This window comes from Nocardia sp. CWNU-33 (assembly GCF_046764895.1).
In the GTDB taxonomy this organism is placed as follows: Bacteria; Actinomycetota; Actinomycetes; order Mycobacteriales; family Mycobacteriaceae; genus Nocardia.
This window is the reverse complement of sequence record NZ_JBKOQN010000011.1, coordinates 56,777-114,040: the sequence shown is the minus strand read 5'-3', so window position 1 is coordinate 114,040 and position 57,264 is coordinate 56,777. Positions and strand designations below refer to the sequence as shown.

50 protein-coding genes and 1 pseudogene (2 of these 51 only partly in view) are annotated in these 57,264 nt (G+C 66.0%); 31 read left to right on the top strand and 20 right to left on the bottom strand.

All coding sequences use genetic code 11. The annotated features are described in order from the left end of the window. Window positions 1-328, top strand: the 3' portion of a protein-coding gene (locus ACLMAL_RS17405) for a hypothetical protein (protein ID WP_412000011.1). Its footprint begins 26 nt before the window's first position; only the last 328 of its 354 coding nucleotides appear in the window; its start codon lies beyond the left edge, outside the window; the stop codon is at window positions 326-328. A gap of 145 nt (window positions 329-473) precedes the next feature. Here the strand turns inward: ACLMAL_RS17405 and ACLMAL_RS17400 are convergent, their stop codons facing one another. Then, the gene (locus ACLMAL_RS17400; RefSeq protein ID WP_412000010.1) at window positions 474-1,319 is read right to left on the bottom strand and encodes an SDR family NAD(P)-dependent oxidoreductase; all 846 of its coding nucleotides are present in this window, start codon (window positions 1,317-1,319) and stop codon (window positions 474-476) included. A 109-nt stretch (window positions 1,320-1,428) separates the two neighbouring features. Between ACLMAL_RS17400 and ACLMAL_RS17395 the strand changes: the two genes are divergently transcribed. Continuing rightward, complete coding sequence (locus ACLMAL_RS17395) at window positions 1,429-2,016, top strand: TetR/AcrR family transcriptional regulator (RefSeq protein WP_412000009.1); 588 nt, start codon at window positions 1,429-1,431, stop codon at window positions 2,014-2,016. A gap of 74 nt (window positions 2,017-2,090) precedes the next feature. Here ACLMAL_RS17395 and ACLMAL_RS17390 read toward each other — a convergent pair whose 3' ends face one another. The 3 genes from ACLMAL_RS17390 to ACLMAL_RS17380 form a co-directional block, all read right to left on the bottom strand. Next, the gene (locus tag ACLMAL_RS17390; protein ID WP_412000008.1) at window positions 2,091-2,537 is read right to left on the bottom strand and encodes an SRPBCC family protein; all 447 of its coding nucleotides are present in this window, start codon (window positions 2,535-2,537) and stop codon (window positions 2,091-2,093) included. A 47-nt stretch (window positions 2,538-2,584) separates the two neighbouring features. Continuing rightward, complete coding sequence (locus tag ACLMAL_RS17385; RefSeq protein WP_412000007.1) at window positions 2,585-3,937, bottom strand: alpha/beta-hydrolase family protein; 1,353 nt, start codon at window positions 3,935-3,937, stop codon at window positions 2,585-2,587. Between the two features lie 170 nt (window positions 3,938-4,107). Then, a complete protein-coding gene (locus tag ACLMAL_RS17380; protein ID WP_412000006.1) occupies window positions 4,108-4,935 on the bottom strand; it encodes a hypothetical protein in 828 nt (275 codons plus the stop codon). Between the two features lie 169 nt (window positions 4,936-5,104). On the opposite strand from ACLMAL_RS17380, the gene ACLMAL_RS17375 reads away from it, so the two are divergent. After that, window positions 5,105-6,334: a sensor histidine kinase gene (locus ACLMAL_RS17375; protein ID WP_412000005.1), complete on the top strand. Its 1,230-nt coding sequence runs from the start codon at window positions 5,105-5,107 to the stop codon at window positions 6,332-6,334. A 47-nt stretch (window positions 6,335-6,381) separates the two neighbouring features. Beyond that, entirely contained in the window at window positions 6,382-7,047 is a 666-nt protein-coding gene (locus ACLMAL_RS17370; RefSeq protein ID WP_328404360.1) for a response regulator transcription factor, read from the top strand. A gap of 22 nt (window positions 7,048-7,069) precedes the next feature. On the opposite strand, the gene ACLMAL_RS17365 is transcribed toward ACLMAL_RS17370, so the two are convergent. After that, window positions 7,070-7,957 carry a hypothetical protein gene (locus ACLMAL_RS17365; RefSeq protein WP_412000004.1) on the bottom strand — a complete coding sequence of 296 codons (888 nt, stop codon included), beginning with the start codon at window positions 7,955-7,957 and terminating at the stop codon, window positions 7,070-7,072. Between the two features lie 326 nt (window positions 7,958-8,283). Between ACLMAL_RS17365 and ACLMAL_RS17360 the strand changes: the two genes are divergently transcribed. Next, a complete protein-coding gene (locus tag ACLMAL_RS17360) occupies window positions 8,284-10,200 on the top strand; it encodes a protein kinase domain-containing protein (protein WP_412000003.1) in 1,917 nt (638 codons plus the stop codon). A gap of 62 nt (window positions 10,201-10,262) precedes the next feature. Here the strand turns inward: ACLMAL_RS17360 and ACLMAL_RS17355 are convergent, their stop codons facing one another. The 3 genes from ACLMAL_RS17355 to ACLMAL_RS17345 are packed head-to-tail and all read right to left on the bottom strand — an operon-like array spanning window position 10,263 to window position 13,814. Further along, window positions 10,263-12,755: an FtsX-like permease family protein gene (locus ACLMAL_RS17355; protein ID WP_412000002.1), complete on the bottom strand. Its 2,493-nt coding sequence runs from the start codon at window positions 12,753-12,755 to the stop codon at window positions 10,263-10,265. Then, window positions 12,752-13,453: an ABC transporter ATP-binding protein gene (locus ACLMAL_RS17350; protein WP_412000001.1), complete on the bottom strand. Its 702-nt coding sequence runs from the start codon at window positions 13,451-13,453 to the stop codon at window positions 12,752-12,754. Before ACLMAL_RS17350 ends, ACLMAL_RS17355 begins: the two co-directional genes overlap by 4 nt. A 40-nt stretch (window positions 13,454-13,493) precedes the next feature. Next, window positions 13,494-13,814, bottom strand: a complete 321-nt coding sequence (locus ACLMAL_RS17345; protein WP_412000000.1) for a hypothetical protein — start codon at window positions 13,812-13,814, stop codon at window positions 13,494-13,496. A 193-nt stretch (window positions 13,815-14,007) separates the two neighbouring features. Here ACLMAL_RS17345 and ACLMAL_RS17340 point away from each other — a divergent pair, with 193 nt between their 5' ends. From ACLMAL_RS17340 to gatB, 8 genes are all read left to right on the top strand, one after another. Next, window positions 14,008-15,330, top strand: coding sequence for a sensor histidine kinase (locus ACLMAL_RS17340; RefSeq protein WP_411999999.1), 1,323 nt, complete (start codon window positions 14,008-14,010; stop codon window positions 15,328-15,330). Further along, on the top strand, window positions 15,327-16,043 hold the full coding sequence (locus tag ACLMAL_RS17335) for a response regulator (RefSeq protein ID WP_411999998.1): 717 nt from the start codon (window positions 15,327-15,329) through the stop codon (window positions 16,041-16,043). Before ACLMAL_RS17340 ends, ACLMAL_RS17335 begins: the two co-directional genes overlap by 4 nt. 44 nt (window positions 16,044-16,087) lie before the next feature. After that, a complete protein-coding gene (locus ACLMAL_RS17330) occupies window positions 16,088-18,163 on the top strand; it encodes a protein kinase domain-containing protein (RefSeq protein ID WP_411999997.1) in 2,076 nt (691 codons plus the stop codon). Then, entirely contained in the window at window positions 18,153-19,040 is an 888-nt protein-coding gene (locus ACLMAL_RS17325; RefSeq protein ID WP_411999996.1) for a hypothetical protein, read from the top strand. Before ACLMAL_RS17330 ends, ACLMAL_RS17325 begins: the two co-directional genes overlap by 11 nt. A gap of 262 nt (window positions 19,041-19,302) precedes the next feature. Further along, window positions 19,303-19,464: a hypothetical protein gene (locus ACLMAL_RS17320; protein WP_411999995.1), complete on the top strand. Its 162-nt coding sequence runs from the start codon at window positions 19,303-19,305 to the stop codon at window positions 19,462-19,464. A 70-nt stretch (window positions 19,465-19,534) separates the two neighbouring features. Further along, a complete protein-coding gene (locus ACLMAL_RS17315; RefSeq protein ID WP_328413287.1) occupies window positions 19,535-20,569 on the top strand; it encodes an ATP-dependent 6-phosphofructokinase in 1,035 nt (344 codons plus the stop codon). 140 nt (window positions 20,570-20,709) lie between these two features. Further along, complete coding sequence (locus ACLMAL_RS17310) at window positions 20,710-22,092, top strand: alpha/beta hydrolase family protein (RefSeq protein WP_411999994.1); 1,383 nt, start codon at window positions 20,710-20,712, stop codon at window positions 22,090-22,092. A gap of 123 nt (window positions 22,093-22,215) precedes the next feature. After that, complete coding sequence (gatB, locus tag ACLMAL_RS17305) at window positions 22,216-23,721, top strand: Asp-tRNA(Asn)/Glu-tRNA(Gln) amidotransferase subunit GatB (protein WP_411999993.1); 1,506 nt, start codon at window positions 22,216-22,218, stop codon at window positions 23,719-23,721. Window positions 23,722-23,799: 78 nt separating this feature from the next. Here the strand turns inward: gatB and ACLMAL_RS17300 are convergent, their stop codons facing one another. After that, on the bottom strand, window positions 23,800-24,909 hold the full coding sequence (locus ACLMAL_RS17300; RefSeq protein WP_411999992.1) for a PQQ-dependent sugar dehydrogenase: 1,110 nt from the start codon (window positions 24,907-24,909) through the stop codon (window positions 23,800-23,802). A gap of 280 nt (window positions 24,910-25,189) precedes the next feature. Here ACLMAL_RS17300 and ACLMAL_RS17295 point away from each other — a divergent pair, with 280 nt between their 5' ends. Then, complete coding sequence (locus ACLMAL_RS17295; RefSeq protein ID WP_411999991.1) at window positions 25,190-26,062, top strand: DoxX family protein; 873 nt, start codon at window positions 25,190-25,192, stop codon at window positions 26,060-26,062. A 473-nt stretch (window positions 26,063-26,535) separates the two neighbouring features. On the opposite strand, the gene ilvD is transcribed toward ACLMAL_RS17295, so the two are convergent. Next, on the bottom strand, window positions 26,536-28,377 hold the full coding sequence (gene ilvD, locus ACLMAL_RS17290) for a dihydroxy-acid dehydratase (protein WP_411999990.1): 1,842 nt from the start codon (window positions 28,375-28,377) through the stop codon (window positions 26,536-26,538). A gap of 402 nt (window positions 28,378-28,779) precedes the next feature. Beyond that, window positions 28,780-29,409 (bottom strand): PH domain-containing protein, encoded by a 630-nt coding sequence (locus ACLMAL_RS17285; RefSeq protein ID WP_411999989.1) that lies wholly within the window; start codon window positions 29,407-29,409, stop codon window positions 28,780-28,782. Between the two features lie 340 nt (window positions 29,410-29,749). Here ACLMAL_RS17285 and ACLMAL_RS17280 point away from each other — a divergent pair, with 340 nt between their 5' ends. The 3 genes from ACLMAL_RS17280 (at window position 29,750) to ilvC (ending at window position 33,372) form a co-directional block, all read left to right on the top strand. Continuing rightward, window positions 29,750-31,690, top strand: coding sequence for an acetolactate synthase large subunit (locus ACLMAL_RS17280; RefSeq protein ID WP_411999988.1), 1,941 nt, complete (start codon window positions 29,750-29,752; stop codon window positions 31,688-31,690). Then, window positions 31,687-32,190, top strand: coding sequence for an acetolactate synthase small subunit (gene ilvN / locus ACLMAL_RS17275; RefSeq protein ID WP_328404326.1), 504 nt, complete (start codon window positions 31,687-31,689; stop codon window positions 32,188-32,190). The genes ACLMAL_RS17280 and ilvN overlap by 4 nt, the downstream gene beginning before the upstream one ends. A gap of 180 nt (window positions 32,191-32,370) precedes the next feature. After that, on the top strand, window positions 32,371-33,372 hold the full coding sequence (gene ilvC / locus ACLMAL_RS17270; protein ID WP_328413285.1) for a ketol-acid reductoisomerase: 1,002 nt from the start codon (window positions 32,371-32,373) through the stop codon (window positions 33,370-33,372). Between the two features lie 98 nt (window positions 33,373-33,470). On the opposite strand, the pseudogene ACLMAL_RS17265 reads toward ilvC, so the two are convergent. After that, window positions 33,471-33,677: pseudogene (locus ACLMAL_RS17265) on the bottom strand (hypothetical protein); the annotation flags it as partial. Window positions 33,678-34,788: 1,111 nt separating this feature from the next. Here ACLMAL_RS17265 and ACLMAL_RS17260 point away from each other — a divergent pair. The 4 genes from ACLMAL_RS17260 (at window position 34,789) to ACLMAL_RS17245 (ending at window position 39,776) form a co-directional block, all read left to right on the top strand. After that, window positions 34,789-35,685: an AAA family ATPase gene (locus ACLMAL_RS17260; protein WP_411999987.1), complete on the top strand. Its 897-nt coding sequence runs from the start codon at window positions 34,789-34,791 to the stop codon at window positions 35,683-35,685. A gap of 103 nt (window positions 35,686-35,788) precedes the next feature. Continuing rightward, window positions 35,789-37,210 carry a vWA domain-containing protein gene (locus ACLMAL_RS17255; protein WP_411999986.1) on the top strand — a complete coding sequence of 474 codons (1,422 nt, stop codon included), beginning with the start codon at window positions 35,789-35,791 and terminating at the stop codon, window positions 37,208-37,210. Window positions 37,211-37,407: 197 nt separating this feature from the next. Then, window positions 37,408-38,595, top strand: coding sequence for an McrB family protein (locus tag ACLMAL_RS17250; protein ID WP_411999985.1), 1,188 nt, complete (start codon window positions 37,408-37,410; stop codon window positions 38,593-38,595). Window positions 38,596-38,597: 2 nt separating this feature from the next. Further along, window positions 38,598-39,776: an McrC family protein gene (locus ACLMAL_RS17245; RefSeq protein ID WP_411999984.1), complete on the top strand. Its 1,179-nt coding sequence runs from the start codon at window positions 38,598-38,600 to the stop codon at window positions 39,774-39,776. 324 nt (window positions 39,777-40,100) lie between these two features. Here ACLMAL_RS17245 and ACLMAL_RS17240 read toward each other — a convergent pair whose 3' ends face one another. The 4 genes from ACLMAL_RS17240 to ACLMAL_RS17225 form a co-directional block, all read right to left on the bottom strand. Further along, window positions 40,101-40,541 carry an NUDIX hydrolase gene (locus ACLMAL_RS17240; RefSeq protein WP_411999983.1) on the bottom strand — a complete coding sequence of 147 codons (441 nt, stop codon included), beginning with the start codon at window positions 40,539-40,541 and terminating at the stop codon, window positions 40,101-40,103. Between the two features lie 5 nt (window positions 40,542-40,546). Further along, complete coding sequence (locus ACLMAL_RS17235; protein ID WP_411999982.1) at window positions 40,547-41,698, bottom strand: DegT/DnrJ/EryC1/StrS family aminotransferase; 1,152 nt, start codon at window positions 41,696-41,698, stop codon at window positions 40,547-40,549. Window positions 41,699-41,793: 95 nt separating this feature from the next. Next, a complete protein-coding gene (locus ACLMAL_RS17230) occupies window positions 41,794-42,810 on the bottom strand; it encodes a Gfo/Idh/MocA family protein (protein ID WP_411999981.1) in 1,017 nt (338 codons plus the stop codon). Window positions 42,811-42,886: 76 nt separating this feature from the next. After that, window positions 42,887-43,618 carry a hypothetical protein gene (locus ACLMAL_RS17225; RefSeq protein ID WP_411999980.1) on the bottom strand — a complete coding sequence of 244 codons (732 nt, stop codon included), beginning with the start codon at window positions 43,616-43,618 and terminating at the stop codon, window positions 42,887-42,889. A 280-nt stretch (window positions 43,619-43,898) separates the two neighbouring features. Between ACLMAL_RS17225 and ACLMAL_RS17220 the strand changes: the two genes are divergently transcribed. Both ACLMAL_RS17220 and ACLMAL_RS17215 read left to right on the top strand, forming a co-directional pair. Then, window positions 43,899-45,143 (top strand): XRE family transcriptional regulator, encoded by a 1,245-nt coding sequence (locus tag ACLMAL_RS17220; RefSeq protein WP_411999979.1) that lies wholly within the window; start codon window positions 43,899-43,901, stop codon window positions 45,141-45,143. A 32-nt stretch (window positions 45,144-45,175) separates the two neighbouring features. Then, window positions 45,176-46,033, top strand: coding sequence for a phosphotransferase enzyme family protein (locus tag ACLMAL_RS17215; protein WP_411999978.1), 858 nt, complete (start codon window positions 45,176-45,178; stop codon window positions 46,031-46,033). A 100-nt stretch (window positions 46,034-46,133) separates the two neighbouring features. Here ACLMAL_RS17215 and ACLMAL_RS17210 read toward each other — a convergent pair whose 3' ends face one another. The 4 genes from ACLMAL_RS17210 to ACLMAL_RS17195 all read right to left on the bottom strand — a co-directional run bounded on the left by ACLMAL_RS17210 (window position 46,134) and on the right by ACLMAL_RS17195 (window position 49,507). Further along, window positions 46,134-46,718, bottom strand: coding sequence for a short chain dehydrogenase (locus tag ACLMAL_RS17210; protein WP_411999977.1), 585 nt, complete (start codon window positions 46,716-46,718; stop codon window positions 46,134-46,136). Between the two features lie 72 nt (window positions 46,719-46,790). Further along, on the bottom strand, window positions 46,791-47,297 hold the full coding sequence (locus ACLMAL_RS17205) for a hypothetical protein (RefSeq protein ID WP_411999976.1): 507 nt from the start codon (window positions 47,295-47,297) through the stop codon (window positions 46,791-46,793). A 104-nt stretch (window positions 47,298-47,401) separates the two neighbouring features. After that, entirely contained in the window at window positions 47,402-48,421 is a 1,020-nt protein-coding gene (locus ACLMAL_RS17200; protein WP_411999975.1) for a Gfo/Idh/MocA family oxidoreductase, read from the bottom strand. An 81-nt stretch (window positions 48,422-48,502) separates the two neighbouring features. Continuing rightward, on the bottom strand, window positions 48,503-49,507 hold the full coding sequence (locus ACLMAL_RS17195) for a LacI family DNA-binding transcriptional regulator (protein ID WP_411999974.1): 1,005 nt from the start codon (window positions 49,505-49,507) through the stop codon (window positions 48,503-48,505). A gap of 267 nt (window positions 49,508-49,774) precedes the next feature. Here ACLMAL_RS17195 and ACLMAL_RS17190 point away from each other — a divergent pair, with 267 nt between their 5' ends. The 8 genes from ACLMAL_RS17190 to iolD form a co-directional block, all read left to right on the top strand. Further along, window positions 49,775-50,677: a TIM barrel protein gene (locus tag ACLMAL_RS17190; RefSeq protein ID WP_411999973.1), complete on the top strand. Its 903-nt coding sequence runs from the start codon at window positions 49,775-49,777 to the stop codon at window positions 50,675-50,677. 20 nt (window positions 50,678-50,697) lie between these two features. After that, window positions 50,698-51,714 (top strand): sugar ABC transporter substrate-binding protein, encoded by a 1,017-nt coding sequence (locus ACLMAL_RS17185; RefSeq protein WP_411999972.1) that lies wholly within the window; start codon window positions 50,698-50,700, stop codon window positions 51,712-51,714. 16 nt (window positions 51,715-51,730) lie between these two features. Next, window positions 51,731-52,783, top strand: coding sequence for an ABC transporter permease (locus tag ACLMAL_RS17180; protein ID WP_411999971.1), 1,053 nt, complete (start codon window positions 51,731-51,733; stop codon window positions 52,781-52,783). Next, window positions 52,780-53,565 carry an ATP-binding cassette domain-containing protein gene (locus ACLMAL_RS17175; RefSeq protein WP_411999970.1) on the top strand — a complete coding sequence of 262 codons (786 nt, stop codon included), beginning with the start codon at window positions 52,780-52,782 and terminating at the stop codon, window positions 53,563-53,565. Before ACLMAL_RS17180 ends, ACLMAL_RS17175 begins: the two co-directional genes overlap by 4 nt. A 121-nt stretch (window positions 53,566-53,686) precedes the next feature. Next, window positions 53,687-54,625, top strand: a complete 939-nt coding sequence (gene iolC, locus ACLMAL_RS17170; RefSeq protein ID WP_411999969.1) for a 5-dehydro-2-deoxygluconokinase — start codon at window positions 53,687-53,689, stop codon at window positions 54,623-54,625. Beyond that, the gene (locus ACLMAL_RS17165; RefSeq protein ID WP_328404290.1) at window positions 54,616-55,509 is read left to right on the top strand and encodes an aldolase; all 894 of its coding nucleotides are present in this window, start codon (window positions 54,616-54,618) and stop codon (window positions 55,507-55,509) included. The genes iolC and ACLMAL_RS17165 overlap by 10 nt, the downstream gene beginning before the upstream one ends. Window positions 55,510-55,879: 370 nt before the next feature. Next, the gene (iolB, locus tag ACLMAL_RS17160) at window positions 55,880-56,767 is read left to right on the top strand and encodes a 5-deoxy-glucuronate isomerase (RefSeq protein WP_411999968.1); all 888 of its coding nucleotides are present in this window, start codon (window positions 55,880-55,882) and stop codon (window positions 56,765-56,767) included. A gap of 249 nt (window positions 56,768-57,016) precedes the next feature. Then, on the top strand, window positions 57,017-57,264 hold the 5' portion of the coding sequence (iolD, locus tag ACLMAL_RS17155; protein ID WP_411999967.1) for a 3D-(3,5/4)-trihydroxycyclohexane-1,2-dione acylhydrolase (decyclizing). The gene runs 1,636 nt beyond the window's last position; only the first 248 of its 1,884 coding nucleotides appear in the window; its start codon is at window positions 57,017-57,019; the stop codon falls past the right edge of the window.

Genomic DNA, 57,264 nt, shown 5'->3' with positions numbered 1-57,264 from the left:
CACAGTCACGGTCACCGGCGCGGCACCGGGAGTAATCGTCGCCCTACGCCGTGCAGCAGCGATTGCCTCCGAGCACGGACACAATTATGTCGGCTTCGAAGATCTCCTCGTCGCACTGCTCGATGCCCCGATGTCCCCGTTGCAGGTTCATTGGGAGCAACGTGAACTCGGTGCACTGACTCTCGGGGAGCTTCGGGAACTGGCGGTGTCCATCATCCCCGGACCTGTGCGCGGCACGCACGGTCCTGCCGAACCTGCCACAGTCACGTTCGAACTGTCCGGACCACACTCGGACGAGTTCCGACAGTTGATCGGCGAGCATTCGTGACCGACGTCCGAGAACAGACGCAGCCCTGGTTGCCCGGGATTAACAAGCAGCCTGGGTCGCGTCCCGCTCGCGGACCGATCAGCTAGTGCGAACGAAATCGGGGCGGTCGCCCGAGCCCTCGAAGGGTCGGGCGACCGCCCCATTTTCATGCGGGCCAGGTGAATTCGGGGTCGATGAGATAGTCCTGGCGGCGCTGGTCCAGTGCCATGGCCACCATCTGGTGGGCGCCCGGTCCGATTACCTTGCGCACCGGCGGGTTCGGCAGGTCCACGAGCTCGAGCAGTCCTGCTGCGGCCACTTCGGGCGCCGCCTCGACCCACTCCGATTCGACGTCGGCCGGCGGCGGCGGTGCGCTCGGGTCCGGGTAGTCCGGCATGCCGAGGATGGCCGTGCGGAGCCCTTCGTAGGCGGGCAGTCCGGAGCCGAACTTCATGCTCGACTTCGCCCAGTCGGTATCGAAGCCGCCCAGCTGCGCGAGGGTGACGGAAATCCCCAGTGGCCGCAGCTCGTCCGCGAGCGAGGCGCTGAATCCTTCCAGCGCCCATTTGCTCGCGTTGTACATCCCGAACAGCGGCAGACTGCCGACTGCGCCGACCGTCGAGATCTGCACGATGTGCCCCGACTTCTGCTCGCGCAGGTGTGGTACGGCGGCCTGTGAAACCCAGAGGGCGCCGTAGAAGTTGGTGTCCATTTGGTCGCGGATCTCGGCCTCTGTCAGTTCTTCGATGGCGCCGACGAGGCCGTAGCCCGCGTTGTTCACGATCACGTCGATGGTGCCGCTCACCTCGAATGCCCGGTTCACGGTGGCGATTACCCGATCGCGGTCGCGAACATCCAGGGGCAGCACGGTCAATCGGTCGTCGGCGAGGTCGGCCATGGACTTCGGATCGCGAGCGGTCGCGACAACGTGGTCACCGCGGCCGAGGGCGGCGACGGTGAAGGCCCGGCCGAGTCCGCGGTTGGCGCCGGTCATGAACCAGGTTCTGGTCACTGTGTCGATCCTTTCGTCGCGAGACGCTCCGTCTCGTTGAAGACAATGCCAAGCGATTCCGACCTTGTCAATACGAGACGGCTCGTCTCGTTTCTGTTACAGTTCGGGCATGGTCGACACCCCCAGCGCCGCCCGGCGCAGCGAACGCGCCCGCGCCGCGATCCTCGCCGCTGCCACCGAACTCATTCGCGAGCTGCCCTACGGGAAGCTGACGGTCGAGGCGATCGCGGCCCGCGCAGGGGTTGGCAAGCAGACCATCTACCGCTGGTGGCCCTCGAAGGGTGCTGTCGTTTTCGATGCCATGCTCGAGCTCTATACCGGCCCGGACGGTCTCGTGCTTCCCGACACCGGTGACATTCGCGCCGATCTGCGCGAGCTGGTGCGTGGCGCGATCGTCGAGCTCACCGATCCTGGGTTCGAGGCGTTCCTGCGCGCGATGTACATCGAGATCCAGCAGGACCCGGAGCTCGGCGCGGCCTATCGGGAGCGGCTGCTGCTTCCCCAGCGTGCCGCCATCGCGCAGCGGCTTGCCTCGGGTGTGCGGGCCGGTCAGCTACGTGCCGACGTCGACCTCGACTTCGCCGTCGACCTCTTGCTCGGTCCGATCCAAAGTCGTTGGTCGGTCGGTCTTCCCGGACTGACCGAGGCGTACGCCGACGCGACGCTGGAGGCCGCACTAGGGCACCTCAGCGCCTGAATTCCGGGTCGGCAGCGGGAAACTCGGGGCGGACCGGGCGAGCAACGAGGCGAAATGCGCCCGACCGCCGCCTGTCAGGGGGTGCGCAGCGATTCGGCCTGCTTGCGAATGCCCTCGGTCATGCCGGTGAAGCCACGCTCGAGGTTTTTGCCGAGGACGGCGCTCACCACGGGCTGGAGCCAGCCCGCGAGTTCGAAGTGGGATTCGTACCGGGTGCGATCGCCGTCCAACGCGGTGACGGTGTGGGACCGCAGGCTGTGCAGGGTGCCCAGCGGCACCGGCTTCATCGAGTAGCTGAGTTCGCGGCCGGGGGTGTGTGAGCGGATCCATTCGCGCTGGCGCCTCGGCTTCGCGCCGGACACCTGCACGAGCATGTCGATCGGTTCGCCGGGAACGAGGGTGCTGCGGCATTCGGGGACGAAGGGATTCCACGCGCCATAGCGGGCGAGATCGGTAATCACCTCCCACACCAGGTCGACGGGTGCGTCGATGTCGACGGAGGCGTCGATGACAAAGGCCATGAGGGAAAACTAGAACATGTTTCAGCTGTGGGCAAGCATCGGTGTGGTCAGCAGCTGCCGAGGGCGGTGCCCTGGTCGGTGCCGTAGCGGTGGCCGTGGCCGGGCGGGGCATCCAGTGCGGCGAGCAAATCGGCGCTGGTCTGCAGGAAGCTGACCACCGGGAGCCATTGCGGGACCGGGGCATCCACCCGGACCCCGGTGAGGTCGGGGGCGCGCCACAGCAGCGACGGTGACCAATGGACCACCGGGTCGGAGCTGTTGGCCAGCACCGTCGCGCCGGCGCGGTGCACCTGACCCGCGGGCGGGCCCGCCCAAAGTGCCGCGCAGGTCCGGCGGTCCTGATCGGCGTCGTCGGTGAAGACCGAACTGCCACCGAGGGCGCCGAGGCTTTGACCGTAGACATAGAGCCCGGGCTTGCGGTCCATCGTGCGAATACGGTTCTCGACAGCAGTGAACAGCGCACGCGCGTAGGCCACCGCTTCGTCGCGACCGAACAGGAAGGTCGCCCAGCTCGGCGCGTAGGAATACTGCATGCCGACCAGCGCGACATCGCCACCGAAGCGTTGATAGAAACCGGACACTGCGTTCGAGTCGATCCAGCCCGACCCGGTCGGTACCGCGACGACGATATTCGACCGTTCGAAGCCGCCCGAGCGCTCCAGCTCCCGAATCGCAAGGGCCACCCGGGAATCGCGGTCCGGCGCGGAATCCAGGCCGACATAGACGCGGACCGGACCGGCGGGCGACCCGCTGACGAACTTGCGCCCCTCGGCCCCGAGCGACGGCCAGCTGACCGCCGACTCGGCGCTGCCGGACCGTAGAAACGAAACCGGCTGCACCAGAGTGGGATCGATCGTCGCATTGGCGGTGGCATAGGCATCGCGGCGCCAATCCACCACGGCGGGAACACCGAACAGGTACAGCGCGGACGCGGCGACTGCGGTCACCGCAACACTGCGCGACCACCCCAGCTTGTGCACGACCCACCCCGCGGTCCGGGCGGTTGCGGCGCACCCTCCGACGATCAGTGCGGCCCCGACCGCACAGTGCAACCAATAGTCCGACCCGATCGGCACTGTTCCCATCGCCGCGCGCAGCCGGTTCTGCCAGTGGCCCGCCTGCACGGCGGCAGCGACGATCGAGACCAGCGTCAGTCCGAGCAGTGGCAGACGAAACCGTGCGAGTGGTCGATTGATATCGAAGTTCCAGCGGGCCGACAGGAATCGGACCGAACCCGCGACGCCGAGGGTAAGGGCGACGAAAAGTCCGGTCAGCGCGGCCTGCGCTCCCGGCGTGCGCGGCAGCAGTCCCGGAGCCAGCGACATGAGCACCCCGGCCCCGACGGCGAGTGTTGTGCCGATCCGCGGCCGGAGCGTGCGCGGCACCCTGCCGTTTGCCATCCGGCGACCGATCCGCGTGGGCGGCATCGGTGTACCGGACGGGTTGCTGTCCAACGGCTTTCGGGTTGGTGCGCCCAACAGTGTTGCGGTGTGGTGTATGTCCGGTGTCACGGTGCCGTGCGCAGTTTCGACCGCTGTAGCGGTTGGCGGCGGGGTCACAGTCGAGTTCGTCATCGCGGAACGCCCAGTGCAGCGGTCTGATTCACCGACGCGGTGCAAATCGGCCGGACGGGCTTGTGGCCGCCGCCGGTGGCCCTGGTCGGTCGCCGCAGGGACGGAGTGCCGCCGGCGAGAGCGGCTACCGCGGCGGCGAGACTGAGCACACCACCGCCGATGAGCACGGCAAGCCACCCGCTGAAACTGCGGTTGGTCTGGGAATCCGCTGTGCTCCACAGTGATTCGGCGACCGGCGCGGCGTAGCCCTGTCGGCGGGAGTTGATGTCAACGAACGTCGACGCGATCGTGGCCATGGCATTGCAGCGGGCACGGGAGAAGGGGTCGCTGCGGGTATCGCAGGCCTCGTGCATGTGCAGGCCGAGAGTGCTGTCGAGAGCCTGCCTGGCCCACGGGCCGAGCGGTTCACCGCGCTGATCGGCGTAGCGCAGCAGGTCGTAGCCGAGATCATGAGCTTTGCATGCGGTGTCGAACTCGACGGGCAGGGTGACCGGCGATGAGCATTCGCCACCCGGGTTCGCGAGCAGACCGTCGACGAGGCTGGGTCGGTAACCGAAGCGTGCGGCGAAATCGTCGGGGATGGTGGTGACGGCGTCGGGGCCGCCCGCGGTCAGGATGGACACCGCCGCACCTACCGCGACGTTCTCCACCGGAGGCCGAGTCACCGCGGCGTGGGTTGCGGGTGCAAGTACAACGGTGGCCGCCATGGTGGTCAGCGCCGCGGCCGTCAGCGCCGCGCCCCTTCGGTAACGAGCGGAACGGGGGCGTGCGTCGGTGGCCGCTGACTCGGTGCCGGCCTGCCGTGCGGTGGTCGGTGTGCTCATGATCCAAGACGCTATGAATCGGACGCGCCTGCGTACCTCACGCCGAGGTGCGGTTTCTCGGCCCGTGCCGTCGGGGGAGCGGGACTTGCGCCTCCCTCTCGGGTACCGGTGGCGAATTCACCCGTGGGTATGAGGACCGCAATGCTGTCGGGTTTCTACTGTCGTAGTCATGAAGCAGAAACGCGGTGCCTGGACCAGGTCGATGAACGCTCGGATGTGGTTCGACGCGTTCACCGTGCTGGTCGCGATCGTCTTTTACTCGGTGGCGTGGCCGACTCTGCATCTCACACACGCGGTGCCGGTGCCGGTGCAGCCGTTCATCGCCGCACTCGCTGCGTTCCCGATCCTGCTCATCCGCATCAATCCCGCGCTGGGCTGGGCGATCTCGGCGGGGTCCGCGCTGGTCATCGCGCTGGCGATCCCGCATCAGCCCAACAATGAGATCCCGATCCAAGTGGTGCACATCCTGTGCCTGTTCGCGTTGGTGTTCGGGGTGGCGCTGCGGGCGGCGGTCCCGGTCATCGCTGTCGCGTGGGCCGCGACCTCCCTGCTACTCGCCACCACCATGGCCGACGGCGGCGGCGACCTCGCCGGCTCGGCCTGGGGCTGGCCGATCGCCTTGGCAGCGGTCGTGCTGCTCGCGTTGATGATGCGCTGGCTGGTGCAGTCGCGTGAGCAGTTGTTGCGCAAGGAGGAGGAGAACGAGCTGGAGCGGGCCAGGCGCACCATCCTCGAGGAGAAGGCCCGCATCGCCCGTGACCTGCACGATGTGGTGGCTCACCACATGTCGCTGGTGGTGGTGCAGGCGCAGACGGCACCGTATCGGGTGGTGGGCGTGACGCCGGCCGCCCGCGCGGAATTCGAATCCATCGGCGCCACCGCGCGGGAGGCGTTGAACGAGATTCGCGGCATGCTCGGTGTGCTGCGCAGCGATGGTCAGTTGCCCGAGCATGCGCCGCAGCCGAAGGCCGCGGACGTGCTCGGTCTGTTCGAGGGTGCGCGCCGGGCGGGCGTGCACCTCGACTGGACGATCGATGGGCCGCTGGATGCGGTACCGGAAACCACCGGGCTCGCGCTGTACCGCATCGTGCAGGAGTCGCTGTCGAATGCGTCGCGGCACGCCCCCGGCGCCCCGGTCCAGGTGATGATCAGCTGTGGTGTCGATGTGCATCTGAGCGTCGGCAACGCACCCGGTGCGGTGCCCGCCAAGCAGGGCGACAACGGCGGCCACGGTATCGCGGGGATGCGCGCTCGCGCGCTCGCCGCGGGCGGCGAGGTGACCGCGGGCGCGCGCTCCGACGGAGGCTTCGAGGTGCGGGCCCGCCTGCCGCTCGGTCCCGCCGTCGACCTGCCGCTGGATCCAGCTGTCGCGCTCGATTCGATGATCGCCGACCGCTGACGGTCGCCCGGAGTGGGGTCGAGGCGGTTGCCGATTAGGGTGGGTGGGTGGCAATAACGGTTTTGATCGCCGACGATCAGGCGATGGTGCGCCAGGGCTTCGGTGCGCTGCTCGCCGCGCAACCCGATATCAGCGTGGTCGGTGACGCGCCGGACGGGAAAGTTGCAGTCGCCGAGGCCAAACGGCTGCGCCCGGATGTGGTGCTGATGGATGTGCGGATGCCCGAGATGAACGGCTTGGATGCCGCGCGCGCCATCCTCGCGGCCGGATTCGATCCGCCGGTGCGGGTGCTGATGCTCACCACCTTCGACATCGACGACTACGTCTACGAGGCGCTCAGTCTCGGCGCGAGTGGATTCTTGCTCAAGGATGCGCCCGCCGAGGAATTGGTGCGTGCGGTCCGGGTCGTCGCCGACGGCCAAGCGCTTTTGGCGCCCACCGTGACCAGGCGGCTCATCGCGGATGTCACTCGACGCCGCACCGCGACCCGCACCAAACCCACTCCGGCGCTGGGTTCCCTGACTCCGCGCGAGCGCGAGGTGCTCGAACTCATCGCAAAAGGCATGTCCAACATCGAAATCGCGGAATCCCTGTTCGTCGCCGAGCAGACCGTGAAAACTCATGTCTCCAAGGTCTTCTCGAAACTCGACCTGCGCGATCGCGCGCAGGCGGTCGTACTGGCCTACGAATCAGGACTTGTCACGCCAGGCTGACCGGCACGGTGCTCGGCGCCGGTCATTGCGGGCACTTACCTCCGCGCAACTCGTCGAGGTGGCGCTCGATCAGCTGGGCCATCCGGTCGAGCAGGCCGGTAGCGTCCTCGAACAGGCCCGAATCAGCTTGTGCGGCAAGAGCGATGGCGACGCTGCCGGACTTGGTCGGCACCACGCCGAATTGGCGAGCCAGATAGACGCCGGTGTCGTCGTCCGGACCCCAACCGCCTTTGAATTCGGCGCCGGCGATCGAGCCGAGGCCCCAGCGCTGGTCTGGCGTGATCTGTTCCATCAGGTCGGTCACAGTGGCAGCCTGTGCAAGGCACGGCAGCCGCGATGCGAACCTGGCCTGATTGGCCAGCGTCCACTCGGTCGCCCCGAACGAGTTGTAGTCCAGCCGGGTTCGGGGTCCGGGCACACCGGTCACAGCATCGCCCGCCTCGTCGAGAATGTCCTGGACGGCCTGGGCCGCCTCGAGGCCATCGCCGAGCGACTCCCAGAGTGCCTCGGCCGCGCCGTTATCCGAAACAGTGATCGCGGCCTCGGCGTTCTCCGCCGCGCCTTCGGGGTCGCGGCGCAGAGCAGCTATCGCCAGCGGAACCTTGATGGTCGACCACGCGATGCCGCTGGTCCAGTCGCCGAAGATGGTCATCCGGCCGCCACCGACCGGCATGACCGCCATCCCGACCTGGCCGGGCAGATGGGGTTGCAGCTGGGTGAAATCCGCGGCGAGCGAGTCGGGCAGCGTGACCGACAAATCTGGATGCCACGATCCGGCGGTGTCGACGGTGATCGTCGGCGCGGCCGCAGGCTCGTGCTTGTCCGGCAACAGGACACAGGAGGTCATCGCGAGCAGCGTGACGAGGGCAGCACAGTGCAACACCGCCTGACACGCACGAACTGTTCTCAAGACCTCACCACCGTGTCCTCCCCACCACCACAACACGTGACCGTTGTCCATCGGCGGTGCAAAACTTACCTCTGCTACCCGAATACCCGTTCGGTCGGTGACCGAACAGCGGAGATCATCACCGCGCCGTTGGACGGTGACGCGATGATGATGCCTCATGGATAGTTTTGCCGATTTTCGCGGAGAATTCGAAACGTCGTGGCCAGGGGGCTACCCGCCGGACGGCTGGCTAGGCTCGGCTCGGCCAGGCGCGGGTTGCGGGCGGACCGAAGTCCGGCTGTGACTACTAGGCTGACGGTGCTGTTATCACCTCGAAGGGGGTCGCGTTGCTGAACAGCGGTGAGGTGTTTGCCGGGTTCACCATCGAGCGTCTGCTCGGGCAGGGTGGCATGGGGTCGGTGTACCTGGCGCGCCATCCTCGGCTGTCTCGACAGACGGCGTTGAAACTGCTCAACCGCGAGCTGTTCACCGACGCCGAGTTGCGTGCGCGGTTCGAACGCGAGGCCGATCTGGCCGCGCACTTGGACCACCCGAATATCGTCGCCGTCTACGACCGCGGCTCCGAGGACGATCAGCTGTGGATCTCCATGCAGTACATCGACGGCATCGATGCGGCAACGGTGAATCCGCAGACGCTGCCGCCCGAGCGTGCGGTGCAGATCATCGAGGGAGTCGCGGGCGCACTGGATTACGCGCACGGCATGGGCGTGCTGCACCGCGATGTGAAGCCGGCGAACATCATGTTGGCGCGTTCGGTCGGCGGGCAGGGCGAGCGGGTGTTCCTCACCGATTTCGGTATCGCGCGGTTGCGTGAGGATTCCACGCACCTGACCCAGGTCGGCATGTTCACCGCGACCCTGGCCTATGCGTCACCGGAACAGATGACCGGTGGGCACCTCGACCATCGCTCCGACCAGTACTCGCTGGCCTGCGCGCTGTACTGGCTGTTCACCGGAATGGCACCGTTCGATTCGCCCGACCCGAACGACATCATCCGCGGCCATCTGCAATACGCCGCGCCACCACTGGCCACCAAACGGCAGGGCCTCAACCCGGCTCTGGACGGGGTGCTCGCCATGGCGATGGCCAAGCGTCCCGAGCATCGCTTCGCCACCTGCACCGAGTTCGCCGCGGCCGCGCGCCGGACGCTCACCGCGCCCGCGTCGGCGGTGCCCGCGGCAACGGTTCAGGTCAACCCGGCCTACCCTCCTGCCGGATATCCCGGGCCGGGGCCTGCACTCGCTGTGCCGCCCGCGAATCCGGTCGCCGCGATGCCGCCCGGAGCGCCGCCGCATGTGCCTTCCGCACAGGTTGCTGCCGCCGACCAGGCCGCATTCGCGCAGCAGGTGCCCGCGCCGGCCGCGCCCTCGCCAGGATATGGTGGTGCGCCCCAGCAGCATTCGCCCTACCCGGCGCAGCCTCCCGTCAATCCCGGTGTCGCCCAGCCGATGCAGGCCGCGTCGCAGCACCCGGGGACCTCACATCCCGGTGCGGCACCGCCCGGCTATCCGCCGCCGAACGGGCAGAATTATGGTGGCGCACAGCCGATGCCGCCGAGCCGTTCCACCGGCGCAATCGGCTGGCTTGTACTCGGTGTCGTGGTTGCGGTGGTCGCCGTCGTCGCGTTCCTCGGGGTCATGGCCTTCGACTCGGATCCTGGCGAGGATTCTGCGGCGTCGCCCGCGCCGTCGACGACGGTGTCGACCCCGACCGCCCTGCCCGCGGATCCGCTGGCGCCGAGTCGCCGCGCGTTTCCGAGTCTGTTGCCGCAGGGCACGGGCGCGTTCGGTGACGCGGAATTCCAGGATGCGGAGTGTATGGCGCGCAAGCCCGCGGACGGCGTGCGGCTCAAAGATGAACTGCTGCAAACCAGTCGCTGGGTGGTGGCGTGGGAGTGCAGCCGTGACGTCGCCGACAGCAATCATATGAACTACACGATCCTCGGCTACGAGTCTGCTGCTGCCGCGCAGGCAGTAGTGGCCGCGCTACCGCCGAATACCGCGACGCCGTCGCGCAAGAACGGCGCGGGACAGGCGGCGCATCTATGGATCGTTCCGGATCCGACCGGCCCACTCGCGCAGTTCTATCACACGGCAAAACTGGTGGTCAGCTTCGAATCCGATCCCGCTCGCTCGAATTACCTGCTGTACATGAGCTATCACGGCACCTCGGGCGACCCGCAGACCGCGCCGCCTTCGGCCCAGGATGCCGTGCTGACCTGGTGGGCCGCCGCGCCGTTATAGCGTCCGCAGCCCATCGTTCCTGCGCAGGCCGCACGACGGGCTGCTGTCTTCCGCGATGGGGTTCAGTCGACGGCCAGCGCCTCCACGATCGGCATCCGGGCAGCCCACAGCGCCGGGGGGATGGAGCCGAGCAGGGCGAGCACCAGGGCGGCGGTTCCGTAGACGAGCAGGATCGGGCTCGGCGCGTAGTGGATATCGATGGTCATGGCATGCCCCATCGCAACCGTGGCCAGGAACTGCACCGCCGCGCCGACCGCGAGACCTAGTGCGGCGCCGCTCAACCCGATGCCTGCGGCCTCGGCGAGCACCGAGCGCAGCAGGAACTTGCGGCTGGTGCCCATGGCGCGCAGCACGCCGAGTTCGCGGCGTCGTTCGAGCACCGAGAGCATCAGTGTGTTCAGCAGCGCCACCGTCGCGACCAGCACCACGATCCAGAGAATGGCCGCGCTCATCGCCGCACCCTGCCGCACGCTCGACGAGATAGCGGTCACTGTGGCCGCGCCGGTGTCGACATGCATGCCTGCCGGGGCCACCTGCCGGATCGCGGCCGCCACCGTGCTGTGGTCCACGCCCGGTTGCAGGGTGACCGCAAGGATCGTCTCGCCCGGTCGCTCGTACCACTGACGCATCTGCCCGAGATCCATCACGACCACGCCGGCGATGGCGGAGAAGTACGGAATCACCTGCAGCACTGTGGTGGTGTGGTCACCCGTCGGTGTCGGCAGCGTGACGTCGGCGCCCGCGTCCACCCCGAGTGATCTGGCGACATCGCGGGAGATCACCACGCCCTCGCCCGCGGCCATGCGCGCCACCACATCTCGATCCACCGCACTGGTCACCGAACCGTCGACCTCGGTGGGATACCCCTGCAACATCACGCGACCGCTGCCGAGGGTGGCGAACGCCATCTGCGCCGGGTTCACCGCGGACACACCGGGGATCGCCGCGATCTTGTCCCGCAGGTCGCTCGGCAGCATCGGCCCGGTGGGGAATTGCTCCATGGCGGTCGGACTCACATAGAGGTCGGTGCTGCCCAGGTCGTCGAAAGTGGCGGTGGCCGAATCGACCATATTGCGCGACGCACCGCCCATAGCGACGGTGGCGGCCACTCCGATCATCACCGTCATGGCCGTTGCCCAAACGCGTCGCGGTGCGCGTTCCAGCGTGGTCGCGCCCAGGGCGCCGGGCGCGCCGAACAGGCGGGCCACCGCGGCGGTCGCGCGCACGATCGGACCGGTCGCGGCGAAGCAGAGCGCAACGGCCGCGGCGAACGAGAGGGAGATGGCGGCCAGCGAGAATCGACCGAGGTCGGCCTCGGCGACGCTGATCGCCGCGCCGGTCAGTCCGAGCCCGACCACGATGTGCGCCCACCACAGCATCGGATTCACCCTGTCGGTCCGTGCCACCCCGACCGGGACCAAGGCTTCGATCGGCTCGACCTTGTACACCTGACGTGCCGCGATGGCCGCGGCCGCGACGCTGGCGAGTACACACGCGGCGATCGCGACGGGAATCGCGTACCACGGCACCAGGTATTCGGTGCGCGCCTCCACCGACTGCACGATTGCGGCGGGCAGCCGGTCGATTGCGTTGCGGCCCATGACGACACCGAGCACCGCCCCGACCGCGCCGCCGAGCAGACCGAGCAGCGCCGCCTCGGCGAGCAGATCGCGCACCATGGGCGCCCGTTTGCCGCCGATGGCGCGCAGCAGCGACAACACCGGCCTGCGTTGTGCGACGGCCATACTCATCGCGTTGTAGATGAGGAACGCCGAGACGATCAGCGCAGCGGCCGAGGACATCAGCGTCGAATACCGGACCAGCTGGATCGCCCCGCCCGCCTGGGCCGTGCGCAGACTCGGTTCGGCGACAACGGCGCGGCCGTCGACGACCTCGGTGAGCGCGGCGCGCAGCGTTGCGAGGTCGGCGCCGTGCGCGGGAACGATCTGAATGGAGTCCAGGCGCCCGGTCCGCCCCGTCACCTGCTGTGCCACACCCAGCGAGGCAGCGACGATGTGACCGCCGTTGAGCTGCTCGGATGTTTTGCCGTCGAGAATGCCTGCGACGGTGACGGTTCCGGATCCGAGTGCGAATTTCTCGCCCTCGATGCGGCCCATCGCGGCACCAACGAGCACGCCGTTGGGCATGCTCAGCAGCTTGCCCGCCTGCGCGCCCATGGGGCCCGCCAGCTCGCTGCCGAGCGCGGCGATGCTCGCGTCGGCGCCGATCAGCAGGGCGCGTTCGGCGCCGCTGCCGATCTGGGCGCGCAACATCGGCACCGCCTTTTCGACGCCAGGCGTTGTGGCGATCCGTTGTTGCAGTTGCTGATCGAAGCCCGCGTCGGTGACACCGGTGATCTCCAGCGCGGCCTTGCCGCCCAGGCTGCGGGTGAGCCGATCCACTGAACCGGTGACCGAGCCGGAGATGCTGAACACCGCAACGAGCAGGCCGGCTGATACGGCCATCACTGTCAGTGACGTGAGGGTCCGGCCGCGATGCGCGAGCAGCTCGCCGATATTGAACAGCCGCAGCCGATCCCACGCAGCCCGGATCATGCCCGAACCGTGCGCTGTGTGCGGTCGACCTTGTCGTTGGAGCCGATCCGACCGTCGCGCAACGTGATCACCCGATCGCAATACTCGATGGCACCCATATCGTGGGTCACCATCACCACCGAGTTGCCGTTACCCGCGATATTGCCGAGCAGTTTCAGGATCGAAGCACCGGTCTTCGAGTCGAGATTTCCGGTGGGTTCGTCGGCCAGAATCAGCGGCGGGTCCATGATCAACGCTCGCGCCACCGCGACCCGCTGCATCTGACCGCCGGACAGTTCGGCAGGGCGGTGCGCGACGCGGTCGCCCAGTCCGACCAGGTCGAGCAGCTCCAGCGCACGCGGCTTGGCCTTGCGTAATCCGGTGCCGTCCAACAGCTTCGGAATCGCGACGTTCTCCCATGCGGTCAGCGTCGGAAGCAGGTTGAAGAACTGGAAGATGAAACCGACACGATGGCGCCGGAACTCGGACTGTCGTTCCTCCTCCAGCGAGCCGATCTCCGCACCCTGGAAGCGAATCGACCCCGAATCGGGGCGGTCCAGCGCGCCGAGCAGATGCAACAGTGTGCTCTTGCCCGAGCCGGACGGTCCGATGATCGAGGTGAATTCGCCCGGGTCGATGCGCAGGCTGACGCCGTCGAGCGCGCGCACGGTCTGTTCACCCACCCGGTAGTGCTTGGAAATGTCCGACAATTCCAACATCGCGTGATCCGACATGGCGTCCCCCACTTTCTTTCGTTGTCTATCCCGCCATGGCCCGCGACGTCAGGTTGCTGCGACGATGGTGCGCGTCGAGCACCGCCCGCAGCGCTGGTTGTTCCGAGGCGAGCTCGAGGTAGACCTCGACAGCAGACTTCCCCTCCAGCAGAGCCTGCTCCATTTTCGCGTCGAGATGTAGGTTCCACCGATACCGGAGTGCGAGCAAGAGGCCGTCCGGGCCGCCGAAGAGCCGTTCCAGCCCCGGGATTTCCGAGAACAGGTCTGGACTGTCCGGATCGACGGCCGCGCGGGTGAGCACGGTGTGCACAATGTCGGTTCGGGCGTGCTGATCTTCCCAAGACATGGCATTCGCCTTCCGTGAATGTGTTCGTCTCCGGCCGCGGATGACGCAACGCGGAGCGGATGCCGTTCACGCTACGGACGCCGAAAAGCGCTGTCGTCGTGCCACGGACCCGAATCGATCTCCGCCCGTGGTAGGAGGGTCGGACCGCTCCAGGGACGATGACCAGGGCCGATCGGGCGGTTAGCCTGGGATGATGGATGTGACCCGCGCCATGATCTCGCCTGCGGGCGGACCGGCGATTCCGTTCCGGGAGACCGGGACCGTCTGGTCACGCACCGTCGCGTTCGCGCGCCACCCCATCGCGGTGGCCAGGCAGAACATCGAAGAACTCCCGTTCGACTACCCACCCTCTTTGATCGTCAGCGCCGATGTGGCGCTGTTTCTGGTCGGCGTCGCGGCGACGGCGCAACGGCACAGCTACTTCCCGACGGCAGTGCCAGTGCTGGCCGTGCTGGTGATGTTCATCGCCTCGCCGCTGTTCTGCATATTCGGCGTGCGTCCGTGGCCGTGGATCGTCGCATGCTCCGGGATGGCGGCGACGGCAATGTTCCTGATCCAGCCGGTGTCGGGGGACTTCGCCCCGTTCGTTCTCATCGTGAGTGTCGGCGAGATAGCCGCCATCGCACCCAAGCGCGCCAGCGTGTTCTTCGGCGTTGTCGCGATGGTGGAACTGCTTGCCTTCGACGTGGCGGGAAATCTGCAGTGGAGCCCGACGGGTGAGCGGCTGGAAGGCCTGCCGATGTACATCCTCGGGATCGCGCTGGGCTGGCTGGTCGGTGTGATGATGCAGTACCAACGCCGATTCCTGTACCAGGAACGTGAGTTCCAGGACATTCGGGCGGCTCGGGCCGCCGACGAGGAGCGTCGCAGGATCGCTCGCGAGGTGCACGATGTGATCGCGCACTCGCTGAGCATCACGCTGCTGCATCTCACCGCGGCGCGGCACGCGCTGCAGACCGATCGCGATGTCGACGACGCGGTCGAGGCGCTCGTCGATGCGGAGCGGCTCGGCAGGCAGGCCATGGCCGACATCCGGCGCACCATCGGCCTGCTCGACGTAGCGCCCTCGAAGCAGGCTCCGGAACCCGGCGTCGAGGACATCGAGGATCTGGTCGGTGATTTCGTGCGCGCGGGACTGGATGTCCGCTACACCGGCACCGCCGACCTGGGCGCGGTGTCGGCGGCGGTCGGGCTCGCGCTGTACCGGATCGGGCAGGAGTCACTGGCCAATGTCGTCAAACACGCGCCGGGCGCGTCGGTGACGGTAGGGCTCGCGGTGGACGCCGCCGCGGTGACCCTCGTCGTGAACAACACACTGCCCGGGGGCTTGCCGGCGAATCGAGGACACGGGATGGGGCTGTCCGGTATGGCACAGCGGGCCGAATTACTCGGCGGCCGGATCACTGCCGGTCCCTTCGACGACGGCTGGTCGGTGCGCGCGCAGTTCCCGCTGGCAGGACGATCCGGGCCGTGGTGCTCGCTACTCGGCCAGACCTCGGCGCGGGAGGGCGCGTGAGCTCACTGGGACCGGCCAATGACGAGGTCGCCGTTCTGGTCGTCGATGATCAGGAACTCGTTCGCGGTGGACTGCGGCGAATCCTGCGCCGGCGGGACGGTTTCGTCGTCACGGAATGCGCGGACGGGGACGAAGTGCCTGCCGCACTCGTGAACGGACGCCCCGACGTTGTTCTCATGGACCTGCGTATGAAACGCATCGGCGGCATCGATGCCACGCGAATGCTGCATACCAAAGACGACGCCCCGCCGGTTCTCGTGCTCACCACCTTCGACGACGACCAGTTGCTGTCGGGTGCGCTGCGCGCGGGGGCGGCCGGATTCATCCTCAAGGATTCGCCCGCCGAGGATCTGATCCGCGCGGTGCGGACAGTGGCCGCGGGCGGAGCCTGGCTCGACCCCGCGGTCACCGGCCGGGTGCTCACCGCCTACCGCACCGTGCGACCCGTGCGCCCCCATGACTCCCGGCTCGCGGAGCTGACCGTACGCGAGTACGAAGTGCTCGAACTGATCGGCCGCGGCCGAGTCAACACCGAGATCGCTCGTGAACTCGGCATCTCGGAAGTCACCGTGAAAAGCCATGTCGGACACATATTCGGCAAGCTCGAGCTGCGCGATCGGGCCGCCGCAATCGTGTTTGCGTTTGACCACGGGGTGGTATCACCAGGAGAATCCACTGTTCGACGGGCAGAACCCGGTCGCGAACCGACGTGATTGGCGGTGCGTGATCTCGGCCCAGGATGTGGAGGAATGACGGGGTGGACGGACCAGGTCGGAGGGTCGGAAGTCGATTCGGGCCGTATGAGCTGCGCTCGCTACTCGGCAAAGGCGGCATGGGCGAGGTCTACGAGGCCTACGACGCGGTGAAGGACCGCGTGGTTGCGGTGAAGCTGCTCTCGGAGGAGCTAGCCCAGGACCCGGCCTACCAGGTGCGCTTCCGGCGCGAATCACAGGCCGCCGCACGACTGGCCGAGCCGCACATCATCCCCATCCACGATTGGGGCGTGATCGATGGCGTGCTGTTCATCGACATGCGCCTGGTGCCCGGCATAGATCTGCGTTCGTTGCTGCGCCACCAGGGGGCGTTGAGCGCCGAACGCGCGATCGGGATCATCGAGCAGATCGCCGCGGGCTTGGACGCCGCACACGCCGACGGCCTGGTGCACCGCGACGTCAAGCCCGCCAACATCCTGGTGACCGACGCGGATTTCGCCTATCTCGTCGACTTCGGCATCGCCCATACCGAGGGCGACAGCGCGATGACCCAGGTCGGGATGGCCATCGGCTCCTATACCTACATGGCGCCGGAGCGGTTCGACGTCGGCCCGGTGACCGGCCGCGCCGACATCTATTCGCTGGCCTGTGTGCTGCACGAGTGCCTCACCGGATCAACTCCCTTCCCGGTGGCGAGCATGAGTGTGCTGATCCGCTCGCACCTGTCCGAGCCGCCACCGCGACCGAGCGTGCAGCGGCCGGGGATCCCGGCCTCGATGGACGCGGTGATCGCCCGCGGCATGGCCAAGGACCCCGCCGACCGGTATCCCACGGCGGCGGATTTGGCGCGGGCCGCCCGAGCTGCCCTTGGCAGCCCGGCGACGGCGAGCAGTCCCACGTTCGTGGTGCGTGCGCCGGACCCCGCGACCTTCGGTCAGTCCGATCCCACCCTGGTGCAACGGCATTCGGCCTTCATTCCGCCGGAGACGACGGGCGAGCTGGTGATCCACCCCACCGGCCCGACAGTGGTGACTCAGACCGACCTCCAGTTCACGCCGCTGCCGCCGCAACAGCCTGCGGGGTCGCCGTTCGGACCGCCCGCGCCCTATCAGCCGACGCAGCAGCCGCCCGTTCGGCCTTTTCCGGATGCGCATCTGTATCAGGAAAGCGAGCAGTACTCGCAGCCGCAGCCGTATTCGGATGCGCAACATCCCGGCGCGCAGCAATACGCGGACCCGCAGCACTATGCAGTACCGCAGCCGAATTCCGGACCGCCTCCGTTCGCGGACCAACATCCTGGTGCACAACAGTATTCGGATCCACAGCAGGCCCAGGAAACGCAGCGGTACGAGGCGCCGCAGCGTCCTGAGCGGCCGTTCTATCCCGAGGCACAGCCTTTTTCGGATCCCCAACAGTTCTCCGGTAGCCCGTCGAATTCGCTTTTCCAGCAGGCGTACCAACCGCAGCACGCCGCAGGTCGTGACTTGCGCGCACCCGACTATTCGGCGGCGGCCGATTCTCGCGCCCGCGAAGACTATGTGTCTCCCGGCGACTATGACGACGACGACGATTACTACGGGCCGGATTCGGCAGCGGACCCGTACTTCCCGCCACCGCAGCGGCGATCGATCGTGACGCCGATCCTGATCGGTGTGCTCGCCGTCGTCGTGCTTTCGGTCGGCGGTGTAGTGGGCTGGCAGCTGCTCGGCTCCAGCGACTCAGGGACCTCTGCCACCGGCGTCGAGGCCGGGGCGTCGGTGGCGCCGACGACCCGCAACAGCAGCACACCCAGCACCTCGACAGCGCCCACGACGACCTCCGCGCCCACGTCGTCCACTCCGGTCGCGCTGCCCGAGAGCGCGCGCCCCTGCTCGGCAGGCGGGCCCGGGCGTGGGGCATTCACCCGGGTGGCCGCGGGCAGCCAGGTAACCAGTTGCGAGTTCGCAGAAGAGGTCCGCAGGGCTTACGCCGAGTCCGCCACCGCCAACGTCTCACGCGCACCACGCTCGGTGGTGGCGACAAGCCCGGTCACCGGCCGGACTTACACGATGAATTGCGTCGCAGAGGGCCAAGTGGTCACGTGCAGCGGCGGTGAGAACGCGGTGGTGTATGTCTACTGATCGATCCAGGCACTTCCGAACGGTTTTCGGCGCCGCGGCGCTGGTCACGCTGCTTCCGCTGACCGCCTGTGGGACCGGTTCCGGTGCGAACTCGCCGGCGCCGCCGTCGAGCATCACCCAGGCCGCGGCGCACACCGACCAGCAGCATCTGTCGATGACCATTCCCGGCACGCTCGCCGCCGGATTCGTCGAACTGCAGGCGGGCCTGCGCGGCCATGTCGGCATGGCGATCATGCCGGTCGGCGGCGACAAAATGGTCACCTTCGGTGACTGGACCACCGGCCCCGCCTGGTCGACCATGAAGGTCCCACTGACGGTTGCCGCGTTGCGCCGCAATTCCGCGAACTCGACCTATGCTGCCACCGCGGCGATCACCGCCTCGGACAATGCGGCCGCCGACACTCTGTGGCAATCGCTGGGCAGCGGTCAGGAAGCGGCGAAGGCGGTGGAGGCCGTGCTGCGTGAGGGCGGTGACACCAGGACCACGGTGCCGCCGACGAGGACCAGATCCGAGCACTCGGCATTCGGTCAGGCGGAGTGGACGCTGGCCGACCAGGTTCGCTTCGTGTCGCGGCTGCCGTGCCTGCCGCAGACGGGGAACGTCATCACGCTGATGGAGCAGATCACGCCCAACCAGCGCTGGGGACTGGGCGCGTTCACCGGCGCCGAATTCAAGGGCGGCTGGGGTCCCGACCTCTCCGGCGCATACCTGGTGCGGCAGTTCGGGCTGGTGCCGACGCCGGGTGGTCAGATCGCCGTCGCTATTGCTGCACAACCCGATTCGGGTGCGTTCTCGGACGGAATGACGGTACTGGACAAGTTGGCGACGCTGATGTCACAGCACCTCGATGAACTTTCCGGCGGCGCCTGCTCCTGACTTGACCGGGTAACGACAACACCTGACAATCGCGACTATCGGGTGAGGTTGCGGGACCCCTGGTTTGCGGTGCTCGCAGGCGCATCCGCAAGGTGGAGGTAACGGGTGGACGTCACGCAGTCGAGGGCCGAGACGCGATTGGGTCCCTACGAGTGCGTTCGTTGCTCGGTAGAGGGGGCATGGGGGAGACCTACAGGCGTTCGGTCGATTCAGTTCGTCGGCGGTAGGCAACGAGGTCACCAGTTGCCCCTTTGCCGAGGAAGTGCGCAAAGTTTATGCGGGCGGCGTCAGCGAGGCGGGAAGCACTCGCTCGATAGTCGCCTACAGCCAGGCCAAGGAACGGGACTACACCATGGAATGCACAGCCGGCCACGAGTTCGTCACCTGCACCGGCGGCGAGAATGCGATTGTCTATGTCTACTGACCGTTTCCGTAACCCAGGGTTCACGGGGGCGGGGCCCTACCGTCCCGCGGTGCGGGGCAAGATATCGGCCATGCGCATCGGAGTCTTGACCGGAGGCGGAGACTGCCCAGGACTGAACGCGGTCATCCGCGCCGTCGTTCGCACAGCGAACGGCCGCTACGGAGACGCGATCATCGGCTTCCAGGACGGCTGGCGTGGTCTATTGGAGGACCGGAAGATCCCGATCCTCAACGACGATCGCACCGACCGGCTGCTCACCAAGGGCGGCACCATGCTCGGCACCGCACGCACCAATCCGGACATGCTGCGCGCCGGGCTCGGACAGATCAGGCAGACCCTCGACGACAACGGCATCGAGGCGCTCATCCCGATCGGCGGCGAAGGCACACTCACCGCTGCGAGCTGGCTGTCCGACGAAGGGGTCCCCGTGGTCGGGGTGCCCAAGACCATCGACAACGACATCGACTGCACCGACGTCACGTTCGGCCACGACACCGCACTCTCTATCGCCACCGAGGCAATCGACCGGCTGCACACCACCGCGGAATCGCATCAGCGTGTGATGCTCGTCGAGGTGATGGGACGCCACGCGGGCTGGATCGCCATCCACGCAGGCATGGCCGCAGGCGCGCACCTGACCCTGGTGCCCGAGGTGCCGTTCGACGTGGACGAGGTGTGCACCATGATCAAGCGCCGCTTCCAGCGCGGCGACAAGCACTTCATCTGCGTTGTCGCCGAGGGCGCGCACCCGGCGCCGGATTCCGGATTCGCGCTGCGCGAGGGCGGTATCGACGAGTTCGGTCACGAACGCTTCACCGGCGTCGCCCAGCAGCTCGGCGCCGAAATCGAACGCCGCATCGGCAAGGAAGTCCGTACCACCGTCCTCGGCCACGTCCAGCGCGGCGGCAGCCCGACCCCCTACGACCGCGTCCTCGCCACCCGCTTCGGCCTACACGCCGCCGAAGCCGTGCACGCGGGACACTTCGGCCAAATGGTCTCCCTGCGTGGCACATCGATCGACCTGGTCCCGCTGTCGGAGGCCACCAAGCAGTTGAAGCGGGTCCCCGAAGACCGCTACCGCGAAGCGGAGGCATTCTTCGGCTGAACCCGAGGCGCTCGCATCCGCCGCAGCGAGCCGTACTCATCGAGGTCGCGGTTCGCTGTATACGGGTCGGGCCGACCGATTGCACGCCGCTGCCCGTTGATTCATCCGATGAATGTCGCGGCGTCGGTACTGTGGTGGCTATGCGCAATGGACGAGTGATCGCGTTCGTTCTGTTTGTCGTTGCCGCCGTGGTGGCCGGGTGTTCGTCGGAATCCGACAACCCGCCGAACCCGGTGACCGGTGACTGGAGGGGGATGATCCAGACCCCGGGGAAGCCGATCGAGATCGGGGTGAGCTTCGCCGACGACGGCACCGCCACTATCGATATCCCCGTGCAGGGTGTGCACGAGACACCGCTGAAGGACGTGAAGACCGACCGTGACGCGGTGGAATTCGCCATCGCCGACATCCCGGGTGACCCGAAGTTCCACGGCAGGTACGACGCAGGCGCGGGCAAGATCACCGGTGACTTCATCCAGGGCGGGCAGAGTTTCGTGTTGGCGATGGAGCGCGGCAAGGTCGCTCCGCTCCCACGGCCACAGGAGCCGAAACCGCCTTTCCCGTACCGCTCCGAGGACATCACCTACCGCAGCGGTGACATCACCATCGCGGGCACGCTCACCCAGCCGCAGGGCAACGGACCCTTCCCTGCGGTGCTGCTGATCAGCGGTAGCGGCCCCCAGGATCGTGACGAGACACTGATGGGCCACAAGCCGTTCCTGCTCCTCGCGAACACCCTGACCCGCGCGGGGTACGCGGTGCTGCGCACCGACGACCGCGGTGTCGGCGGCACCGGCGGCAACCTCGACGCAGCGAACTACACCGACCTGTCGGGCGATGCCGCGGCAGGTGTGAGTTTCCTGCGCGGCCGTCCGGGCATCGACCAGGCTCGGGTCGGACTGTTCGGCCACAGCGAGGGCGGCTACCTCGCGCCACTGGCGGCCTCGCGCCCCGACAGTGGTGTCGCGTTCGTCATCGCGATGGCAGGCCCGTCCGTGGTCGGCGCCGATGTGGTGAACGAGCAGACACAACTGATCGGCGCGGCACAGGGCACCCCGCCCGACGAACTGGGCGCGCAGGTCCGCGACACCACCGCGGTTACCGCCCTGCTGCGGACCGGCGATATCGAGGGTGCCAAGAAACTGGCCCGCGAACAGAACGCCACCCTCCCGGCGGACAAGCGTGCCAAGGCAGCCGACCTCGAAGCCCAGATCACCCCGTACTTCGCGGCTTTGGTCGCCTACGATCCGGCACCCGCGCTGAAGGCGCTGCGTGTGCCGGTCCTCGCCTTCTACGGTGGCAAAGACCTCCAGGTTCCCGCCGCCCAGAACGAACAGCCGATGCGTGACAACCTCGCCGCCGACCCCGACGCGACGGTGCTCACCTTCCCCGGCCTCAACCACCTTATGCAGCCCACCGAGACCGGCCTGCCCAGCGAATACAACAATATCGAGACCACCATCTCGCCAGAGGTGCTGACCTACGTCACCACCTGGCTGACCCAGCGGATACCGCCGAAGTAATCGCAGCCACTCCGACACCCGACGGTGATCGACGTGGCTGCCGATAGTGGCTGGTAGCCGCCGCCGGATCGGCCGCAGGAACCCTCGGAATCCGACGGCGGGCGGGTGAATAGACTTATCGCCATGAGCGCACCCTCCGACGACCTGATGGACTATGCCGATGTCATCGCCCGGTTCGAGCCGGTGCTGGGCATGGAGGTTCACGTCGAGCTGAATACCGCGACCAAAATGTTCTGCGGTTGCCCCACCGAGTTCGGCGCGGAACCGAACACTCAGGTGTGCCCGGTGTGCCTCGGACTGCCGGGCTCGCTGCCGGTGGTGAACGAGAAGGCGGTCGAGTCGGCGATCCGGATCGGGCTGGCGCTGAACTGTTCGATCACCCCGTGGGGCCGGTTCGCGCGCAAGAACTACTTCTACCCCGATCAGCCCAAGAACTACCAGATCAGCCAGTACGACGAGCCGATCGCCACCGAAGGCCACCTGGATGTGGTGCTCGACGACGGCAGCGTCTTCCGCGTCGAGATCGAGCGTGCGCACATGGAAGAGGACACGGGCAAGTCGCTGCACGTCGGTGGTGCGACCGGTCGCATCCACGGCGCGAGTCACTCACTGCTGGACTACAACCGGGCCGGTGTGCCGCTGATCGAGATCGTCACCAAGCCGATCACCGGCTCGGGGGAGCGTGCGCCGGAGGTGGCACGCGCCTACGTGACCGCCCTGCGTGAGGTGCTGAAGTCGCTCGGCGTCTCTGACGTCAAGATGGAGCAGGGCTCGCTGCGCTGCGATGCCAACGTGTCGCTGATGCCCGTCGGCGCACAGGAATTCGGCACCCGCACCGAGACCAAGAACGTGAACTCGCTCAAGAGTGTCGAGGTCGCGGTTCGCTTCGAAATGCGGCGTCAGGCCGCGCGCTTGGCCGAGGGTCTGAGCATCGTGCAGGAGACCCGCCACTTCCACGAGGCGGACGGCAGCACCTCGCCGGGCCGGGTCAAGGAAACCGCGGAGGACTACCGCTACTTCCCCGAGCCCGATCTGGAACCCGTTGCGCCCGAAACGGACTGGGTGGAGCAGCTGCGTACCACCATTCCCGAGTACCCGTGGTTGCGCCGCGCCAGGATCCAGGCCGACTGGGAGCTGTCGGATGAGGTGATGCGTGACCTCGTCAACGCGGGCGCGCTCGACTTCATCATCGCCACCGTCGACGCGGGCGCCCCGGCCAATGAGGCCCGCTCCTGGTGGGTTGCCTACCTCACCGAAAAGGCCAAGGAGCGTGAGGTTTCGCTGGAGGACCTGCCCATCACGCCCGCCCAGGTCGCCGAGGTGATCAAGCTGGTCGAGGCGAAGACGGTGAACAACAAGGTTGCCAAGCAGGTCGTCGACTTCGTGCTGGCGGGCGAGGGCAACCCGGCCGAGATCGTGGCCGCCAAGGGGCTGGGCATGGTCAGCGACGACAGCGCGTTGCAGGCCGAGGTCGAGAAGGCGCTCGCCGCGAACCCGGACATCGCCGATCGGATCCGCTCCGGCAAGGTCCAGGCCGCGGGCAAGATCGTCGGTGATGTCATGAAGGCCACCCGCGGGCAGGCCGACGCCGCCCGGGTGCGCGAACTCGTGCTCGCCGCCTGCGGCTGAGTTCGGGCTGAATTACTTCCTGCCGCAATAGAATCGGGCCGCAACACCAGGTGTTGCGGCCCGATCGGCATCGTGCGGTCAGTCCGACCCGCCACCGCCCTGCGGCGGCGGGATCCGCACTACGCGGTCGTCGAACGGTCCGGGCTGACCATCGGTCTTGTTGACCGTCGCCACCCAGATGGTGCCGTCGCCGCCGGCCGCCGCGCCGCCGAGCTGTCCGTACTTGTCCTGTGCGATGAGGCTGGGCGAGGAGGTCACCGCGTGCGTATTCGGGTCGGCGACGGCGATCGCCACCGCTTTCGCTCCGGTCAGTGCGATAGCAACGCCGTCGCTGGCCGCCGCGCATCCTGCGACGCCGGGACGGTCGGGCCAGGTCCACGCGGTGGTGACAGTGCTGTCTTTGGCGAGCAGTTGCAGGCGGTCCTCGGTCGCGGTGCGGTCGGTGATCCAGACGCTGTCCTTGCCGTCGCCACAGACATCGCCCGCGGTGCCGATGCCCGACACCACGACCTCCGCCGTCGACCCGGGCGCGGGGGAGTTGACCCGCAGCAGTTTGCCGCCCAGCGAGGACGGTGACACGGCAGCGCTCGGATTGCCCGCATCGCCGGTCAACACCAGCATCTGCGTCGGTGTGACGAACTCGATCGAACCGTGGTTACCGGTGGCGCCCTTGGGGATTCCGGTCAGGATCGCCTTCGGCGGGCCGCCCTCCGCAATGCGGACAACCCGATTGTCGGTGGCGGTCGTGATGTAGGCGTAAATCAACCCGTCCTCGCGAAAGGTCGGGGAGAGTGCGATGTCGGAGAGCCCGCCGTCGCCGGAGCCGTCCACGTCGACGCGCGCGACCTCCGTCGGAGTTTCCTGCGGGCTGCTCGGGTCCACCGGTACCACCTTCAGGATGCGTCCGGTGCGCCGCTCGGCCACCAGTGCGCTGTCGCCGAGGGCGATCAGACCGCCGGTGGTGTCCAGGCAGGTCGCCACGACCGCCGGGTCGGGGTCGATGCACGGCCCGGTCGGGCGAGCGCCCGGGGTCGGCGGCTGCTTGGGCGGTTTGGGGTCGGCGGGATTGACGGTCGGCTCGGGGGTGAACGGACTGGAAGCTGAATCATCGAACCGGGCGCAGCCTGCCAGCAGGACGGAGCCGAGCGCCAAGCTCAGGGCGACGCGGCCCGCGACAACCAAACTCATGGTTCAGACGTTACGGAAACACTGGCCGCCGCGCCCCTCCCGGGTCGGGTGTTGTCGCCCGAAAACCCCGGATGCTGACACGCCGTTGCTTGCAGACCGCCCGTCGTCGCCCGCGGCGGCATAGGGTGTTAAGCCGTGAGCGAGTCTGTGAGCGAACGATCAACACAGTGCGCCTCGCGCGCGCCGGAGCCGAACATGGGTGAGGTGCGGTCGTGAGCGAGGAAACCATGTCACAGTGCGCGTCGAGCGCGCCCGAGCCGAGTGTCGGCGAGGGGGCGTCATGACCGACAAGTCGAATGACACACCTGCGGCCACCGGATCCGCAGGCGGCACGCCGCCGTCGACGGCGGAGCAGGAGGCGGTTTCGACCACCGGCAGCGGTGTGAGCAGCCCGTTCGATTCACCGACCGAACAGCTCTCTTCGCTGGGGAAGGGCCCCGAGCTGACCAAGGACGTGCCGCGCACGGACGACGAGCTCGGTCTCGACCCCGAGGTCCCCGCAGTCGGCGAGCAGGCGAACCAGGCAGACACTGCACCCGCCTACGCGTACGCCAGCATCCCGCCCGCCGCGAACCCGCCGAGCGAGCCGAGTCGACCGCTGCGCCGTCGCAACGGTGACAATCGCCGCGGCACCCTCGATCTGGGACTGTTCGTGCTGCGCCTGGTCATCGGCGGCACCTTCATCTACCACGGCCTGATGAAGCTCGCCGGTTGGTTCCACGGGCCCGGCCTGGACGGCACCCGCGACATGATGGCCAACGGCGGATGGGACCACCCGACGATGGCCACCATCCTCGTGACGGCCGGCGAGCTCGGCGGCGGCGGACTGCTCGTCCTCGGCCTGGCCACCCCGCTCGCCGCGGGCGCCGTGCTCGCGGTCATCCTGGACGCGTGGGCTTGGAAGCAGGGCATGCTTCCCGGCTTCCAATACAAGGTCGCCACCGGCGTCGAACTGGAATCCATCCTGGCGGGCGCCGCCGCAGTGATCATCCTGACCGGACCGGGTCGCCTGTCTTTCGACCGCAACCGCGGCTGGGCCACCCGCCCCGCCTACGGCTCCTTCGCCGTCCTGATCCTCGCCATCGCCGCCGCCGTCGGCACCTGGATCTGGCTGCACGGTGGCAACCCCTTGATCGGCATCGGTCCCTGGTAGTCCGCATCCCCGAATATTCAGGTCGTACCGGTCGGTGCCGCGAGGCTCGCGTCCACGTCCTGTGCCTGGTGCTCGGCTGACCTCCCAGCGTGCGTGGTGAGTTACCCATGTACTTGCCAGATCAGTTGTCTGGTCCCGCATATGGATCGATAGCGAACGGCGTCCCCCTGACCGATATGAGGGATGCCGTTCGTTCGTCGGTGACGGGACATGGCTACGGCACGTGTCGAGTAGACCGCTCGGTCATGTCCCGTTCATCAGCGAAGCGCTTGGATTCTGGTGTCTGCCAATGGAGGCGGCTCCAGGGGTCGTTGTTCGTTGCCGGTCGGCTTGCCGCCGAACGGGATATGGCCGCAGCCAACGTCGAGTAACGCTCTCCGCCGCTCGTTCGTGCAGCAGCGCGGGACGAAGGTTCCGCCCAACGAAAACGGCGCCCCCTGTCGTTCGACATGGGGCGCCGTTCGGGCGAGCTGCTACGGGACGTAGCGAACAGCGCCCTTGTCGGCCGAGGTGGCGAGAGCGGCGTAGGCGCGCAGGGCCGTGGTGACGGGGCGGACGCGGTCGACGGGCTGCCAGGGGCGTTCGGACGCTTCCATTTTCGCGCGACGCTCGGCCAGGACGGCATCGTCGACGAGCACCTCGAGGGTGCGGGTGGTGACGTCGATGCGAATCTGGTCGCCGTCCTCGATCAGGCCGATCGCGCCGCCGCCCGCGGCCTCGGGGGACATGTGGCCGATCGACAGACCCGAGGTGCCGCCGGAGAAGCGGCCGTCGGTGATCAGCGCGCACTCCTTGCCGAGGCCCGCACCCTTCAGGAAGGCGGTGGGGTGCAACATCTCTTGCATGCCGGGCCCGCCCTTCGGGCCCTCGTAGCGCACCACGATCACGTCGCCCGGCTTGATCTTCTTGCCGAGGATCGCCGAGACGGCCGCTTCCTGAGATTCGACGACCACCGCGGGACCCTGGAACGAGAACAGCTCCTCGTCGATGCCGGCGGTCTTGAGGACAGCGCCGTCGACGGCGATATTGCCGCGCAGCACGACCAGGCCGCCTTCTTTGGTGTAGGCATGCTCGAGGTCACGGATGCAGCCGCCCTCGGCGTCGGTGTCCAGCGAGGACCAGCGGTTGTTCGTGGAGAACGGCTCGGTCGTGCGCACGCCACCGGGCGCGGCGTGGAACAGCTCGATGGCCTCCTCGGAAGCCTTGCCGGAGCGGATATCCCAGGTGTCGAGCCACTCGTCGAAGCTCTTGGTGTGCACCGTGCTGACGTCGGTCTCCAGCAGGCCCGCGCGCCGCAGCTCGCCGAGGATGGCGGGGATGCCGCCGGCTCGGTGCACATCTTCCATGTGGTAGTCGGAGTTGGGGGAGACCTTGGACAGGGTCGGCACCTGGCGGCTGGTCTCCTCGATCGTGTGCAGATCGAAGTCGATCTCACCCTCTTGTGCGGCGGCCAGCGTGTGCAGCACCGTGTTGGTGGAGCCGCCCATCGCGACGTCGAGTGCCATCGCGTTGCGGAAGGCCTTGGCGTTGGCCACATTCCGCGGCAGTACCGACGCATCGTCCTCGCGGTACCAGCGATTCGCGATGTCCACGATCACCTTGCCCGCGCGCTCGAACAGCGCGTGCCGAGCCTGGTGGGTGGCCAGCGTGGAACCGTTGCCGGGCAACGCGAGTCCGAGCGCCTCGGTGAGGCAGTTCATCGAGTTCGCGGTGAACATGCCGGAACAGGAGCCACAGGTCGGACACGCACTGCGCTCGACCTCGCTCAACCCTTCCTCGCTGACGTTCATATTGGCGCTGGCCGCGATCGCGGTGATCAGATCGGTCGGTGCCTGCGCGACACCGCCGACGACAACCGCCTTGCCTGCCTCCATCGGACCGCCGGAGACGAACACGGCCGGAATGTTCAGGCGCATTGCGGCATTGAGCATGCCGGGAGTGATCTTGTCGCAGTTGGAGATGCACACCAGCGCGTCGGCGGTGTGCGCGTTCGCCATGTACTCGACCGAGTCGGCAATGATTTCGCGCGAAGGCAGCGAGTAGAGCATGCCGCCGTGACCCATGGCGATGCCGTCGTCGACCGCGATGGTGTGGAACTCACGCGGCACACCGCCCGCGGCGCGCACCGCGTCGGCCACGATCTCGCCGACGTTCTTCAGATGTACGTGCCCCGGCACGAACTGGGTGTAGGAGTTCGCGATGGCGACGATCGGCTTGCCGAAGTCGGAGTCGGTCATACCGGTGGCGCGCCACAGTGCGCGAGCGCCTGCGGCATTGCGGCCGATGGTGGTTGTCCGTGAACGAAGCGGTGGCATGTATGAATCCTCGGGAGGTCGCGGGGGCTGAGTTGCGACTGCGCAGATTCGCTCGGCGGCGCCGAGCGAATTCGACGGTCGTCCACGTTACTCCCGCGCGCGTGCGGGCCGCGTGCCGGTCATCGGCGGCGGGCCGCCGTCGAACTGCGCTCTCGCTGTCGGTCTGTGTTCGGGATGGTGTCGCCGCGCAGGGTTGGCGTCGGCGCTGACGGTGTCATCGGTTGTGTCGGTTCCGGCACCGTCGGTGTCCACAGGTCTGGTGAATTGGGGCGGGGGTCATCCGTCCCACGCGGTCACCAGATCGCGCATCCGGCTGTCAGCCTACCGACGGAAGTCAAGCCGATAGATCGACGAGGATGCGCATACCGGTTCGGGGGATAACGCACCGCGCCGCTGGTGGTCCTACGCTTCGCCGTCGCCTGCCTTGGTCGTGGTGCCGTCCGTGTCCGTGTCCGCAGGCTCGGCCGCGAGGTCCTTCGCCTCCGCGCGCTCCGCTTCTGCCTTTCCCTTCTCGGCCTCTTTCCGCTCGGCCTCGACCTTGGCCTCCCAGGCCGCGGCCTCCGCGGCGAACAGGTCCGGGATCCGGCCACCCGACGCGTCGATCAGATCGCGCAGCCGGTCGTAGCTGACTGCGGGAAGTTTCACATCGCTGTCGTCGGTGAGGTGGGCGCGCACGAACCCGCGCTTGGGGATCGTCACCCCCGCAACCTGCGACCAGTCGAGGTGCCGTGCACCGAATACGGTGCGCAGATCCAGCCCGTCCTCGGAGACGGTGGTCCTGGTGCGATAGATCCACACCGCCACCGCGACGGGGATCAGCAGCAGCCACCACAGCGCGATCGGCCAGCCGACGAACGGGAAGAACACGCAGAACAACAGCACCAGTACACCCAGGTAGGCCAGCTGCGGCACCCGGATGATCTTTGCGGCCCGCGGCGGCTGCGCCGGGTCCGTCGAGCTACCCGTATCCGATCCGTCGTCGGAGATGTGGGATGATTTAGCCGGTGGCACGGACTGATGCGGTGATGACACACCACCATCCTCGCATCATGGTGGACAGACTCGAGCACCCACTCTGTCTCACATAATGGGACTTGTTTGACTGATCGGCTCGCGCACACATACCGTCATGCGCGTGAATCGAAACGAGTTGCTCGTAATCGGCCGGCGCGTCCAGCGTTGAGCCTGACTATCTGAGTCGAATACGTCAGCTCGCGCGCGACGCGCCACCCTCGAACAGCCATGCTGTCCGGGGGCTTTTTTGTGTTCGGACTATCGATACCGAGTTCCGGACCACGGCGCGACGCATGCACCGCGTGCACAGCAAGTGTTGTCCGGGGTACGAACGACAAGCAGTGAGGAAACCAAGACGGTGAGCGCACCAACCGCCCGGCCAGGGCCCTCGGCCCGCAGGCCGGCGCCCTCGGCGAATCAGCCGGCATCGCCCGCTGGCATCCCGACGAACGCGGCGAACCGCCGCCAGGTCCCGCCCGAGCGGGTCACCGGCGCGCAGTCGGTCGTCCGTTCGCTCGAGGAACTCGGCGTCGACACTGTATTCGGCATTCCCGGCGGCGCGATTCTTCCGGTGTACGACCCGCTTTTCGACTCCGTCAAGGTGCGCCACGTGCTGGTGCGCCACGAGCAGGGTGCGGGCCACGCCGCGACCGGATATGCCCAGGCCACCGGCAAGGTCGGCGTGTGCATGGCCACCTCGGGCCCCGGCGCGACCAACCTGGTCACCCCGATCGCCGACGCCCAGATGGACTCGGTTCCGATCGTCGCCATCACCGGCCAGGTCGGCCGCAGCCTGATCGGCACGGACGCGTTCCAGGAAGCCGACATCTCCGGCATCACCATGCCGATCACCAAGCACAACTTCCTCATCACCGAGGGCGTCGACATCCCGCGCATCATGGCCGAGGCGTTCTATCTGGCCGCGAGCGGTCGTCCCGGCGCGGTGCTCGTCGACATCCCGAAGGACGTGCTGCAGGCGAACACCACCTTCAGCTGGCCGCCGGAGATGCGGCTGCCCGGCTACCGTCCGGTCACCAAGCCGCACGGCAAGCAGGTGCGCGAGGCGGCCAGGCTGATCATGGAAGCCAAGCAGCCCGTGCTCTATGTCGGCGGTGGCGTGATCAAGGCCGATGCCTCGGCCGAGCTGCTCGAACTGGCCGAACTGACCGGCATCCCGGTGGTCACCACCCTGATGGCGCGCGGCGCGTTCCCGGACAGTCACACATTGAACATGGGCATGCCCGGCATGCACGGCACTGTCGGCGCGGTCGCCGCGCTGCAGAAGTCTGATCTGCTGATCACCCTCGGCGCGCGTTTCGACGACCGCGTGACCGGCCAGTTGGATTCCTTCGCACCCGACGCCAAGGTGATCCACGCCGACATCGACCCGGCCGAGATCGGCAAGAACCGGCACGCCGACGTCCCGATCGTCGGTGACTGCCGCGAGGTGATCGCCGAGCTGATCGAGACGCTGAAGTCCGATCCCGCCACCACCTCGGCGCCGCTGCTCGCACTCGGCGAATGGTGGAAGTACCTCGACGGCATCCGCAAGAGCTACCCGCTCGGTTGGAACACGCCGAGCGACGGTTCGCTCTCACCCGAATTCGTCATCGATGCGCTCGGCCGGCTGGCCGGACCCGACGCGATCTACTGCGCGGGCGTCGGGCAGCACCAGATGTGGGCCGCCCAGTTCATCAAGTACGAGAACCCGCGCACCTGGCTGAACTCCGGCGGTCTCGGCACCATGGGCTACGCCGTTCCGGCCGCCATGGGCGCCAAGATGGGCGCACCGGACAAAGAGGTGTGGGCGATCGACGGTGACGGCTGCTTCCAGATGACCAACCAGGAGTTGGCCACCTGCGCGGTGGAGGGCGTCCCGATCAAGGTCGCGCTGATCAACAACGGCAACCTCGGCATGGTCCGGCAGTGGCAGACGCTGTTCTACGAACAGCGTTACTCCAACACCGATCTCGGCACGCACACCCTGCGTATCCCCGACTTCGTCAAGCTCGCCGAAGCACTCGGCTGCCACGGCATCCGGGTCGAGCGGGAAGAAGACGTCGAGGCCGCCATCCGTGAGGCGCAGTCCATCAACGATCGTCCCGTGGTGATCGACTTCATCGTCGGCAAGGACGCCCAGGTGTGGCCGATGGTCGCCGCGGGCACCAGCAACGACGAGATCATGGCCGCGCGCGGCATCCGTCCGCTGTTCGACGAGGACGAGTCGGCCGCCGAGCCCGCGGTGATCCACGAAGCCATGTCGCACCAGCACGAACAGGACAAGGTGAACGAAGGATGAGCACGACTCACACCCTCAGCGTGCTGGTGGAGGACAAGCCCGGTGTGCTCGCGCGAGTTGCGGCGCTGTTCTCTCGCCGTGGCTTCAATATCGAGTCCCTCGCGGTCGGCGGTACCGAGCTGCCCGAGATCTCCCGCATGACCATCGTCGTCACCGTCGACGACCTGCCGCTCGAGCAGGTCACCAAGCAGCTCAACAAGCTGATCAACGTCATCAAGATCGTCGAGCAGGACTCCGACGCCTCGGTGGCCCGTGAACTGATCCTGGTCAAGGTGCGCGCTGACGCCAGCGTGCGGACTCAGGTGATCGAGGCCGTCACCCTCTTCCGGGCGAAGGTCATCGATGTGTCCCCGGACGCGCTCACCGTCGAGGCGACCGGAACCCGGTCCAAGCTCGACGCGCTGCTGCGCATGCTCGAACCGTTCGGAATTCGCGAGATCGTGCAGTCCGGAGTTGTCGCAGTCGGCCGTGGTCCGAAATCGATTACGGCTACCCGCTAGGGTGCGAGCCGTTGATCGCAGCGACCAGCTAATCTTGCTGCGATCAACGGTCGGCGTACCGCAAGCCCCGTGTACGCGGGGAAGATCCCATTTGCACATTCAGCACCTGCGTCCGCACGGTGCGCTCCCCGCCGAGGCGGGGCTGATCCTTCAGAAGGGAACCAACCAGTGGCAGTCGAGATGTTCTACGACGACGACGCCGACCTGTCGATCATCCAGGGCCGCAAGGTCGCTGTCATCGGCTACGGCAGCCAGGGCCACGCGCACTCGCTGAGCCTGCGCGACTCCGGCGTCGATGTTCGCGTCGGCCTTGCCGAGGGTTCGAAGTCGCGTCCGAAGGCCGAAGAGGCCGGTCTGACCGTCGGCACCCCCGCCGAGGTCGCGGCATGGGCCGACGTGATCATGGTGCTTGCCCCCGACACCGCGCAGGCGTCGATCTTCACCAACGACATCGAGCCCAACCTGAAGGACGGCGACGCGCTGTTCTTCGGCCACGGCCTCAACATCCACTTCGGTCTGATCAAGGCTCCGGCCGACATCACCGTCGCGATGGTCGCCCCGAAGGGCCCCGGCCACCTGGTCCGTCGTCAGTTCGTCGACGGCAAGGGCGTTCCGGCCCTGATCGCGGTCGACCAGGACCCCAAGGGCGAGGGCCAGGCCCTGGCGCTGTCCTACGCCAAGGGCATCGGCGGCACCCGCGCCGGCGTCATCAAGACCACCTTCAAGGAAGAGACCGAGACCGACCTCTTCGGTGAGCAGGCCGTGCTCTGCGGCGGCACCGAGGAACTGGTCAAGACTGGTTTCGAGGTCATGGTCGAGGCGGGCTACGCGCCGGAGATGGCGTACTTCGAGGTCCTGCACGAGCTGAAGCTCATCGTCGACCTGATGTACGAGGGCGGCATCGCCCGCATGAACTACTCGGTCTCCGACACCGCCGAGTTCGGTGGCTACCTGTCGGGCCCGCGGGTCATCGACGCCGACACCAAGAAGCGCATGCAGGACATCCTGAAGGACATCCAGGACGGCAGCTTCGTCAAGCGTCTCGTCGCGAACGTCGAGGGCGGCAACAAGGAGCTCGAGGGTCTGCGTAAGGCGAACGCCGAGCACCCGATCGAGGTCACCGGCGCCAAGCTGCGCGGCCTGATGAGCTGGGTCGACCGGCCGATCACCGAGACCGCCTGAGTCTGGGGTCGAATAGCGCGAACGGCCCGGCACCTGAATGGTGCCGGGCCGTCGTCTGTTCGGTCAGGTCTGCCGAGACAGCACCGGACTATTGAGATTTATGGCGCCGGCCGGTTGTTGGGGTTCATCGGGCCGGCCGGGTTGTTCGGATTCATAGGGTTGTTCGGGTTATTCGGGTTGCCCGGGTAGTCGGGGCTCAGCGGGTTGGCCGGATTGCTCGGGTTGAGCGGACTCTGCGGGTTATTGGGGTTATTGAGGTTGTGCGGGTTGAGCGGGCTGTTCGGGTTGTCAGGATTGGACAGGCTGCCATCCCAATTGCGGTCGGCCTGTTCGCGCCACGCGCGCTCGCACTCGTCCCGCCGCTCGGGGGTTTCGGGGTTGGCACAGTCCTCGGGCGTGAGTTGCCCGATTTCCGTTGCGGCTGCGGGGGCGTCACTGGGGCGGCCGAGGCCGGAATTGCCAACGCGGCCAAGGGAGCAGCGGCGATCGTCGCTGCAAACGACACCCTGGCCAGCATTCGGCGGGGAATGGTTGTCGAGAACACCATGAATTCTTTCTGATTCTGCTGGGGCATCGTGCTCAACGCCGTTGTGGCACACGATGATCGGCATCGCGCATCCAGCGGGCTGAAATCGAAGTCCATGCGGGCGGAACCCCCGACAGCGGCTTTCCGGTGACGTGCCGCTTAGTCCCGCCCGATCCAGCAACTAGCTGCTGCCGAACATTCCGCGTGGGAAGAGGTGGCGGGGGAACCCCCCACGGTCGTCGTGACGTCCGCGGTCGTGACGTCCGCGGTCATCCCAACCGCCACGATCGCAGTCGTCCCAACGGCCGTCGCTGTGATTCCAGTCGTCCCACGGGCCGCGGCGGTCGCAATCCCAGTCGTTGTCCCACGGGTCGTGCCGGTGGTGCCGGACTTCGGTAATCGCAGGACCATCGGCTGTGACTTCCGCCGAGGCCGGAACCGCCAAGGCGGTCAATGGAACTGCGACAAACGCGCCGGCGATAGCGACACGTGCCAATCTCCGGCGTGGAGTAGTCGACTTTGTTGTCGAGAACACCATGGATCCTTTCTCTCTTTTCGGTGAACCGCGCGTCCACCATCCCTCGGTGAGGGTCTGCTCTTGTGGGGCGAAAGCCCATCGGGCAGGTCGGGATCGAGGTCGCGATCGTCGCCGTCATGAGTGTCTCTGAGACCCGAAGGCGTCGACCGGACGTTCTACACTCTGCCGGACTTCGGCCGAAAGACAATGGGGCTAACACCATTACAGGGAAGTTTCATCCTTTGGTATGACGAGTCCCCTAACCCGGGGGTATCAGAACTCAGGGTCTGCTCCGGCGCGGCCGCGATGCGATGCGACCCGGTAGGGCGGGACGGCGAAACCCGCTGCGTACAGACCTTCTAGACTGTTACCGATGAGTAAGTTCTTTGGTTCGGTGGACGAGGTGACGCGGCGACTCACCGACGCCGGATACCTGCCGTCCCTCGACATCGCCACCGCGGTTTTCCTCGCGGGCCATCTCGGTAAACCGCTGTTGATCGAGGGCCCCGCAGGCGTCGGCAAGACCGAACTGGCCAAGGCCGTCGCGACCGCGACAACCGCCGATCTCGTGCGCCTGCAATGCTACGAGGGCATCGACGAGGCCCGCGCCCTCTACGAGTGGAACCACGCCAAACAACTGCTGCGCATCACCGCGACCGCCAACGAAAGCTGGGACAGCACCCGCGACCACGTCTTCACCGAAGAATTCCTGCTCGCCCGCCCCCTGCTCGCCGCGATCCGCAGCCCGAACCCGACGGTCCTGCTTATCGATGAACTGGACAAGGCCGACGTCGAACTCGAAGGGATGCTCCTGGAGGTGCTCGGCGACTACCAGGTGAGCATCCCCGAACTCGGCACCATCACCGCCGTCCGCACACCCTTCGCCATCGTCACCTCCAACGCCAACCGCGACCTGTCCGAGGCGCTGAAGCGGCGCTGCCTGTATCTCCACATCGACTATCCGACAGCCGAATTGGAACGCGCGATCGTCCGGATGAAGGTCCCCGAACTGGACGAGGCTTTGGCCGAACCCTTGGTCGGCGTCGTCGGCGCCCTCCGCGAACTGCCCTTGCGCAAAGCGCCCTCGATCGCCGAAACCCTCGACTGGGCAAGAACTCTCGCCGCTCTCGGCGCCCGCAATGTCACCAGCGCCATCGTCCGCTCCACCCTCGGCGTCCTGCTCAAGTACCAATCCGACCATCGCATCGCGATCGAACGGCTCGGCCTGCTCGGCGCGGATGGGGCGAATGGGAAGGACGCGGTGAAGTGACGGGGCGTCGCGTTTCGGCAGGGGGGTTCGCGCCGGTCGGCTGTGCTGCCCCGATGTGTTTCGCTGTGGTGGTGCCGAACGACGATTCGGTAGGAAGCGCGTTATGACGGCACCCGCGCGGCGTGGGCGACCCGACCGGCCCGCCGAGTCCATGACCGATCGCCTCGTCGAATTCGTCGGCCTGCTCCGCGACCACGGCATCCACGCGGGTCCCAGCGAAACCATCGACGCCGCCGAGGCGATCCTTGTTCTCGGCCTATCCGATCGGAACCGACTGCGCTCGGGGTTGGCGGCAACCCTGTTGCGCCGCAACGGCCAACGCGCCGTCTTCGATCAGCTCTTCGACCTGTACTTCCTCACCACCGACCCGCTGGAGTCGGTACGTCCCGCCGATCCGGAGTCCACAGACGCGCTGCGGGATCGGCTGGTTTCCGCACTGGCGCAAGACGATCGCGCGGCCGCCACCGAACTCGCTCGACAAGCACTGACCGAACTCGGCGGCTACGGGGGAGTCGGAACGGGCCAGAGCTCGGGCCCGGTCACCGCTGCCTCCGGCGCAGGCTGGTCCTCCTACCTGACCATGAAAGCCCTACGCCCAGAAGACTTGATCGACCGCATCGTCGCAGGCATGGGCGGATCCACCGGCGAATTCGACACCACCGTGCGCACCATCGAAGCCAACCGCCGCCTCACTCAATTCCGCACCGCAGTCCAAACCGAGGCCCGCCTCCGCTCCGCCCAACTCCGTGGCACCGAATACATCGCCCGCCGCGGCATCCAATCCAGCACCGACCAAGTCGACTTCCTCGGCGCGCGCGAACAAGACCTTGCCGAAATGCGCCGCCTCGTAACTCCTTTGGCCCGCAAACTCGCGACCCGTCTAGCGGCCCGCCGCCGCAAATCCGTGCACGGCCACATCGACATGCGCCGCACCCTCCGCCGTTCCATGGCCACCGGCGGCGTCCCCATCGACCCGGTCCTGCGCGCCCGCAAACACGGCCGCCCCGACCTCGTGGTCCTGGCCGACCTCTCCGGCTCGGTCACCGGCTTCGCCGAATTCACCCTCCAACTGGTCCAAGCCCTCCAAGACCAATTCAGCAAGGTCCGCAGCTTCGGCTTCATAGACACCTGTGACGAAATCACCCCCTTTTTCACCCCCGGCGAACCCCCCACGCCTGGCACCGCCGCCCGAATTGTCCGCACCGCCAACGTCACCCGCTTCGGCAGCAGCAACTACGGCGAATCCCTCCAGGGTTTCGTAGACAACTACCTCGACGCCCTCGGCCCGCGCACTTCTCTGCTGATCCTCGGCGACGCCCGGACCAACCGCACCGACCCGAATCTTGCTGCTCTACAAGCGATGACGGCGCGAGCCAAACACGCTTACTGGCTCAACCCTGAGCCTGCCCGCTCCTGGTCCACCGGCGACTCCGCCGCTCAGGTGTATGCCGAGCACGTCACGATGCACGAGTGCCGCAATGTCAAACAGCTCGCCGAGGTAGTTGCCCGCCTCTTGCCTGCGTGAGTCATATCGGTCTGTTGGTCTCGAGAGTCTCGTGCCGCGCCTCCCGAGACTGATGTGAGTTGAGCGCTATTCTGATCCAGGTGCTGGCCAACCATGGGAGCAGGCAAAGCGTGGCCGGCAGCAGCAGGTGCACGGACGTTGCGCTCCGATCACCGCAATAATCGAGGCTGGCAGGGTAGTTAGGGGAGTTCTCACAGATGGCCCGTATTCGTGAAATTGTTCCGAGTACCCAGAACGTCCGGGCACACAAGGTCGAAGACGCTGTCAGCTGTCAATACAAGGTGATCGAGGATCCTGACGGTGCCACCCTGGTCCACCTATCGACGTTCGGGTCCGAACAGCGCGAATCCCAGCCCAAGAGCAGCCAATCGATCCAGCTCAACCGCCAGAACGCGGCTGAGCTGATCTCGATTTTGAGCACAGCGTTCGGGTTTGCCTGGCGACCGAGGCACGCGGGGTTCGTCGAGCCTGAGCCTGAGCCTGATGCGAACGCCGATATCGAGCTCGAGTTTGCTGATGCTACCGATGAACTCGCAGCTGAGTTGTACATGCCCAAGGAGTGGCTGCAGGAGAGCATCGCCTTGCTCCGGGATCGGCCGCAACTGATCTTCTACGGTCCTCCGGGAACCGGGAAGACCTATCTCGCAAAGGCTCTCGCCAAGCACCTGTGTGGTGCCGAGCACGTCAAGATGGTTCAGTTCCACCCGTCGTACTCGTACGAAGACTTCTTCGAAGGATTCCGTCCGGTCGAGACAGAGAACGGCCAAATTGCCTACGATATCCACCGGGGCCCGTTGCGTCAGCTGGCCGCGGATGCGCGCAAGGACCCAGGAAACCTGTACGCACTCATCATCGATGAGGTCAATCGCGGCAATCTATCGAAGATCTTCGGCGAGCTCTACTACCTGTTGGAGTACCGCGACGAGAGCATCAACCTGCTCTACTCGGACAAGGTCGAGATGTTCAGCCTGCCGAAGAATGTGCTCATCATCGGAACAATGAACCGAGCCGATCGATCTGTCGCACTGGTCGACTCGGCGATGCGCCGTCGCTTCGCGTTCGTCCACCTGCACCCAGCCAAAGAGCCGACACGAAGTGTCTTGCGAAAGTGGCTGAAGGACAAGGGTGAGACAGAAGTGATCGCCGATATCGTGGACGAACTGAACGAATCTATCGTTGACGAAGACTTCAAGATCGGCCCGTCGTACTTCATGCGGCCCACCGCCACTTCCAAGATCGGTATGGACGTTGTTTGGCGCACTACTGTGCTGCCCCTCATGGAGGAGTATCACTTCAACGACCCCGGTGTCGATGTGCACGAGCGATACGAGCTGGCCGGAATCGAAAGACGGGTGAGCTCTCGAGACTCTGAAGCGGAAACGTAGAAATGCCACCGCCCGTCGATCTTGTCGAGCATGGTCGACCGCAAGAGGTCGAGCTTTCCGAAGAGCAGTACGAGGCTCTTCGCGGGCTCAAAATTGCTGGGGTAAACCGGATCTCGACCGGCAAATACAGCATCAAGCCTGGTCAGAAGGTCGGCTCTATCCGACTGGGTGCTGTACAGATCAACATTCGACCCAAGATCGCCGAACTCAACCGACTCTTGTTCTTCGTCGGATACAGCTCGAGCCCCTCGATCTGGCGTGACGAGTTCGTTCGACTCGAGAAGGCCGACGGCCTTTTCCCCGCAGTCTCGGAGTCGTTCGTGCGCTTGGCATCCGACGCATTCGCTCGCGGGTTGTTGCGCGGGTATCGCTCCACCACCGACTCGCTGTCGGTCGTGCGTGGTCGAGTTCGATTCCAGGAGCAGATCACCCGAAACTATGGCCTGCCGGTCCCGATTGCCGTGCAGTATGACGATTTCACCGCGGATGTAGCGGAGAACCGGGTCATCCTGTTGGCCACGTTGCGTCTGCTCGCCCTGCCGGACATCGGAGCAGCTGCACGGCAACAGCTCAATCGCATTCGCGCGATGCTGGACGAGATAACGACCGTTCCCATACGCGCAGGTCGACCGAAGTTCGGGTTGAACCGACTCAACGTCCGTTACCACGATGTGCTGCGGTTGTCTGAAGTGATTCTCGACAACGGTTCGTTCGGTCAACACAACGGTCCTCTTGCAGTCTCGGGCTTCTTGTTCGATATGTGGAAGATCTACGAGGACTTCGTCACCGGTGCATTGAGTATGGCGATGCAGCAGTACGGGGGATACGCGAAGACTCAGACCGACCACTACATGGACAGGGCGGCAAGGATCAAGTTCATTCCAGATCTGGTCTGGTGCGACGGCGACGGTCTCCCGGTCGCTGTCGTCGACGCGAAGTACAAGGCGGAGAAACCAAAGGGCTTCCCCGAAGCCGACCTCTACCAAATGCTTGCCTACTGCGCCGTTCTAGGTCTCGAGGAAGGGCACCTGATCTATGCAAGGGGCAACGAGCCGGCGACTGTCCACGCGATCAATACGTGCAATGTCACCATCCACTGCCACGCTCTCGACCTATCCCTCCCCCCAAACGATCTGCTGAAGAGTATCGATTTATTGGCTAAGGCGATTCTCGACAAATAGCACCACTTGTGCCTCGAAGCCCGCCGAACCGGCCTCAGCAGGCAGCTCGGAATTTCATGAAGCGTTCCTCGAAGTCGGTCTGGCGAGGGGTAGTCCTCCTTCGAGCGCGGCAAAGCCAATAGTGCGCCGTTCAGTGCCTGCAGGCGATGCTTCAGTATCAGCACACCTTGCGGATCTCGCATGAGCTCAGCGCCGATTGGATCTCGTATTCGGGTCCAGCCCGTCCACATCGTGTCTGCACTTGACGCTGTGCTGCTGCGTGCCTGCTCCGGTCGGTTCAGGTGCTCGATCGGAGCCAGCGTCCTCGACAGTCGACGAGTCTGCTCATGCCTCCTGGTAAGCCGCCAACACCGCCTTGACTGCGTCCGTTACAGGTGGTTCTTCAGAAAGGCCGGTCCAGGTGTACGCATCATGTTCAGTCAGCTCGACCGGCTCGGGATCCACAACGTCCACGGTGAAGTTGAACTGGCGATTCTTCTTGCCGCTACCGGATTGATAGTCAAACTCGCCCAAGTAGTTTCGGATTCCGGTGATGTCGAGCCCGGTCTCTTCCTTGACCTCGCGGATGAGCGCTTGGTCGAGCGTTTCGCCAGGATCGACTTTACCGCTCGGCAATTCCCAGATGCCGCCCATGAAGTCGTCGGTTGGTCGTTGCAGCAGGAGCACTTTGCCGTCATGTTGGACGACCGCGCCGACCACAAGCTGTTGTACCTCGTCGAGTTCGGCTTCGCGTGTCAACTTCTCCAGCAAGGCGGTTTCGATCATCAGTCCTATCCCTTCAGCTCGGCGTGGTGTTCGGTCACTTTGCGGATGGCTTCGATGTAGCGATCGACCATCGGTAGATCTTCTTCTCGGTTCCAGACAGGCAGTTTGAGCGTGGTGAGGTGGATCTCTTCGGCTTGCGGGTAGTCGCCGGGGGCGTAGGTCAGTTTGCCGGTGAGTGCCGGGAACAGCGGACCAGGGTCTTGAAACAGCGGCAGTAGGTTGAGTGGGCAGGTTGACCCGGGGCGATCGAGCTCGGAACAACCTTCAGCCTGCAGGGCGGCGTGGAAGCGTTCGACCGGCACCTCATCGAAAGCATCTGCGTCGTAGCGCATGGTGAGCCCGTACCAAGACGGCAGCACTTCCGGCTCGGTCCGCGGCACAGCGAGACCTGGCAGGTCATCGAGTTCCCCGAGGATGTATTCCGCGATGCGCTGACGCCCGGCAAGGTAGTCGTCCAGGTGTGAGAGCTGGTCCAACGCGATAGCTGCGGCCATCGGATGGATGCGATGTTTGAGGCCCATGCCGGTTACAGCGTACCGACCGAGCTCGACGCCGGGGATCTCGTTTCGGCAGCGTTTGTTGTACTGGCCGTGCAGCAAGACCCGGTGGTAGACCTCATCATCATCGGTCAGCACGAATCCGCCTTCTCCCGCGGAGAGGGGCTTAGGGCCGTTCATGCTGAAAGCGGCGGCGCGGCCGAATGTTCCGACCCGCTTCCCTCTGACGCTTGCCCCGTGGGCGTGGGAACCGTCTTCTAGGAGCTGTATGGCATAGATGTCGGCCAGCCTTTTCAACCCTTCGATTTGGGCTGGCACGCCCCACATATGTGTCACCACAATGGCTTTGGTTCGGGGGGTGATGCGCCGGGAGATATCCTGTGGATCAACATTTCCGCTGGCGTCGCAGTCCGCCAGGACAGGTGTTGCTCCGAGATGCAGCAGCGGCGTTGCGGTGGCGAAGAAGGTGTATGCGGGCACGATTACTTCATCGCCTGGCCCGATCCCGCACGCGGCGTACATCGAATACAAGGCTGCGGTGCCTGAGCTGTTGAGGACAGCGTGTCGCACACCGAAGTAGGTCTGCAGATTGTCTTCCAACCGGGCAACGACACCAGAGCGGTCGTAGATCGAAATGCCTTCGTCGAGTTGGTTGAGCACTGCGACGATCGTGGCATCGGTGAGCGGTGGCCACGAAAAGTGCGGTGCCTCTTCTTTGATGACGGGTGTGCCGCCGAGAAGTGCCAAAGGGGACATCACAGTAGCTCCATCGGGTTGATGTGGGAACGGGTGCGGGCCGCCTCATAACAAGCGGCGACGAAGGCCATATGGGCGAGATTGTCGGCGGGGGCACTGAGGTTGGGGCGAGTGCCATCGATGACGCGGTGGAAGTAGTCGATCTGGCAGGCGGCTGCGGATGGCCACGCCTGTTCGCGCCGTAGCGATTCGATGACCTCGCCGCCGTTGGTGAGCCGGCGGATGCAGCCGCGCTCCAAGTGGACGATGCCCTCTGAGCCGACTAGCCGGATCTCCTCTGACTTGGGGCCGAGGAAACGGGATAGCAGCAGTGAGCCATAGAGGCCGTTGTTGTAGGAGAAGTGCACGAGCGCAGTGTCTTCGGCGTCATAGCTGCGGTCCGGCCTGGCTCTGACGGATAGGTCGGCGGTAATGCTGGCCGGAAGACCGAAATACCATAGAAGCAGGTCGATCAGGTGGTATCCCATGTCGATCACGCAGCCGCCCCCGGCTTTGGCGGTTACACCGCGCCAGCCTTCGGAGGGGTCTTTGATGTGCAGGGTATAGCGGGCATCCACCAAGAATGGAGTACCGATCTGGTCAGCGAGCTGTATGAAGCTGCTGTAGATCGGGTTGAAACGTCGTTGCAAGGTGACCATCAGCTCGATGCCGGACTGTTCACACACCTGCGCCAGCTCACGAGCCTCGTTTAATGTTGTGGCGAACGGCTTTTCCTTCAGAACGTGGATGCGATGCGCCGCTGCGGCTTCGATGACCGACCGGCCGACATCATGCGGCACACAGACAACGACAAGGTCGAGCTGTTCAGCGTTGAACATCTTGTGGAAGTCGGTGTAGCCCGAGACCTGGTACAGATCTCGCTGCTCGCGCATGCTGGCCGGATTCTCATCGCACACTGCGACAAGCTCAACCCGCCCCGACGCCCGCAGCCCAGGAAGATGGTCATCCACCGCCTGTCGACCTAGCCCGACTACCCCTGCGCGTAGGACTGTTCGCTGCTCCGCAGCTAATCGCATTGTCCGCCAGTCGGATTCAGCCTCCTGCTGGACCGTGCACGGTGCTGGTGCACTTCCGATCGCACCTCGAAGCGTTTCACGTGATCGCATGAGATCCCCCGATTGGTGCGGTGGTGTGACCAGCTATCGCCAGCTCGCACCAGGTGGTGATGGTGCTGTCGCCACTACGAAACCGGCCGTACCGTCGGCTCAGTGCGGCAACTGTTGGGTTGAAACTCAGACCCGTCACGGAGAATCGCGGTCGCGCATCGCTGACTTCGATAACCAGCTTCTGCTCGGTGCGACCGACCCGAACAGTCAGCACCCTCAGCTCGGTTGCCTGTACCGCTTCACCAACGAGTTCGGTCATGATTTGTTCGGCAGTGTCGGTCAAGTCATCCAAAAGCCACTGCGACAGAGTCAACCGTGCATGTATTTGTGCCATGGAGACAGCGGTTGTTGTGGCGGCTAACTGAAGTTCGGCGACGGATACGGGCGACACTGATGAGCGAACCTCACCGCCGTCGACTGCTGAGGCCGCGAGAACACAGGCATGTGCCTCGTTCCATACAAACGTTTCGAACGCCTTCTCGGGCATGCCCGGCCCTACCAAATGCTGTCGGCTCGGCACCAGCACGTGTTGCGACTGTGAACGCAGGAGTTCTGCGGTCAATGTAGTCAGCGCGGCAGTGCTGTCGCCTTGCTCCTGGAAGACCATGCCCAATTCGATGCCCTCCCGGGCGGCGAGTAGCCGTATCTCGCTCTCGCACTTTTGGATCGAGCACCCCGCCACATCGAGACGCAAGTAGCCATATCCCAGCGGCATCATTTTCACCGTCCTCATCCGGGTGTCCGCGCAGACCGTGCGCTCGTAGCGTCCCGATCGGTTTGATCGCGGCCCCTTGTCGTCGGAACCCTGGTTCTAGGTTCGACCCTCGAGCGGTTCAGAAAGAGGGCAAGTTATGGGGCAGAAAGCCATCTGACCGCCACGCTCGATGGGGCTGGATAGACTGAGCTGACCGATACTGCCGAGGGGGCAAATGCCACCGAACGTGCGACTTCAGCAGCGACGCGAGGCAACGCCGTCACGAGTTGCGCCTGGGCGTGCGATGAGCCGCGCCGAACTTGCCGAAGCAGTCAACGACTACCTGTGGCGCACTCATCGTCAGCGCCGTGAGCTCGACGCACACACCGTGGCCCGCTATGAGCGGGGCGCAGTCCGATGGCCGAACGAGGCTTATCGAGAAGCATTCCGCGCCATCTTGGGTGCGACCGATAGCGAGCTCGGGTTTCTCCCTTCCCGTGAGCGACGGGAAGACCGTCTGCATCCCGATGGCACGCTCGCAGTGAACTTGTTCAGTCCGTTCGATCCAGGCCGTGTACCGACCACCTGGATCGACGAACTGGGTGCGGAAGAGGCCAAGGCGATAAGTCGTGTCGGATGGACCGACGTCGAGCGAGTGCGCGACGCGACGCGGAAGGCGGCCTCAGCCGAGAACCTGCATGGGGGCGGCGCTGCCAGCCTCCTTGCAGGCACACAGCTCGGCCGCTTCGTTCGGTTCTTCGATGCACAGGCCGCGCCAGCCACCCGCAGGGCGCTACTCGAGGCTGTCGGGAACCTCAGTGGCGTTGCCGGGTATGCCGCCTTTGATGTTGGGGACTACCCGACCGCCGAACGTAGGTTCCGTTTGGCATTGTGGTGTGCCGACAATGCAGGATCTTGGGAGCTGCGTGCCAGCACCCTGGCCGACATGGCCCGCAAAATGGCGTATGTCGGCAACGCCGACGGCGCACTCTCGTTGATCGAACTCGCACAGGTACGGTCGGATCGCCTGTCGGCGACTGCCCGCGCCATGCTCGGCGCCCTACGAGCGCAGTTCCTCGCCTCAGTTGGACGGATCGAAGAAGCACTCACCGCTGTCGCTCGATCAGATGAGCTCTTCGCTGACCGGATGCCCGCTGACGATGCCCCTTGGCTCTGCTACTACGACAAAGCCGAACACCTCGGCAGCACAGGTAAGGCGCTGATCCCTATCGCGAAAGCGCGTGAACGCATTGAGCTGGCAGCGCCGCGTATTCGTGAGGCCGTCGCGCTGCAAGGGTCGGACTATCCACGGTCTCGAACCTTCTCACTCACCCGATTGGCCACTCTGACAATGCAACTGGACGACCCGAGAGAAGCCGCCGCCATCGGCCTGCAAGCCACCCAACAAGCCACCGCCTTTCGCTCGCAGCGCATCCAGCACGAACTTCGCACCCTCGCAGCAGTGGCGTCTCCACGACGTCGGATGACCGAAGTTGCCGAACTGCGGAACGCCATCGCCAGTAGCACAACCCCGAGGCCGGAGCAATGAGCTCGACCGGGCCGACCGCCTCGACTGACGAGGTGCTGGCCAAGGCTGCGGAAGTCAGTGGTGTCGAGCTTCGCGGGTCTGTATTGGTTCGCGACGGCTCGCATGCCATCTACCGGCTGGGCGACGACGTCGTCGCCAGGATCGGACAACCAGGAAGCATCGACCACGCCGCGCGCGAACTCCGAATCTCGCAGTGGCTGAATGACTCCGGTATACCAACGGTCGAGGCTGACACATCGCTGGTGCAACCGATCGTTATCGCTGATCGCCCTGTCACATGGTGGCGCTTGATCCCAGATCATCGGCCGTCTTCTCCTCGCGAGCTCGGCGCGACCCTGCGGACGCTCCACGCGTTGCCACCTCCGAACGAATTCGTGATCCCCTCCTACGATCCCTTCGCCGGTCTCGAGCGACGCATCGTCACTGCACCATTGATCGACCAGGATGATCGGGCGTGGCTTCTCGAGCATTACGCGCGGCTCCGCGGGAAGTACGACGGGTTGCCGAACATCCCTACGCCCTCCGTGATTCACGGTGATGCCTGGCAAGGCAACGTGGTTGTGCCGCCGTCAGGGATCCCAACTGTCCTCGACCTCGACAAAGTGTCCCTCGGTTGGCGCGAATGGGACCTCATCCAACTAGCCGTGGACTACACGGATTTCAGTCGCGTCTCCGACGAGGAATATCAATCTTTCGTCGAGGCTTATGGAGGCTACGACGTCACCGCCTGGAATGGGTTCCGGGTGTTGGGTGATATCCAGGAACTGCGGTGGGTCGGATTTGCCGCCGCTCGTTCCGAAGCCAGCCGAGCGGCGGCGGCGCAGGCAAAGCACCGGATTGCTTGTCTCCGTGGGCAAGTGCCGCCGCCGTGGCGCTGGGACGCGCTGTGAAGCGAAACCTGGATCGACTCCTTGCGGCACGCTGACTCCAAAGCCACACTGGCTGTGATAGAGACCGTGTCGTAGAGGCGCTGACAGCCCTAGGCGACGATCAAGCGTGTGGCCGGAAGGTCTGCCCCTGCGCGTCCCCCTCGACCGCATCCACATACGACCGCGCAACAACGCCGGCAGGAGTTCCGTCGGCGGGATCGAGGCCCATGCTCGCCAGTGTCTCCGCGACCCAACCGGGACCGACGGCGTTCAGGCGTAGGCCGCGGGGCATTTCGATCGCGGCATGCGCTACGAATGCCTCCAGGCCCGCATTTACCAGAGCGCCGAAGGAACCGCCGACCATCGGACGCTTGAATACGCCGCTGGTCAACGTTATCGAGCCGCCGTCACGCAGCTGCTGGATTGCGCAGCGGACCAGATGCAGTTGGCCGAGCAGTTTGCCCTGCAGCCCGCGGGTGAAGTCGTCGTCCGAGTTCAGCGGCGTGAGCTTGCCGCTTGCCGCGGTGACCACGACGGCGTCCACGTCCCGGACGGTCTCGAAGAGTGCGTCGATCGAGGCGTTGTCATCCATGTCCACGCGCACCGGCCCACGTCGAGAGGCACGCACCACCTCGTGGTTCTTCTCGAGCGTTTCGGCAACGGCCGAGCCGATGGTCCCGCTGGCCCCGACAACGATGATCTTCATACGGCCCCTTCTTCGAAGCTCATACCGCAAACAGGCAAATCGTGAGGGTAGGTAACGAATATTCAGCTCCGGTTATTCCGAGTGGATCGGGTGGCCTGCGGGAGCCAGGTCATCGGAGATGATCCGGCTGGTCAACCTTTGGGAGGGAGACGCGCGTGGATCGTGCCGTTTGAACGCCTGGTTGCCGTGGGCTACGGAAGTGTCGTCAGCGCCGGACGGTGTACTGGCGGATTCGATCGGATCGGCCCTACGGACGTTGGTGGACGGATGGCACGGGGCTGGCGTATTGCGTTTGGCCAGTTTCCATTTCACGTACTCACCGAGAGCCGTGTCCGGCGACTTGCGGAAAGTTCGACGGCGGTGGCCGCGGACTTGTTGATCGGCTCGATCGGCGTGGACGGCATCGACAAGGCCGGTCGACTTCTTCAGGGTCTGGGCGTCGAAGTGGCGGTTGGCGCGGTGGGCCTGCGCTCGGGAGCGGGGGATGTTCTTGCGGGAGGACTTGTCGTTTTCGCCGTAGGTGTTGCGGCGGTCTTTGGTGTAACTGAGCTGCTTCTTCTCTTGCGGTGTCCTCCTCATACAGGTGAGGGTAATGGTGCGGGCTGATCGGATTCATGTGGTTTTCTTGCGAGCTACCGGCCACGGGCAGGTGTGTAGCCGGTAGCTCGACGACCAACTCGAGGTCAGTGGCGAACCTCGGCTACCGCGACCGGGCGGCGCTCCCGCCGCGAAAGTTCGCAGGCCTCAGCGATATAGAACGCCTCCAGGGCATCGCCCGCTGTGCAGGGGCTATCGATCTCCCCGGTCGCGACGGACAGGAACGCCGCAAGCTCGTCGGTGTACGCGCGCCGGAAGCGCTCCATGAATCCCGGATAGGCAGGAAAGGGCGAGGGAACGTAGTCGGGTTCGACGGAGGTCAACGGCGCTCGGTCGTCGAGACCGACGATCGCGTTACCTCGGGAGCCGAGTGCTTCCAGGCGGACGTCGTAGCCTGCGCCGTTGTAGCGGGCCAGGGAAACGGTTGCCAGGGTGCCGTCGTCGAGGCGCAGGATTACCGCGGCGGTGTCGACGTCGCCCGCATCGGCAAAGAATTGTTCGCCTCGGTTGGTGCCGGTGGCGTAGACCTCCTCCACTTCGCGGCCGGTTACCCAGCGGATGATGTCGAAATCGTGAACGCCGCAGTCGCGAAACAGCCCTCCGGAGCGGGGGATGTATTCGGCGGGTGGGGGTGCGGGGTCGAGGGTGGTGGCGCGGAGGGTGTGCAGCCAGCCGAGGTCGCCGGAGGCGATGGCGGCTCGGGCGGCGCGGTAGCCGGCGTCGAAGCGGCGTTGGAAGCCGATTTGCACTGGGACGGTCGAGTTTTCGATGTGTTCGATGACCGCGAGGGTGCCTTGGATGTCGGTGGCGACCGGCTTTTCGCAGAAGACAGGGATGCCTTGGTCGACCGCGCGGGTGATGAGTTCGGGGTGGGAGTCCGTAGCTGTCGCGATGATCAGGCCGTCGAGGTCGGAGGCGAACAGAGCGTCGAGGTCGGGCACCGCTTGAACGCCGAGTTTTCCGGCCGCGGCGCGGGCTCGTTCGGCGTCGGCGTCGGCGACGATCACACTGCCGACGCCGGGGAGGTGTTTCAGGGTTTCGGCGTGTGAGGTGCCGATTCGTCCGGTGCCTGCCAGGCCCAAGGTGACGGGTGTTGCAGATGTCATCGTCGCTCCTCCTGGTGAAAACTCATCGTGTGGTGGGAAATTCGAGCCCATGGGGATTCGAAGTGGCCCGCGGGGCCTGGTTCAGCTGCGGGGCGCTGCGGTCGTCGCGCGAGTGACAAGGGCGGGCTGTAGGCGGCGTCGGACCGGCTCGGTGCGGCCGTCGCGGAGGCGTTCGGTGAGCGCTTCGATTGCCAAGCGGCCCATTTGGGTGCGGGGCTGGTCGATGGTGGTCAGTGATACGTGGCGCAGCGCGGCCAGGGAGGTGTTGTCGTAGCCGACGATGGAGACGTCGTGTGGTACACGCAGTCCCGCTTCTTCCAACGCGGACATCGCGCCGACGGCGTTGAAGTCGTTGCTGCACACCAGTGCGGTGGGGAAGTTGTGGTGGGAGAAAAGGTTCAAAAGCTTCTGGACGGCGGCGATGCCTGCCGAGTCGGTGTGCTCGCTGGGGATGATCATCGGTTCCAGGCCGTGGCGGGCCATGGTGTCGCGATAGCCGCGGCGACGCGCAGCGGAGGTGAAGGCGGCGCCGCCGTCGAGGTGGACGATGCGGCGATGGCCGAGGGCGACGAGGTGGCCGACGGCCAGTGCAGCGCCGACCTCGCCGTCGTCGTTGACGGTGTCGACGTCGGGGATGGTGGAGCTGCGCGAGATCAGCACGACCGGCCCCTGCTGTGCCGCATCGCGAATCGCGGCGGCGGGCAGCACCGGTGACAGCAGGATGATGCCGCCGGGGCGGAACGACAGCAGGCCCTCCAAGGCGGTGCGTTCGCGGGCGGCGCTGCGACGGCCGGTGTTGAGGATCAGTTCGAACCCGGCGTCCTGTGCCGCGGTGTCCATGCCTTCGACGACATCGGCGAAGAAGGGATTGCGCAGGTCGGAGACCATGACGCCGATGATGTTCGACGTTCGGCTCGCTAATGATCGCGCCATGATGTGCGGCTGGTAGCCGAGGTCTTTGGCGGCCGCCAGCACGGCGCGGCGGCGGTGGTCGCTCACCTTGGGGGAGTCGCGCATGACGAGGGAGACCAGGGCCCGGGAGACGCCGGCGCGCGCCGCGACGTCTTCCATGGTCGGTCGCGCCATGTCGCCTCCGTTCCGCGTGTGGTGATCCGTGCAGTGTCGGACGTTACAAGGTCGGCGCGCGCTAATCAATAGAGCGCTCTAATTGGACATTCTTCACTTCATCGGCGCTGCCAGTTTGTCCTGGTTGGCGACATATTCGCAGGTCGCAGCGATATCCTGGCCAACGATGCCGTACTTGACACACTATGACCCACGTTACATAGTTGGAGCGCTCCAATAGTTCGGAGCGTTACACGTCGATCGACACCGAAGGTCGGAGAAGTCCCGATGACCGAACCTCTCTACCCGCTGCGTATCGCAGCCGCGCCAATCTCCTGGGGAGTCTGTGAAGTCCCCGGTTGGGGACACGTGCTCGACGCACGGACCGTCCTGACCGAGATGGTCACCCTCGGGATCTCCGCGATGGAGCTCGGCCCACCCGGCTATCTACCGCAGGATCCGGTCGAATTGCGCTCGCTGCTGGACGGGTTCGGCATCAGCGCGGTCGGCGGTTTCCTCGCACTCGCGCTGCATCAGGATGCGCCCAGCGCCGTCGAGACCGCGCGGAAGACCGCCGAACTGTTCGCCGCGACGGGCGCGGAGGTGCTCGTCCTCGCGGCCGCGACGGGACTCGACGGGTACGACACCCGGCCGTCGCTCTCGGATGCACAGTGGCGCACCCTCGTCGAAACCGCCGCCGCAATCCGCGATGTCGCCGCTGAGCACGGCCTGCGCACCACGCTGCATCCGCACGTGGGCACCTACGTCGAGACCGCGGCGGAGGTCGAACGCTTCCTCGCCGACTCGGAGCTCGACATCTGCCTCGACACGGGCCATCTGCTCATCGGCGGCACCGACCCGGTCGGCCTTGCGCAGCGAAATCCCCACCGGATCGGGCACATTCATCTCAAGGACGTGCGCAGTGCGCTGGCGGGCGAAGTACGCAGTGGCGCACTCGAATACAGCGAGGCGGTCCGGCGCGGGCTCTATGTCCCCCTCGGTGCGGGCGACGTCGACGTCGAAGCTCTCGTTCGCAGCGTGCACCAGGCGGGATACCAGGGCTGGTACGTCATCGAACAGGACACCGCTCTCGGCCGGGACGCCGGTGCACAGCTGCCGAGCCGGGATACCCTCCGCAGTCTGCGCCACCTCGCGGGCATCGGCGCCGCACTGACATCGGCTCGAATCTAGTGGGGAAAGTGATGACAACGATGTCTCTACGAGCACACCGCCTCGCACCCGGCATCATGTCGTGGTGGCGTGGGTCGCGGCGCATCCTGCCATGGGTTGCGGCGACCGCCGTCCTCGCGGCCTGCAGCGGACCGGGCACCGACGCCCCCGCCTCGACGCAATCACCCATTGCCGCAGGCACATTGAACTCGGTCGCAGTGGTTACGCACGGCAGCCCCGGCGATGCCTTCTGGAATGTCGTCAAGAACGGGGCCGAGGCGGCGGGCAAGGACCTCGGAGTCCGCGTCGAGTACAACTCGGCGGGCGATCCGGGACAGCAGGCGAAACTCATCGACAACGCGGTCGCACAAGGGGTGGACGGCCTCGTCGTATCAATGGCGAATCCCGAAGCGCTGCGGCCCTCCATCGAAAAGGCAGTCACGGCGGGCATTCCGGTGGTGACCGTCAACTCGGGTGAGAGCGAGAGCGCCAAGTTCGGTGCAATCGGTCATGTCGGGCAGAGCGAGTCGCTGGCCGGGCAGTCCGCAGGCAAGCGGCTGGCCGATGCCGGACGCAAGAAGCTGCTCTGCGTGATCCACGAGGCGGGCAATATCGGCGCCAATCAGCGTTGCGAGGGCGCCACCAAGGCATTCGGCAACGGGTCCACGCTGCAGGTGGACATCAACAATCCGACCGACGCACAGTCCCGCATCAAGGGCGCATTGGAGGCCGACAGATCCATCGACGCGGTGCTGACACTGAATTCACAGGTCGCCGCGCGTGCAGTGGATGCGGTGCGGGAATCGCAGTCGGCCGCCACGGTCGCGACGTTCGATCTCAATACCGATGTGGTCGACGCGATTCGAGCGGGCAAGCTGCTCTTCGCGGTGGATCAGCAGCAATTCGAACAGGGCTATCTGCCGGTGGTGCTGCTGCAGCTGTCCCGGACGAACCTGAACCTCGTCGGTGGTGGCGCACCGGTGCAGACCGGCCCGGCCTTCGTCGACAAGAACAACGTCGATGCCGTCGCTGCGCTCGTGGCGCAGGGCACGCGGTGAGATCGGAGTGGATCACATGAATACTGCCACAAAAACTTCCGAGGTCACCGTGAGTGAGCCGCCGGAGGGTCCCTCGCTGTTCCAGCGACTGATCGTGCGACCGGAGATCGGCGCGCTCCTGGGCGCGCTGCTGGTATTCGCGTTCTTCTCGATCATTACCGACCGGTTCCTCAGCGCACTCGGCATCGCGACCTGGCTCGACGATTCCTCCACGCTCGGGATCATGGCCGTCGCGGTGGCGCTGCTGATGATCGGCGGCGAGTTCGATCTGTCGGCAGGCGTGATGACCGCCTCCACCGCATTGGTGACCGCGTTGCTCGCGGTCAACGCGGGGTGGAATGTCTGGGCGGCCCTGTTGGTCTCGCTGGTGTTCGCGCTGACCGTCGGTGCGTTCAACGGCTGGCTGGTAATGCGCACCGGGCTGCCGAGCTTCATCGTCACCCTCGGCGCTTTCCTTGCGCTGCAAGGTCTCAACCTCGGTGTCACCCGGCTGGTCACCGGAACCGTTCAGGTGTCGGGCATTCGCAGCGCCGACGGCTACAACTCGGCGGGCTGGGTGTTCGCATCAACCTTGAATATCGGTGACACCCACCTGCAAGCCTCCGTCGTCTGGTGGATCGTGCTGACGGCGATCGCCGCAGTTGTCTTGGTGCGCACCAAGTTCGGAAACTGGATCTTCGCGGTGGGCGGCTCGCTGCCGAGCGCCCGCGCTGTCGGTGTCCCCGCGGATCGAACGAAGATCGTGCTGTTCATGACCACCGCGTTCGCGGGCTGGGTCGTCGGCTCCTGCAGCATCCTGCGGTTCGCCAGTGTGCAGGCCAATCAGGGTGTCGGGTTGGAGTTGCATTACATCATCGCGGCCGTGGTCGGCGGCTGCCTGCTGACCGGTGGGTTCGGTTCGGCGATCGGCGCCGCACTGGGTGCGCTGATCTTCGGTATGGCCCGCCAGGGCATTGTGTTCGCCCGTTGGGACAGCGACTGGTTCATGCTGTTCCTCGGCGTGCTGCTGCTGGCTGCTGTGCTGGTCAACAATAGATTCCAGAAGCGAGCCGAGAGGGTACGCCGATGACTACTCCACTGATCGAAGCGATCGATATCGGCAAGAGCTACGGCGGCGTCGTCGCGCTGCGGGATGTCACCACGGTGGTGAACGCGGGAGAGGTCACCTGCATCCTCGGCGACAACGGTGCGGGCAAATCGACCCTCATCAAGATTCTGGCCGGTGTCCATCAGCACGACCGCGGCGAACTCCGCGTCGAGGGTGAGCTCACCCGATTCGCCTCGCCCCGAGAGGCTTTGGACCGTGGCATCGCGACGGTGTATCAGGACCTCGCCGTCGTCCCGCTGATGAGCGTCTGGCGCAACTTTGTCCTCGGCTCGGAGCCGACGGCCGGATACGGTCCGCTGCGGTTGCTCGATCGACGCAAGGGACGCGAGATCGCGCGACAGGCGTTGGCGGACATGGGGATCGAAATCCGTGATATGGAGCAGCCGGTCGGCACCTTGTCCGGGGGCCAACGACAGTGCGTCGCCATTGCCCGTGCTGTGCACTACGGGGCCAAGGTGCTGATTCTCGACGAGCCGACCGCGGCCCTCGGTGTGAAACAAGCCGGTGTGGTGCTGAAATACGTTGTGCAGGCACGTGATCGCGGGCTCGGAGTCATCCTGATCACTCACAATCCGCACCACGCCTACCCGGTCGGCGACCGGTTCCTGCTGCTCAAACGGGGTGCGATGCTCGGCTCCTATGAGAAATCGGAGATCGATGTCTCGGAGCTGACCCGCCAAATGGCGGGCGGCGCGGAGCTGGACGCGCTCCAGCACGAGCTAGAGCGTGTGGTGACGCCGTGACGGCTATCCGAATGTCGGTCGATGTCCCCGGCGCGCGAAGGAGCGCGGTGACAAGAAATGTCACGAGCGGCCCGATCAGGATCGTGCGTCCGACCGCTGCTACACGACAGGCGGTGGCGTTGTGACCGGACTGGAAGCACTCACCATCGGACGAGTCGGCGTCGATCTGTATCCACAGCAGAGCGGCGTCGGACTGGCTGAAGTCGAGACCTTCGCAAAGTTCTTGGGCGGCACCGCGACCAATGTCGCGGTTGCCGCCGCTCGACTCGGCAGGCGCACCGCCGTGCTGACCAAGGTCGGACCGGACGGCTTCGGCGGTTTCGTGCGCTCGGCGCTGACGGGCTTCGGCGTATCGGCCGAGTACGTCACGACCGCGCCGAATCTGTTGACCCCCGTGGTCTTCTGCGAGCTCGACCCGCCCGCCGACCCACCGCTGTTATTCTACCGCGCGCCCATCGCCCCGGATCTCACCATCGAGCCGGACGAGGTGCCCTGGGATGTGGTGGATGACGTTGCGCTGCTGTGGGTTACAGGCACCGGCGTGAGCGCGGAACCGGCCCGTTCCACCCAGCGATCCATACTCGAACGCCGTGCCCGCCGCGGGCACACGGTGCTCGACCTCGACTATCGGCCGATGTTCTGGCCGGACGAGGCGACAGCGCATACCGAGATCAGCTGGATGCTCGACCACGTGAATGTGGTGGTGGGCAACCGCACCGAAGTGCAGGTGGCAGTCGGCACCGTCGATCCGGACGAGGCAGCCGACCGACTGCTGGCCCGCGGTGTGCGGCTGGCGGTGATCAAGCGCGGCGCCGAGGGTGTGCTCGTCGCGACCGAATCCGGACGCTGGTCGGTGCCGCCGTGCCCGGTCGAGGTGATGTGCGGGCTCGGCGCGGGCGATGGGTTCGGTGGCGCTTTGATCCACGGTCTGCTGTCGGACTGGGATCCGCAGCGGATCGCCACCTACGCCAACGCCGCAGGTGCGTTGGTGGCATCGCGACTGGCGTGTGCCGACGCGATGCCGACGAACGCCGAGATCGAGGAGGTGCTGTGTATCTGACCGATGAGCGCTGGCAGGAACTACTGCGTGTGCGCGCGACCGACCCGGCGGCGATCGAACGGGCCTATGCCAAGCGGCATCGACGTCCAGGTCTGTTGTCGGAGAAGGAAACACTCTTCCTCGTCGCCGCCGACCATCCGGCGCGTGGCGCGCTCGGCGTCGGCTCGGATCTGACGGCGATGGCGGACCGTCGCACGCTGCTGGAACGACTGCTCGTCGCGCTGGCCCACCCGGAGGTGGACGGTGTGCTCGGCTCCCCGGACGTGGTCGAGGAACTACTGCTGCTCGACGCGCTGGACGACAAGATCGTCATCGGCTCGATGAACCGCGGTGGTCTGGCAGGCGCGGAGTGGGAGATCGACGACCGCTTCACCGGATACGACGCCGACGCACTGGTCCGCTTCCGCCTCGACGGCGGCAAAATGCTGCTGCGTCTCGTCGACTCGGACGCGGGCACCATCCCGACGCTGCACGCGTGCGCACAAGCTGTTTCGGAGCTGGCGGGACACGGTCTGATGGCGATGGTCGAACCGTTGCCCTACCACCGCGACGCCGCGGGCGCCCTGGTGATGAGCAGGGATGCGCCCGCGCTGGCCAGAGCGATCACGGTAGCGTCCGGCCTCGGCGTCACCTCCGCCTATACCTGGTTGAAAATCCCTGCGCCGCAGGACTTCTCTGTGCTGGATGCGACGACGCTGCCGGTCGTGGTGCTCGGTGGTGCGCCGTCGGGCGACCCGGCCGCCGATCTCGCCTCCTGGGGTGGCGCACTCGGCCACGATGTGGTCCGCGGCCTTGTTGTCGGCCGCACGCTGCTCTATCCACCGGACGGTGACGTCGCAGCCGCAGTGGATGCGGCCGCCCAGATCCTGAAAGAGGCGCGATGAATGCCTCCCTCGTCGCCCTTGGTCGCGGTACGTGCGGCGACCTGGTGATGAGTCTGTCCGAATGGGGCGGCCGGCTCGGCGACGATTCGGTCATCGAGGTGGCACCGGGTACGAGTGTGCGGGGTTGTCAGGTGGCCGCACCACCCTTCGCCGGGCGGCGAGGTCACGACGTCAGGAGAAACAGCGGTCCAGGTCCTGAAGGAGGTCCGATGATCACGCCTGGGGGCGAAACGCCAACGCCGCGTCACTCGAGCCCGGCGATTTCAGCGGGGGACGTTCCATGGCTGCGGCAACGGTCGTGTGGGGCTGTCCATCAGGTGCCACTCGGCAAAGAGGCTCGGTGGCAGTGGCGGGCCGGGCGGGAGGTGCGATGAATCTGCATCGGCGAGCCGGGACGTTGAGCGACGGGGTGGATCCGGTGTTGCTCAACGTGGAAGCGGCGGGATGGACTTACGCCGGGCTGCGGGTCCTGCGGTTGGGGGCGGGGGAGGCGCGTGCGGTGCACACGGGGGAGTACGAGGCGTTCGTTTTGCCGTTGGCGGGGTCGTGCACGGTGCGGGTGGACGGTCTGGAATTTGTCTTGAACGGCCGGGATTCGGTGTTCACGCGGGTGACCGACTTCGCCTATGTGCCACGTGATGCCGAGGTCGAGCTGTCGACGGTGGATGGCGTCGAGGTTGCGCTGCCGATGGCGCGGTGCGGGAATCGGTTGGCGCCGAGATATGGTCCGGCGGAGCAGGTTCCGGTCGAGGTGCGTGGTGCGGGGCCTGCGACTCGGCAGGTCACGAGCTTCGGCGTACCCGGGGTATGGGATCACGCCGACAAACTCAACGCATGCGAGCTGATCACCCCGGACGGCAACTGGTCCTCGTACCCGCCGCACAAGCACGACGAGGCGAGCGAATGCGAAGTGGTCAATGAGGAGATCTACTACTTCCGCATCGCGGGGCACGACGGGATCACTACGTCCGGCGCGGGTTTCGGCATGCATCGGACCTACACAGCCGACGGCGCGCTGGAGGAGAACGTAGTAGTCCGCGATGGCGACGTCTTCCTGGTGCCACGCGGCTACCACGGACCGTGCATCGCCGCCCCCGGCTATCCGATGTACTACCTCAACGTGCTGGCAGGGCCGGCCCCCGAACGCTCGATGGCCTTCTGCGACGACCCGGCGCACACCTGGGTGCGCGACAGCTGGGCGGGACAGCCGACCGACCCCCGCTGTCCGGTCACCGACCACGAAGGCCGGTGCCGATGAATCCGCCCATTGCTGGGGCGCTCACCGGCCCTCCGGCCGACAGGTGCGAGGCAATGTTGGCGATTCATGTGTGCGGTTCGTCCCATCGACCCCGCCGCACGGTCACCGCTCACGAAGGGCTCCGCTCATGAAACTAGTTGTGGCGCAAGTATCGCGGAGCCATGAGGCCGCGCGATCTTCTGATAAATCCCCTGGCAATGGCCGTGGCTATCCGCGTTGCGTGGCGGCCGACCTCGAAGGACGGAGCGCATGAAGCTGACCGCGGCCCAAGCGTTGGTGGCGTGGCTGATCGCCCAGCGGTCGGAGACCATCGACGGGCATGAAGTGCCCTTGTTTCCAGCAGTGTTCGCGATATTCGGGCATGGCAACGTGCTCGGCCTCGGTACCGCGCTGCAAGAGCGCCGCGACGAGATGCCGGTCTGGCGTGGACACACCGAGGAGGGGATGGCGTTGGCGGCGGTAGGACTGGCCAAGGCGACCCATCGGCGGCAGGTCGG

What these genes read in the sequence shown, in the direction of transcription:
- ACLMAL_RS17395 (WP_412000009.1), top strand. Translation starts at nt 1,429, where the DNA reads ATGGTCGACACCCCCAGCGCCGCCCGGCGCAGCGAACGCGCCCGCGCC.
- ACLMAL_RS17390 (WP_412000008.1), bottom strand. Translation starts at nt 2,537, where the DNA reads ATGGCCTTTGTCATCGACGCCTCCGTCGACATCGACGCACCCGTCGAC.
- ACLMAL_RS17385 (WP_412000007.1), bottom strand. Translation starts at nt 3,937, where the DNA reads ATGGCAAACGGCAGGGTGCCGCGCACGCTCCGGCCGCGGATCGGCACA.
- ACLMAL_RS17380 (WP_412000006.1), bottom strand. Translation starts at nt 4,935, where the DNA reads ATGAGCACACCGACCACCGCACGGCAGGCCGGCACCGAGTCAGCGGCC.
- ACLMAL_RS17375 (WP_412000005.1), top strand. Translation starts at nt 5,105, where the DNA reads ATGAAGCAGAAACGCGGTGCCTGGACCAGGTCGATGAACGCTCGGATG.
- ACLMAL_RS17355 (WP_412000002.1), bottom strand. Translation starts at nt 12,755, where the DNA reads ATGATCCGGGCTGCGTGGGATCGGCTGCGGCTGTTCAATATCGGCGAG.
- ACLMAL_RS17350 (WP_412000001.1), bottom strand. Translation starts at nt 13,453, where the DNA reads ATGTTGGAATTGTCGGACATTTCCAAGCACTACCGGGTGGGTGAACAG.
- ACLMAL_RS17345 (WP_412000000.1), bottom strand. Translation starts at nt 13,814, where the DNA reads ATGTCTTGGGAAGATCAGCACGCCCGAACCGACATTGTGCACACCGTG.
- ACLMAL_RS17340 (WP_411999999.1), top strand. Translation starts at nt 14,008, where the DNA reads ATGGATGTGACCCGCGCCATGATCTCGCCTGCGGGCGGACCGGCGATT.
- ACLMAL_RS17325 (WP_411999996.1), top strand. Translation starts at nt 18,153, where the DNA reads ATGTCTACTGATCGATCCAGGCACTTCCGAACGGTTTTCGGCGCCGCG.
- ACLMAL_RS17315 (WP_328413287.1), top strand. Translation starts at nt 19,535, where the DNA reads ATGCGCATCGGAGTCTTGACCGGAGGCGGAGACTGCCCAGGACTGAAC.
- ACLMAL_RS17310 (WP_411999994.1), top strand. Translation starts at nt 20,710, where the DNA reads ATGCGCAATGGACGAGTGATCGCGTTCGTTCTGTTTGTCGTTGCCGCC.
- gatB (WP_411999993.1), top strand. Translation starts at nt 22,216, where the DNA reads ATGAGCGCACCCTCCGACGACCTGATGGACTATGCCGATGTCATCGCC.
- ACLMAL_RS17300 (WP_411999992.1), bottom strand. Translation starts at nt 24,909, where the DNA reads ATGAGTTTGGTTGTCGCGGGCCGCGTCGCCCTGAGCTTGGCGCTCGGC.
- ACLMAL_RS17295 (WP_411999991.1), top strand. Translation starts at nt 25,190, where the DNA reads ATGACCGACAAGTCGAATGACACACCTGCGGCCACCGGATCCGCAGGC.
- ilvD (WP_411999990.1), bottom strand. Translation starts at nt 28,377, where the DNA reads ATGCCACCGCTTCGTTCACGGACAACCACCATCGGCCGCAATGCCGCA.
- ilvN (WP_328404326.1), top strand. Translation starts at nt 31,687, where the DNA reads ATGAGCACGACTCACACCCTCAGCGTGCTGGTGGAGGACAAGCCCGGT.
- ilvC (WP_328413285.1), top strand. Translation starts at nt 32,371, where the DNA reads ATGTTCTACGACGACGACGCCGACCTGTCGATCATCCAGGGCCGCAAG.
- ACLMAL_RS17260 (WP_411999987.1), top strand. Translation starts at nt 34,789, where the DNA reads ATGAGTAAGTTCTTTGGTTCGGTGGACGAGGTGACGCGGCGACTCACC.
- ACLMAL_RS17255 (WP_411999986.1), top strand. Translation starts at nt 35,789, where the DNA reads ATGACGGCACCCGCGCGGCGTGGGCGACCCGACCGGCCCGCCGAGTCC.
- ACLMAL_RS17250 (WP_411999985.1), top strand. Translation starts at nt 37,408, where the DNA reads ATGGCCCGTATTCGTGAAATTGTTCCGAGTACCCAGAACGTCCGGGCA.
- ACLMAL_RS17245 (WP_411999984.1), top strand. Translation starts at nt 38,598, where the DNA reads ATGCCACCGCCCGTCGATCTTGTCGAGCATGGTCGACCGCAAGAGGTC.
- ACLMAL_RS17240 (WP_411999983.1), bottom strand. Translation starts at nt 40,541, where the DNA reads ATGATCGAAACCGCCTTGCTGGAGAAGTTGACACGCGAAGCCGAACTC.
- ACLMAL_RS17230 (WP_411999981.1), bottom strand. Translation starts at nt 42,810, where the DNA reads ATGCGATTAGCTGCGGAGCAGCGAACAGTCCTACGCGCAGGGGTAGTC.
- ACLMAL_RS17225 (WP_411999980.1), bottom strand. Translation starts at nt 43,618, where the DNA reads ATGATGCCGCTGGGATATGGCTACTTGCGTCTCGATGTGGCGGGGTGC.
- ACLMAL_RS17220 (WP_411999979.1), top strand. Translation starts at nt 43,899, where the DNA reads ATGAGCCGCGCCGAACTTGCCGAAGCAGTCAACGACTACCTGTGGCGC.
- ACLMAL_RS17210 (WP_411999977.1), bottom strand. Translation starts at nt 46,718, where the DNA reads ATGAAGATCATCGTTGTCGGGGCCAGCGGGACCATCGGCTCGGCCGTT.
- ACLMAL_RS17205 (WP_411999976.1), bottom strand. Translation starts at nt 47,297, where the DNA reads ATGAGGAGGACACCGCAAGAGAAGAAGCAGCTCAGTTACACCAAAGAC.
- ACLMAL_RS17200 (WP_411999975.1), bottom strand. Translation starts at nt 48,421, where the DNA reads ATGACATCTGCAACACCCGTCACCTTGGGCCTGGCAGGCACCGGACGA.
- ACLMAL_RS17195 (WP_411999974.1), bottom strand. Translation starts at nt 49,507, where the DNA reads ATGGCGCGACCGACCATGGAAGACGTCGCGGCGCGCGCCGGCGTCTCC.
- ACLMAL_RS17190 (WP_411999973.1), top strand. Translation starts at nt 49,775, where the DNA reads ATGACCGAACCTCTCTACCCGCTGCGTATCGCAGCCGCGCCAATCTCC.
- ACLMAL_RS17185 (WP_411999972.1), top strand. Translation starts at nt 50,698, where the DNA reads ATGTCTCTACGAGCACACCGCCTCGCACCCGGCATCATGTCGTGGTGG.
- ACLMAL_RS17180 (WP_411999971.1), top strand. Translation starts at nt 51,731, where the DNA reads ATGAATACTGCCACAAAAACTTCCGAGGTCACCGTGAGTGAGCCGCCG.
- ACLMAL_RS17175 (WP_411999970.1), top strand. Translation starts at nt 52,780, where the DNA reads ATGACTACTCCACTGATCGAAGCGATCGATATCGGCAAGAGCTACGGC.
- iolB (WP_411999968.1), top strand. Translation starts at nt 55,880, where the DNA reads ATGAATCTGCATCGGCGAGCCGGGACGTTGAGCGACGGGGTGGATCCG.